Genomic DNA, 57,671 nt, shown 5'->3' on the forward strand with positions numbered 1-57,671 from the left:
CGCCGGACTGGCACATGGCGAACGGCCGGGACAGATGTTCACGGCCGCCGTCGCCCTGGCCGTGGGGGCCATCCCCGAGGGACTTCCCGCCGCAGTGACGGTCACGCTTGCCATCGGCGTGCGGCGCCTGGCCCGGCGCCGTGCCGGGGGGCGCCGGCCGCCCGCCCCGCCGCCTCGCTTTTCCGTCACCTGGGGCGCCGGGCCGGCCTCGCTGGAACGGACGACGACGGCGGCGGGCGCGTGCCGCCGTCGTACGTTCTGCGGGGGCTGGCTTCCTAGGGGGAAGCGCCCGTCCGGACGCACAGCTACGGCACAGCAGCAACCGGCCCAGGGCATAGCCCCGTGAGGTTTCCTTGCATCATGACCACTTCACGCACACCCCGCCAGCCCGACCTTGACCAGCCGCACCCCGACCACGACCGGGGGCTGGAGTTCGACCTGAACACCCTGGTGAGCCGCAGGTCCCTGGGACTGTTCCTCGGCGCGGGCGGTGCGGTGGCCGCGCTCGCCGCCTGCACGCCCGCCGGAACCACGGGCTCCACCGCGACGGCAACAACCACGGCGACGGCCGCCACGTCCTCAGCGTCTGCCACGGACGCCGCCACCGCCACCCCGACCCTGACCAGGGCCATCGCCGAGTGCGGCGTGGAAACGCCGCAGGAAACCGCCGGCCCCTATCCGGGTGACGGCTCCAACGGGCCGAACGTCCTGGAAGCCTCCGGGGTGGTGCGGAAGGACATCACGTCGAGCTTCGGGACTGCCTCCGGGAAAGCCGAGGGCGTACCGCTGACCTTCACCCTGACCCTCCTGGACAACGCCAACGGCTGCACCCCGATGGCCGGCGCCGCGGTGTACGCCTGGCACTGCGACCGGGACGGAAAGTACTCGATGTACGACTCGAGCCTGAAGAACGAGAACTACCTGCGCGGCGTTCAGGAAGCCGACGCCAACGGGCAGGTCACGTTCACGTCGATCTTCCCGGCCGCCTACTCCGGGCGCTGGCCGCACATCCACTTCGAGGTGTTCGAGTCCATGAACAATGCAACCGCCGCAGGGCAAGTATTGGCCGTCTCCCAGATCGCGCTGCCGCAGGCGGCCTGCGACGACGTGTACGCCACCCCCGGGTACGAGCGCAGCGTCACGAACATGACCCGGACAACGCTCAAGTCGGACAACGTGTTCGGGAACGATGGCGGCATCTACCAGCTGGCAACGATGACCGGGTCCGCCGCTGCCGGCTACACGGCGGGACTCAACGTGACCATCTAGGACGAAATGATCAACACCCTCCCGGCTCTGGCGGTGCATAGCCGGGCGAACTATGCTCTCACGCATCACCCCCCGCACGTTGTGAAGGGAACAATGATGAAACTGAGCCACATTCCCCTCCGCCTGGCCACCGGAGCCTTCATATTGAACGCCGGCTACAGCAAGCGGAACCTGGACAAGGACAGCGCAGCCCGTATGCAGGGCATGGGAGCCAAGGTGTACCCGCAGGTGGCCCGGATGGAGCCGGAAACGTTTGGAAAGCTGCTCAGCTACGCCGAGATGACCTTGGGCGCGGCGCTCCTGGCACCGTTCGTGCCGAGCCGGCTGGCGGGGCTGGGCCTTGGCCTCTTCTCCGGATCGCTTCTGACCATGTACCGAAGAATTCCGGAGATGACCCTGGAGGACGGGATCCGGCCCAGCCAGCAAGGCACAGTATTGGCCAAGGACGTCTGGATGTTCGGGATCGCCCTCGCGCTGATCCTGGACCGGAACCGTACTAAGGGCTCCTCCGTGAGTCGGGCGGCCTGATTCATTGTGCAGATGACGGGGCGGGGAGCTCCTGCCGCTGGGTGACGCGCTGGATGAACTCGACCGTCTCGCGTTCGGTTTCGGCGCGGGTGGTGGGTTCGTTGTGGACCTCGTGCCGGACGCCGGGGAAGACGCGGGTGCGGACGTCCGCGTGGCCCGAATCCGCCAGGCGGTTGGCCACGTGGTAGGCGCCTTCGCCGTAGTTGGTCACCGGATCCTGGTCGCCGGCGAGGATGAGGACAGGAAGTTCGGCGGGGAGCTGTTTGTACCAGTCGTCATTGGTGACCTGGTCGTAGAGGTCCACGAAGCCCTGCAGGAAGCGGGCGCTGAGCGGTGCGCCGAAGTTGTTGAAGGGGTCCCGGCCGTGATCGGCCACCACGTCCGCATCCAGCGCCACCCAGGCCGTGGGGCCTGCGCCTTCGCCGAAGCGGCCCAGGAAGCCGTCGAACAGCTGGGCCACCAGTTCCTGGGGAGCGGGCTCGGCACCGCGCTCGCCGGAAGCAAGCCTCTCCAGTTCGGGCCGGTCGATCATTTTCTCGATGCCGCGCATCTGGGCGGCGATGCCACAGAGAATCAGGCCGGACAGCTGGGTGCGCGGGTCCACGGCCATGCCGCGGGCGATCATGGAGCCCCAGCTGTGGCCGAACACCACGTAGGGAAGCGGGGGGAGAACCTCTTTGGCCTTGGCCTGGAGGGTGACCTCGTCCGCCACCACCACGCTGGCGGCGTCCTCGCCCGCGTCGCCCCAGGTGCCCTGCTGCATCGCGGTGCGCCCGTGGCCGGAGTGGTCGCCCGCCACCACGATGAAGCCCGCGTCCACCAGGGTGGAGATGAGGTGGAGGTAGCGGCGGGAGTGCTCGCCGAGCCCGTGGATCAGCTGCACGATCGCCTTGGGCTGCCCGATGGGTTCGTAGACCCAGGCCTGGATGGTGTCGCGGCCGTTGGCGGATGTGAACTCGATTTCCTGCAGTGACATGTGATCCTCCTGTGCCTGCGCCGTCGCTGGCTCGTGGTGAGCCTAACGCTTTGGTGGACGGCGCCGTCAAGGTTTTGCCACGGGTTGGGACCGGCGGGACATGTTGGTTCATGCTCTGTGTGAGCGCCTAGTCTGAACACCAGCCACGTCCCCGGATCCTGGAGAAAGCCATGCCGCTGCCCGACCGTCCCTTGCGCAAGCTTGGCTTCCTCACCATTGGCCTGTTTGATCCTCTAGATCCAGCCGCCGGGCACGAGTCCACGCTGCAGATCATTGAACTGGGCGAGCGGCTGGGGTTCGACAGTGCCTGGCTGCGCCACCGGCACCTGCAGTTCGGCATCTCTTCCCCTGTGGCGGTGATGGCGGCGGCGAGCCAGCGGACCTCCCGGATCGAGCTGGGAACTGCCGTGACGCCGCTGGGCTGGGAGAACCCGCTTCGCCTGGCTGAGGACCTGGCCACCGTTGATCTGCTCGCTGGCGGCCGCATCAATCCCGGCGTGAGTGTGGGGGAGCCGATGCAGTACGACACAGTGAGGCACGAGCTCTACCCCGATACGGCGGACATGGAGGACTTCAGCTACGCCCGGGTGGAGCGGTTTGCGCGGCTGGTGGCGGGGGAGCCGGTGCGGGAGTTCTCGGGCAAACAGGGGGTGGTGGAGGAGTTCTCCAACCGCGTAGAGCCGCACTCGCCCGGGCTGCGGGAGCGGCTTTGGTACGGGGCCGGCAGTACGAAGTCAGCGGTGTGGGCCGGTTCTAACGGCTTCAACCTGCTTTCCAGCAGCGTGATCTTCCCGGATAAGGACCAGGAACCGGACTTTGCCTTGGTCCAGCAGTCGCAGATCTGGGCGTTCCGCGAAGCGGCTGCGGCCGCGGGGCATGCCGGGGCGCGGGTGTCGCAGGGGCTGGTGGTGATCCCGACTGATTCAGCGTCGGCGGCCCAGCGGGAGAAGTACCAGCGGTATGTGGACGAGCGCACACCGCGTACTGCTGCTCCGCAGGGGCCGCGGGGCATGATGTTCGCTCAAGACCTGATTGGCACCAGCGAGGAGATAGCCGAGCTTTTGTACGCGCACGCCGGCTTCCAGGAAGTCGACGAGGTGGCATTCGCCCTGCCCTTCAGCTTCGACTACGAGGACTACGTGCAGATCCTGACGGATATTGCTGGAAAGGTGGGCCCGGTCTTGGGGTGGGCGCCTGGGGAAATTGAGCAGCCGACGCCGTAGAACCCTCACGAAACGTACCTGCAGGAACGGGGGGGAGCTGAAAGGGTAGATCGAGAAGACCTACAGCGGGCACGCACTGGTGAAGGTGCTCGCATTGGCAACGGGACGGGGGAACGGTTTCAGAAGCGGATTGTGCGACTGTGGGCCGCCACGGTTGGGGCATATATGTGGGCTGATGATGCCGGCGAAGTCGTTTACAGGCACCCAGAGTACATGGGAGTCTCAGCGAGGCGTGGCCATCAGGTGGCACCAGGCCGATGCACAGGCCTTCATGCATTTCTCGTGCCAATGCGCTCAGCGCCCTGGGTGCATACTGTGAGTGCTACAAGATAGGATCACCCCCACGGATCTAATTTCCTATTGGGGGCATCGATGCAGAAACCACTTAGTCGTACCGATCTCGCGAGTAAGTACCAGGACCCTTCATGGCTCGAACGACTAGTTCGCCTGTTTGAGATTGTGGCGTTGTTGAGAAACTGCATCATCGAAAAGAACTATAAAATATCGGATGATCTCAACGCTGCCGTGATACTAAGTGATGCGGGAAAAAAGGTCCGCGACCAGATGGTGACAAAAGAGAGCGTTCCTGCGAAGGAAGCAAATCTCTTAACGCTGCTCGCAACGGTCCACATCGAACCGTTAGTTGACGTCGACCGCATAGACCTCGAAAAGCTTACTGAAGCCATCTCCAAGGAAGTGGCCAGTGGCGCCCTCAAGTTTCCGTTAATTTTTGGCCGCCGCTTATACGATAAAGCCGCTGAGATGTTTGCAGAAGAACGCAGGTATCTCAGGCATGAAGACACGATTAAACTGTTGCGCGATGAACCGCAGGGCGTTTTTCAATCAGGCCACTATATAGTGGGTCCTTACGGTTTGATTAACTCACCTCACGAACGCCCGCTAACGCCAACCACGCTGATTCCATTACAGCATTGTTCAGATCACTCTTGTCGCGCCCTTCATAGCGTTCAACTCACTACAAGCATTGATGCTCCAATCAACCGGCACCGCCCGGCGCTCAATAAGGTACTCGACGAAATATCTGAGGATGCATCTGAATGGAGTGGGTTTCTATCCGATGTCCACGAACAGACAGGCACGTATTTTGACGAAGGGGCGATGCCGCCAGTAATACATGTACTCGGGGACTGTTTGGATGACGACGAGCTCAGGAAGCTTTTTGCAGCGGCGCTCGATGCAACCGGCGGAAGGCTCCGTAAACAATCAGGCGTCTATGGGCTCCGTGGACATGCTGACAGTATCGCTTCTTCCTTGAACAGGGCTCAGATGCTACAGCTCCTTCTTACGGAGGAAGATACATGTGTTGTTGACCTGCTCGATGCGAGCATCCGGGAGGAAGTCATTAAGATTCCCCAGGGCGAGGTTCGACGTCCTCGCGTTTCTGGTCGCGTTTCGTTCGGCATGTGGGGTTATTCAGGCCAGGTGGGACCAAACGGGTTTAGAGCAGTCGGAGACGTTCCTGGGCTGCCTCTTCTCCGTTTGGCGCAGCTATGCCGTCAATTGTTCGATACTCAACGTGCGGAGGAAATGGACGCCTTGGCTTGGGCCTTGAGGAGCGTTGAGGGTGCTACGCCAACTGATCGGCTCGAAGAATTTTTGCGAACCGAGCCGCCGCGTGAGATTATCCGTACCTTGGTTCTAACTCGCCGCGAAAATGTAGAATCTTTTTGCTCCGAGCTCCGTATTCCACGCAATTTGCCTGATGAGCAGATGGTGGACACGATAATGTGGAAGCTGGGTTTTAATCCGCCGGTCGTTCCTGACAAGCGAGATGATTACTGGGCCGAGCATGCCGCCCTCGAGCGTGTTTCGACCACTGCGGCTGTAAACCTGAGCCTAAATCCAAGTGTCATACGATCTACCGCCGCAAACTATTTTGTTGAGCTGGAGCACTATCTCAGCGATTCCCTTATGTTTACGACTTGGGGGCTACTCAATGATCATTATTCGGATAAGCAACAATTTGTGTTCAGGGAAAGTGTTATAACAGATTTTGCCCGCCGCATACTCGCTGATGCTGCTAAGAATCGTGACCCGGAAGTCCAGGCCTTTACCGAAAAGCCCACTCTCTCCGATCTAGTTCAGGGTTTTGCTGATCTCGCTATATACCTTGAGGATGTCAGAAAGGTCGAGCGTCAGTACATGAGGGATGCGAGCAGCTACCCAAAGTTTTGGCAGCACACTAGCCTTCAAGGGTTCCCATTTGTTCATATTTATCCCTATCTCGATCTAACTCCGGAGTCACAGGTCAAAATCGCGGAGACATTGGGAGACGTTTCGGCGACCCTCAGCGGATCCGGAATCATGGCCGTCCGCAACATGCTCATGCATGCAAATCGGGAGCAGCCTAAGCCCCAGCAACTCATCAGTTCACTTGAGACTGCAAGGCAAGCTTTGGAGAAATTGGAGGGCATCGGATGTGTGAGGAGCACTTACTCTGTGTCCAGCTATGAAAAGGATTCTTGGAGCCGCGGGACCATCAGTCTCCGATCCTCTAGCGGTCGCGAAATCGCCTTCACATCTCCCTCGTTCTATCAATGGGTCGGTCTGCCGGGGCTGCTCCAGGACCAGTATTTGGTGCATGGAGCCGTCTTCGCTGCCCCGAACGCCATGCTTCGTTTCAGGCGAGGGTTCGATTCACGTTACGAAGATTACTGGTTGAACTACCCCAAGAGACGCGAGCGCGGCAACAGTGCCCTTTCCGGCTCGGCCGAAGGTCTCTCTACACCCATACAGACAGGGTCTTTTGTTGGGTCAAGAGCTGACTAGCTTCTTTACTGCCTCTTCCCACAGATGCAGCCAGACCATTCACCTCGCTGCTGGTTGAAGGGCGCGATTGCTGATCAAGGAACTCGTGCAACCCAGCAGAACTTAGTTCCGGTCTGTGACGGTGTCACCCAGGAGCCCTGAATTCCACCTGTCCTGGGTCTGACTTTCTTGGAATCTTTCCGAACCATGGGTACGACGACATGGATATCAATCCGCTAGCGAAAGGAATAACCTCCAGCGACTCCAATCCCCCGCCGTAGCATCCGGACACACAGCGCAACGCAGGCGCCCCCGCCCGTAACCTGTTTAAATGCCTCGTTTCGCATTGGACATCGAGTCCGTCCCCCGCCCCGCCCGTTCGCAGGAACTCCTGGACGCCGTGAACCACCGGGTGGTCATCGCTGACGGCGCCATGGGCACCATGCTGCAGGGCCGGGACCTCCAGCTGGACACGGACTTCCAGAACCTTGAGGGCTGCAACGAGATCCTCAACGACACCCGGCCGGACGTCATCGCGGACATCCACGACGCCTACTTCGCCACCGGCATCGACGCCGTGGAGACCAACACGTTCGGCGCCAACTGGTCCAACCTCTCCGACTACGGGATCGATGACCGGATCGAAGAACTCGCCCTCAAAGGCGCGAGGATTGCCCGCGAACGCGCCGAAGCTGCTGAAGAAACAGACGGCCGCATGCGCTGGGTCCTCGGCTCCATGGGCCCCGGCACCAAGCTCCCCAGTCTGGGCCACACCAGCTACGACTGGCTCAAGCAGACCTTTGCCCTGCAGGCCGAGGGCCTCATCGACGGCGGCGCGGACGCGTTCCTCATCGAAACCAGCCAAGACCTCCTGCAAACCAAGGCCGCGGTCAACGGCTGCAAGCAGGCCATCGTCTCCAAAGGCATCCGGCTCCCCATCTTCGTGGAGGTGACGGTCGAGACCACCGGCACCATGCTCATGGGCTCCGAAATCGGCGCCGCGCTCACCGCCCTGGAACCGCTCGGCGTCGACGCCATCGGCCTGAATTGCGCCACCGGCCCGGACGAGATGAGCGAACACCTCCGCCACCTCTCCAAGCAGTCCTCCGTCGCCATCGCCTGCATGCCCAACGCCGGCCTGCCCGTCCTCGGCGCCAACGGCGCGCACTACCCGCTCTCACCCGCCGAACTCGCCACCGCGCACGAACAATTCGTGCGCGAATTCGGCCTGGGCCTGGTGGGCGGCTGCTGCGGTACGACGCCGGAACACATGGCCGCCGTCGTCGAACGTCTTGCCCCCTTCCGCGCCAAAGCCGTGGCCACCGAGGATAAAACAGCGCCGGCACGCATCCCCGAAGAGCGCGAGGCCGGCGTCGCCTCCCTCTACCAGCACGTGAACTTCGACCAGGAGTCCGCCTACCTGGCCATCGGTGAGCGCACCAACGCCAACGGCTCCAAGGCCTTCCGCCAGGCCATGCTCGAAGAACGCTGGGACGACTGCGTGGACATCGCCCGCGAACAGATCCGCGTCGGCGCCCACCTGCTGGACGTCTGCGTGGACTACGTGGGCCGCGACGGCGTCGCGGACGTCAAGGAAATCGTCTCCCGCTTCGCCTCCGCCTCCACCCTCCCGCTGGTCATCGACTCCACCGAATCGCCCGTGCTGCGCGCCGGCCTGGAACTCATCGGCGGCCGCCCCGTGGTCAACTCGGTCAACTACGAGGACGGCGACGGCCCCAACAGCCGCTTCGCCCGCATCATGCCGCTGGTCAAGGAACACGGCACCGCCGTCATCGCCCTGACCATCAACGAAGAAGGCCAGGCCCGCACCACCGAGGGCAAGGTGGCCATCGCCTCCCGCCTCGTCGACTCCCTGGTGGGCGAATGGGGCATGCGCGTCGAGGACATCATCGTCGACTGCCTCACCTTCCCCGTCGCCACCGGCCAGGAGGAAACCCGCCGCGACGGCATCGAAACCATCGAAGCCATCCGCCAGATCACCGCCAAGTACCCGGGCATCAACACCACCCTGGGCGTCTCCAACGTCTCCTTCGGCCTCAACCCGGCCGCGCGCATCGTCCTGAACTCCGTCTTCCTGCACGAAGCCGTCCAAGCCGGCCTGACCAGCGGCATCATCGACGCCGCCAAGATCGTTCCGCTCGCCTCCCTCCCGGAGGAACAGCGCAAGGTGGCCCTGGACCTGGTCTGGGACCGCCGCGAATACGACGCCGACGGCAACACCACCTACGACCCCCTGGCCCGCATGCTCGACATGTTCGCCGGCGTCGACACCGCAGCACTCAAGGACCAGCGCGCCGCCGAACTCGCCGCGCTGCCCACCGGCGCCCGCCTGGAACGGCGCATCATCGACGGCGAAGGCAAGGGCCTCGAAGCGGACCTGGACCTGGCCCGCAGCGAAGGCATGACCCCGCTCGGCATCATCAACGACCACCTGCTCGAAGGCATGAAGGTGGTGGGCGAACGCTTCGGCGCCGGCGAAATGCAGCTGCCGTTCGTGCTCCAGTCCGCCGAGGTCATGAAGAACGCCGTGGCCCTGCTGGAACCGCACATGGAAAAGTCGGACTCCTCCGGCAAGGGCACCATGGTCATCGCCACCGTCCGCGGCGACGTGCACGACATCGGCAAGAACCTGGTGGACATCATCCTCACCAACAACGGCTACAAGGTCATCAACATCGGCATCAAGCAGGGCATCGCCGAGATCATCGCCGCAGCGGAGGAACACAACGCCGACGTGATCGGCATGTCCGGGCTCCTGGTGAAGTCCACCGTGGTGATGAAGGAAAACCTCGCCGAGCTGCAGTCCCGCGGCCTGGCCAAGAAGTGGCCGGTCATCCTGGGCGGCGCCGCCCTTACCCGCGCCTACGTGGAGCAGGATCTGGCCGAGCAGTTCGACGGCGTGGTCCGCTACGCCAAGGACGCCTTCGAGGGACTCTCCCTCATGGAACCGCTGGTGCGCGTTGCCCGCGGCGAATCACCGGACGACGTCGGCCTGCCGCCGTTGAAGAAGCGCATCCACAAGGGCGGGGCGAAGTTCACCATCACCGAGCCCGAAGCCATGCCCGGCCGGTCCGACGTCGCCACCGACAACCCCGTGCCCGTGCCGCCGTTCTGGGGCACCCGCATCGTGCGCGGCGTCTCCCTGCACGACTACTCCGCGTTCCTCGATGAGCGCGCCACCTTCATGGGCCAGTGGGGCCTCAAGCCCGGCCGCGGCGAGGACGGCGCCTCCTACGAGGAACTCGTGGAACGCGAAGGCCGCCCGCGCCTGCGCTACTGGCTGGACCGCATCCTCGGCGAAGGCATGCTGGACGCTTCTGTCGCCTACGGCTACTTCCCCGTGGTCTCCGAGGGCGAACAGGTAGTGGTCCTCCACCACGGCGAAGATCACGACGGCGTCCTGGGCCAAGCGGGTCTGCTCGCCCCCGACGGTGGTTCAGGCGGCCCGATCGGCACCGACCGCCTGCGCTTCGATTTCCCGCGCCAGCGCCGTGACCGGCACCTGTGCCTGGCCGACTTCGTGAAGTCCCGGGAGTCCGGCCAGATCGACGTGCTGCCCGTGCAGTTGGTCACCGCCGGCTCCAGGATCGAAGAGTTCACTTCCAAGATGTTCGCGGCCAACCAGTACCGCGACTACTACGAGCTCAACGGCCTGGTCATGCAGCTCACCGAGGCCCTCGCCGAGTTCTGGCACGCCCGCATCCGCAAGGAGCTCGGCTTCGCCGCCGAGGAGCCCAAGGACACGGCGGGGTACTTCAAGCTGGACTACCGCGGCGCCCGCTTCTCGCTGGGCTACCCCGCCTGCCCGGACATGGAGGACCGCCGCAAGGTCACCGAGCTGCTGAAGCCCGAGCGCATGGGCGTCGTCCTGAGCGACGAGCTGATGCTGCACCCCGAGCAGTCCACCGACGCGTTCGTGTTCCACCACCCGGAGGCGAAGTACTTCAAGGTGTGAGCTAGCGCCGCTTGAGCGTGGAACGGCTAGGCTCTCATGAGGGGAATCGTCACTAGGGTTTGCCCGGTATCGGGCGCATTTCCTCTGTCGTAGGCTTGAGCCTGAAGGGACTGCTTTTGTCGCATTTACTGGGCCAAGCCTCGTTTAGGTCTCGCCCGCGCGACGCTGGCTGCCCCTCCAAGCTCATGGCTGACACAAAGAGAAATGAAGCGGAGGACGGCGGGAAATTTCCGCCGTCCTCCGATTCTAGGTATGCCACGGCCTCTGCATGCATCGTGGAAACAAACGGTCCTGACGGGCCGTTGGTTGGTTCTATCAAGTGGGTGTCCGCGAACTGGAGTAGTTGAATCGAAGCGCCGGTCGGATGCCGACTGTACCGGAACAACTACCGTCTGACCGCCTGGTTGGTGATCGGAAAATCTATTGGAGAGTCCATCCGGCTCCCAAGCCCTTGTAATAGGCAGATATCACTGCTACGAGAATAGACGTCATCGCGGCGAAGACAATCAGTGGGCCAGGAACCTTGGGATATTTCGCAAGACTTTTGGGAAGAGCCAAAGCGGTTACACCGATAAGGCTCACGAGGATTATCGAGACTGTGTTGAGCCATTCAGTCCAAGCGAGAGATCTCAATGCGTATGCGAGCAGAAGGGCGGAGGGAAGGATCAATCCTATGAGTCCTGCGCCTATAAAATGCCCGTCGTCGCCGTTGGCCTTGGTATTCAAATAGCGCCAAAGCTGCCGCCAATACCCATGTTCTGAACTTTGAGGGTCTCCTGCTGATGAATTCGCGTTCGTTTCTAATGCCAAAGTTCCCCCAAGAATTTTGATCGACCACGGTAGTCGACTCTAGGCCAATTCTAGTCACGTGTTCAGCGTTTGCTGTCAAGGCGATAGCTACGCATCCAGCTAAGCTTTTCATCCCATGATCTCAGGCGCATGATTAGGTCCATGCTGACGCATTTCTGTCAATCAAAGGGACGCTACTTGCACTGTGTTGTGAGGTAAACAAAGAACCTATTTTGCGGCCGCCCGAGCGAAGCCTGCAGATGTACAGGGATCATCGTTATTTCTACGCGGGTAAGCGGGCCCGCCGGAACATGGTCCGCGATAGGAAGTCGATGTTCAGCCTAGCCACCAAGCGAGGAGCATACAGCGAGCGCTCCTCGAACCGTACCCAGGTCGAGGAGCGCTCGACACTCGACGAGCAGTTGCGTGGATAGGCTGCTGTCCGCGAACTGCTGGTTGCCTAATATTTGCTATTAGCCACAGCCCTTGCCACGAGTTGGTGCTAGGTCGGCTGCTTCCGAGGACCAGTGCTGAAAAACGGCAGCGGATTAGGCACCCAAGAGTTTGCCAATGAACTGAGTCGTGGAACCGGAGTTGCCAATAGCAGCCCGGCAGAAAGGGAAACCTAACTGGTCCGGGCCGATGGTGTATTGAGCCAACCTGTTCTTGGCAGAGACCTCAACGGCTGTGCTGGAGCCACTCCGGAGTGCGCGTGAATTCAGTGCGGGCGGCGTGGGCTGGCGAGGCCTTCCCGCTCTTACCCGACACGGGCTTTACCCGCCGCAGCGAAACAAGGACCGCCCGGCCCACCACGGCGATGCCGATCACCGTGGTGACGGCACGCAGGGTGTCCCAGCCCGCCGTCGACGTCAACAGCGAATACAGCAGGAAGCTGCTGAGGTTGGTGCCCAGCGGCGCGCCCGGAACGTACGAAATCCCAGTGCCGCCGCCCACCGCGAAGGGCCAGAACCACAGGTTCAGCAGCAGCCCGAACACGTACGACGACACCACGCCGTAAGCCGCCAGCATCCACAGCTCGGCCCTTCCCCGCACCCGGCGGGGAAGCAGCCCAGCCCCGGCGCCCACCCACGCGCAGGCGAAGACCTGGAACGGCGTCCACGGCCCGATGCCGCCCCACAAGGCACTGGACACGGCAATCGTCGCCGCACCGAGCAGGAGCCCGAACCGGGCACCGAACGCGCGGCCCGCAAGGATCAGCAGGATAAACACCGCCTCCACGCCCCCGACGCCGGTGCTCGCCACCCGCACGGCGGAACCGACGGCAGCCAGCACTCCCAGCAGCGCCACCGTGTGTGCCGAGCGGACGGAACCGTCCAGGGAAAGCACGACGGCGACCGCTGCCACGGGTGCGATGGCCAAGGCAATGTAGGGGGTTGCCGCCGCAGCATCCTGCGGGAGGGCCGCGGCAAGCAGGGGCCAGCAGAACGCCGCCAGGGCAGCCAGGTTGGCGAGAGCCAGGACAGCAAGCTCGGCGCCCCGCGGCATCCGGACCCGGTGGGGCTTCCTGGCATCCGGTACGTCTGCGGGTTCAGCGGTGGACGCCCCCGGCTGCGCGCCGGCAAGAGCGGGCACGGATGTTTGGACGCGGGGTGCGGGGACGTACGGTTCCGGGGCAGGGACAGCTTCCAAGGATGGTGCCACGCCGTTCCGCATTGGTAGGATCCGGGCGCCCAGGCCGTGGCCGAAGTCGAGGTCGTGCGTGGCGATCAGGACCGCGGCCCCATCCTCTGCCGCGGTACGCAGGGCCGCCGTCACTGCAGTTCGGGCGGCGGGATCGAGTCCGCGCGTGGGTTCGTCGATGAGCAGTACATCCGGGTCATCCATGGTCTGCAGGGCGATGGCCAGGATCCTGCGCTCGCCGGCGGAGAGGTCCCGCGGATGCCCGTTCCCGATGGGAATATGGACGCCTCCCCGCAGCCGGGCAAGGCGGGCCGCCGCGGTCCCGGCAGCAACCGCCGTGCCGTTCTTCAGGCGTGCCAACCGCCGCCCCGCCGACCGCAGTTCGCCCGCGACCGTATCCCTGGTGAACAGGTCGTCCGATGCGTCCGGCACCAGGGCGACCCTGCCGCCGTCGGACGTTGTCCCCGTACCCTCACCCAGGGCCAGCGCCACCAGCAGGGACGACTTCCCGGCCCCGTTCGGCCCCACCAGCGCCACGATCTCGCCGCGGTGCAGGGCCAGGGAGGCGTCCCGGACCAGCGGCGTGCCCTTCCGGTTCACCTCGAGGTGGGCAGCCGTCAGCACGGGGTCGCGGCCGTGATCCGGACCGGCCGCCGGCAAGACATCGGCGGGAATGGAGGGGGAGGGAGCGGTGCCCGGCACCAGCGCACCGCCCTCGATGGTCCACCAAGAGTCAGCCGCCGGCACCAGGGCCGCGGCCCGGTGCTCGGCAACGATGACGCACACGCCTTCGCGGGCCAGGGCGTCGAGGACGGCGATGACGCGGCTGCGTGCCGTGGCGTCGAGGTCGGCCAGGGGCTCGTCCACCAGCAGCAGCCGGGGCTGGTCCACGACGGCCGCGGCGATGGCCACGAGCGTTGCCTCGCCTGCCGAGAGGGTGCTGATGTCCCGGTCCAGCAGCGCGGAGACTCCAATCCGGTCCGCCACCTCCAGCACCCGGGCCTTCGCGGCGGCGGAGGGCATACCGCGGAGTTCGAGGGCCAGGGCAATGTCGTCCCGGACGCGGGTGGTGGCGAAGGCGGCGCGCGGATTCTGCAGGACGACGCCCACCAACCCCGCGGTATCACGCGGGGGAGTGCTGGCACGGTCCGTCCCGGCTATCTGCACCGTGCCGGACAGCGCGCCACCGTCCACGTGCGAAAGGAGGCCCGCGAGGCCCCGCAGGATGGTGGACTTGCCGGAGCCCGTGGGTCCGGTGATCACCGCGACGGACCCGGCCGGCGGTGCAAACGAATCAACCTTGATGCGCGTGTCAGCGATGCGGAACTGTGCGTCGCGCACCAGAAGCGGGCCGCCGTCGTCGTGATGTTCTTGGCGGGATGCCCGGCTGCCGAAGCCGCGCAGCTCCAGGGCCGCGGCAATGCGGCCGGCATGCTCCAGGGTGCGTTCGAGGACGGGCACCAGGGCGCGGGGGCCGAAGCGTTCGCCGCGGAGCCGGAAGGTGAGGCGCACCGAGGCCACGGCGTCGGCCAGCGCCGGGAGGGCCGCCCAAGCCACCACCAGCATGCGGGCCACGCCCTGCAGGGGGCCGCCGCGGGCCAGGCGGACGAAGCCACGGGACACATCCACCCAGGCGTTGAGCAGGCCGAAGCCGAGGATCGTTGCGGCGATGGGCAGCGCTGACAGCACCGCCGTCCAGAGCCCCGGGGACGTGATCGGGCCCAGGAACACCACGTGGGCGTACGGGGCGGGGAGCCTCAGCGGCGGAAGGTCCAGCAGGACCGGAGTACCGGTGGCCGCCCCGTTGAAAAGGACCCGATAGACGACCCGCGCCGCGATGAACACAGCAGCGAGAACCGCCGCTGCGCGCAACGGCGCGGGCCGGAAGGTCATGACGCGGGGGCTGCCGGTTCGTTGTCCACCGTGTAGAGCAGTTCAAGGCTCTCGCCGGGGTTGAGCTTCAGGCTGTCCAGGCCTTCCTGCGCGTAAGCCCACGCGCCGGCGGCGGGCTTCACCCAGAGCGCCCAATACGAGACAGTGTTTTTGTCATCGCACGCTTCACGGGTGGTGCCACCCTTGTGCTTGATGTCGAAGTCCGCGGCGGGCACTCCGTTGACGCGGCACGCGAAGCTCGTGGGGTACTTGGCGGTGCCCTCGGTCTTGATCTTGGCCTGTTCGAGGACCTTGGCGGCCACGGTGGGGCCATCCACGGACACGCAGGCGGAGGTGTCGGCGGCGGACTGCTTCAGGGCGCCCGAATCGACGATGACCTTCACGCCGGCGCAGGGGCCGGCGGAGGTTGAAGCGGCGCTGGCGCTCGACGAAGCCGCTGCAGATGAGGCGGGGGCCGAGGAGCTTGGCTGGGTGGAGGCCGGCGTGGAACAGGCGGCGAGGGTAAGCAGGAGGCCTGCGGCGGCGAGGGAGCCCGCGGACGCGATGCGGAGTTTAGTCAATGTCACCTGTCAAGGGTAGGGCGTTGGCGCTCCGGAGCGGATGGCCGTTCCGTTGTGTGACGCGGGCCCTCGCAAACCGCTGGCCCGACCAACGCAAAAGGGCCGACGGCGGCACTCACGTGAGTGCCGCCGTCGGCCCCTTCTGCTGTGGTGTTGCTAGCCCTCGGTTGCCATCGCCGCGTTGGCCGGCACCGCGTCCTCCGCGGGATCGAACCTGGGGTCGTTGGACGACGGGTGGGCGGCGACTGCCGCGGCGTGTTCGGCCAGCACCCCGGTCTGATGGCGGATCTTCAGGCGGTAGAGCATGGCCCCGCCAATCACCACGGCGGCCACGAAGAAGACGCCGCCCCACTGCAGGTACCACTCGAACGGCGGCACCGAGTTGTAGATTTCCGGGCGGGGCCAGACCAGGTTCACCGTCATCGCGGCGCCCCACAGGACGGCGAGGATGTTCACGGGGAGCCCCCACTTGCCCATGGTGAACCCGGGCTCGGATCCGTCTGCGATGAGCGGCCACTTCTTCTGAAACCGCTTGCGGAGCAGGGGGACCGTGACCAGGAGGTAGGACAGGTAGATCAGCACGATGCTGATGCTGGACAGGATGGTGAAGATGGCCGGCTGCATCACGTTGACCAGCAGCGGGATGACGGCGATGACGCCGATGACGATGGCCGCCACCGTCGGGGTCCGGCGGACCGGATCCACTTTGCTGAGCTGCCGGCTGAAGGGCAGGTTGTTGTCGCGGGCCATGGCGAACATCATGCGGATGGCGGCGGCGTGGACGGCCAGGGTGCAGACCACCACAGCCACCACGATGCAGGCCAGGAAGGCCTTGCCGAACGGGCCGCCCAGGACGGAGAGGACGATGTGCTGCAGGCCGCCGTCGGGGGAGCCGATCTGCGGGTCACTGAGGTCCGGTGCGGCCAGGATGCCGAACAGCAGGATTCCCCCGCCCAGCAGGAAGGACGCTGTGACGGCGCGCAGGATGGCCTTGGGAGCGGTCTTCTTGGGGTCTTTGGTTTCCTCACCCAGCGAGCTGGCGGTGTCGAAGCCGTACATGACGTACCCGGAGGCCATGGCACCGATCAGGAAGACGCCGAAGAAGCCCAGGTCCTTGCCTTCCCCGAAACCGGCCGTATCAAAGAAGACCTCCGGGCCGCGGACCACATGCCAGGCCAGTGCCAGGATCAGCAGGACGGCGGCGATGAGCTCCACGAAGACGCCGACGCTGTTGATCCGGGTCATCAGCTTCACGCCGAACGCGTTGATGAGCGTGGAGATGGTGATCATGATGGTGGCCAGCACCACGCCGTTCATGGCGAAGTCATAGGGGCCTGTGCCGTCACCGACGAACTGGAAGCCGGACCACAGCTGGGGGAGGGTGATCTGCAGGGCCAGTGCCACCGAGCCCAGCGCCATGATGGATGACAGCAGCAGCAGCCAGCCGGCCAGCCAGGACGAGGTCCCGGAGGACAGCCGCTTGGCCCAGTTGTAGACCGAGCCCGCAACGGGGTAGCGGCCGGCCAGCTCGGCGAAACAGAGGGCCACCATCAGCTGGCCAACGAACACGATGGGCCAGGACCAGGCGTACGCCGGGCCGGCCATGGAAAAGCCGAAGTAGAACAGTTGGAAGACACCGGTGAGGATGGAGATATAGCTGACACCGGCGGCGAAGCTCGCGAACTTGCCGATGCTCCGGTCGAGGGTCTGGGTGTAGCCAAATTCATCCATGCCACTTGAATCAATACTCTTGCTGGGTTCCAATATGGACTCCTAGATCAGAAAAGCACGATGGGACCGGCCGCCCTGGGGTGCGGCGAGATAACGTTCTGCGGGGGCCGCCATTGTTGGGGAATACGGCCCCCTTGATGACCCGCCGCTCAGGCGAGGGACGTAGTGAGCTCCTTCTCTTCCAGGGCGTCGGCGCCGGCATAGTCCGCCTTGATGAGATCGGCACAGCGCTCGCCGATCATCATGACGGTGATGTTGGGGTTGACGGTGACGTGTTCGGGCATGACGGACGCATCGGCCACGCGGAGGCCGGTGACGCCCTTGACCCGCAGCTGGGGATCGAGCGGCGACATCTCGTCGTCGGCCGGGCCCAGGCGGACGGTGCCCACGGGGTGGTAGACGGTGTTGTGGGTCTTGCGGATGTAGTCCTGCAGTTCCTCGTCCGTCTGCGCCCCGATGCCGGGCGAGAGCTCCCGGCCGGTCCATTCCGCCATTGCGGGCTGGGCGGCGATTTCGCGGGCCTTGCGGATGCCGGCCACCATGACGCTCATGTCGTGGCCGTCCGGGTCCGTGAAGTAGCGGGGGTCCACCATCGGCTTGTCGCGGAAGTCGCGGCTGCGCAGCTTCACCGTGCCGCGGGAACGGGCGTGGGTGACGTTCGGGGTGAGGCTGAAGCCGTTCTCCGTGGTGGGGTAGCCGTGGCGGAGGGTGTTCATGTCGAACGGCACGGAGCCGTAGTGCATCATCAGGTCGGGGCGGTCCAGGCCGTCCTCGGTGGGGGTGAAAATGCCGATTTCCCACCACTGGGTGGAGGTCTGCACCATGGGCTGCTTGGCCTCGAACTGCACCACGCCTTCCGGGTGGTCCTGCAGGTTCTCACCGACGCCGGGGGAGTCCACCAGCACCTCGATGCCGTGCTGGGCCAGGTGTTCCGCCGGCCCGATGCCGGAGAGCATGAGCAGCTTGGGGGTGTCGATGGCGCCGGTAGACACGATGACTTCCCGGTGGGCCGTGAGCCGGTGGGTGCGGCCGAAGGCCCCGTCCACCACGTCCACGCCGGTGCAGCGCTTGTCCGCGTCGATCACCAGCTGGCGGGCGCGCAGGCCGGTCAGCAGGGTGAAGTTGGGGCGGTCCACGATGGGGTGGATATAGGACACGGAGCTGGAGGAACGGGTGCCGTCCGCGCGGCGGTTGATCTGGAAGAAGTTGGCGCCGTTGACCACGGTGGTGCCGCTGTTGAACTTGGCCCGCGGGATGCCGGCCTGTTCGCAGGCGTCCAGAAGCGCGACGCCGGCAGGATCCGCCGGGGGCACGTTCATCAGGTGCACGGGGCCGGAGTCGCCGTGGTGCGGTGCGTCCGGCCCGGCGTCCTGGTTGGTTTCCAGCCGCTTGTACAGCGGCCAGGCCGCATCGGCGTTCCAGCCGGCGGCGCCGTACTTGGACTCCCATTCGTCCAGGTCCTCGCGGGGCGCCCAGAAGGCGATGCAGGAGTTGTGGCTGGAGCAGCCGCCCATGACTTTGGCACGGGCGTGGCGCATGAAGGAGTTGCCGTTTTCCTGCGGCTCGATGGGGTAGTCCCAGTCGTAGCCGGATTCCAGCAGTTCCATCCAGCGGTCCAGCTGCAGGATCTCCGGGATATTGCGGTCGTCCGGGCCCGCCTCGACGAGGGCCACGGTGACGTCCGGGTCCTCGCTCAGCCGTGCGGCCACCGCCGCCCCCGCGGACCCGCCGCCGATGACGACGTAGTCGAACCCGCGTTCGGTCACGTCCTCGATGTTGTCGTAGTGCATCTAGTTCTCCTTGCCGTGGTCAGCAAACCAGCCGGTGACCTGGGGGCTGGTGTTCTGGTAGATGTGCTTGGCTTCCTGGTACTCGGCCAGGCCGGTGGGGCCCAGCTCGCGGCCGACGCCGGACTGGCCGAAGCCGCCCCACTCGGCCTGGGGGAGGTAAGGGTGGTAGTCGTTGATCCAGATGGTGCCGTGCCGCAGCCGGGATGCCACGCGCTGCGCCTTGCCGGCGTCCTGCGTCCAGACGGCGCCGGCCAGGCCGTAGATGGTGTCGTTCGCGGTGGCCACGGCCTCGTCCTCGGTGCGGAAGGTTTCCACCGTGACCACCGGGCCGAACGCCTCGTCGGTGACCACGGACATGCCGCGGGAGACGCGGTCCAGGACGGTGGGCTGGTAGTAGAAGCCGGCGTCGTACTTCTCCCCGGACGGTGCCGAGCCACCGGTCCGCAGCCGTGCGCCCTCCGCGATCCCGCGCTGGACGTAGGCGTCCACCTTGTCCCGGTGGGCGGCGGAGATCAGCGGGCCGGTCTCGGCGTCCTCGTCGAAGGGGCCGCCGATCCGGATGTCCTTCGCGCGGCGGACCAGTTCATCCACGAAGCGTTCGGCGATGGATTCCTCCACCACCAGCCGGGCGCCGGCGGAGCAGACCTGGCCGGAGTGGACGAACGCGCCGTTGAGGGCGTTGTCGACGGCGGCGTCGAAGTCCGCGTCGGCGAACACCACGTTGGGGTTCTTCCCGCCGAGTTCCAAGGCCACCTTTTTGACGGTGGCGGCAGCGGAAGCGGCGATGCGCTTGCCGGTTTCCAGGCCGCCGGTGAAGGAGACAAGGTCGACGTCGGGGTGTTCCGAGAGCGGGGCGCCCGCCTGGGCGCCGGCACCGGTGACGAGGTTGGCGACGCCGTCCGGAAGGCCGAGGTCCTGCAGCAGCTGCATGGCCAGGATGCTGGTGGACGGGGTCAGCTCGGAGGGCTTGAGGACGAAGGCGCAGCCGGCGGCCAGCGCGGGGGCGATCTTCCACGCCGCCTGGAGCAGGGGATAGTTCCACGGCGTAATGAGCCCGCAGACGCCCACGGGTTCGTAGACGATCCTGCTGACCACGTCGGCGTCCCCGGCGTCCACCACCCGGCCCGCCTGCTGCCCGGCGAGCCTGCCAAAGTACTCGAAGCAGGCGGCGATGTCGTCCATGTCGATGCGGCTTTCCACCATCCGCTTGCCGGTGTCCAGCGATTCCGCGCGGGCAAACTTTTCCCGGCGTTCCCGCAGTCCGGCGGCGACCTTCAGGAGGAAGGCGCCACGCTCCGGTGCCGGGACGCTGGACCAGGCGCCGGAGTCGAAGGCGGCGCGGGCCGCCGCGATGGCACGTTCGGCATCTTCCCGGCCTGCCTCGGACACGGTGGCCACCAGCTCCCCGTCTGCGGGGTTGCGGATTTCACGCACCGCGCCGGACGCCGCCGGCTCCCACCTGCCGTTGATGAACAGGGAGGAGGCGGGCTTGGTTTCAGTGCTGGGGGCGGCTTCCTGGGCCGGTGTGGCGTAAGTCATAGGAAGGACAGTAATGCACGTTGAACAAGTGTTCAATACTTTTCTTGAACACTTGTTCAATGCTCACCGCCCGGCTACTGTTGCCCCTGGAGCGGGTGTTTCAGGGCTGTGAGGGGACCTGGCCGTCGCCGTTTTCGTCCGGGACCGGGGCGAACGCGATCTGCTCCGTGCGCGCAATGCTCCGCTGGATGGAGGCCTTGTCCACCCCGAGCAGCGCCGTCAGCCACACGCCGTTCTGGATGACCACGATGTCCGACGCCCGCTCCCTGCACGCCTCCCAGGACAGTCCGGGCCTGGCGCTGGACACCAGCGCCGCGAGCCCGTCGATGTACCGGTCGAAGGCGGCGGCGTTGATCTGTGCGTAGTCCTCGTCCGCCTGGGCCAGGGCCCACAGGTGCAGGCGCAGCGACAGGTAGCGCGTGGTCAGCAGGTCGGCGCCGGCAACGCGCCGGAGCGCGCGGCGCAGCTGTTCATCGGGTGCCACCGACGGGTCCGGGGCGACGAGTAAAAGGTCATGCTCATCGACGCGGCGCAGGGCAGCGCGGATCAGGGTGGTCTTGTCGTCGTAGTAGTAGTTGACCAGGCCCAGCGCCACCCCGGCCTCCCGCGCCACGGCGCGCATGCTCACGCCCGAAATCCCGTGGCGGGACAGCAGGTCCATGGCCGCTTCGAGGATGCGGGTCTGCCTGTCCACTTGTTCGCCGGAAGTCACGGCACTGGTCCCCATCTGGCCAGACTATTGCCTAACACTGCACGTGCATAACGCGGTACCGCCACGCCCTCCCCGCAAGCCGATGGGGGCGCTGATGATGTTTGAAGCCTTCTTCCGCAGGGCACGGTGGTTGTACACCGGGATTGACCTGTACAGCTTGGAGAACGATGGAAAGCGCAAGCCTCATTGCCCTCTTATTTGCCGGCGCCGTCCGCGCGGGCGAAAGCGCGCAGCCCCACGCGCCGCAACTCAGCGCCACGCCCGGGTGGAAGCGGGCCGCGTGGCTGGCGTTCCGGAGCAGGACCGCGACTTTCCTGCACCGGCTCGCCTGGGCGCTGGAACCGGACCCGCGCTGACGCAGAAGAAGCCCTGCCGGGAGCCGACGTACCCGGTCCGGCTCACGGCTGGGCGTGGTCCGCGCGCTCCAGCAGGCGGGACACCCCGTAGCCAATCACCAGGCCCCAGAATGCTGCGTGGATGTTGAAGAGGTTCATGCCGGAAATGGTCACCACGAACGTCACCAGCGAACCCAGGGTGAAGCTGGTGGCAAAGGCCGTGACGAAGGCCTGCTGAAGGGCCCGCAGCATCGCGATGCCGCCCAGTGCCAGGACGAACTCCTTGGGGGCGGCCAGCATCAGCCGGGTCAGGGTGGGGGCAAACGCTGCGAACACCAGGGCCAGCAGGCCGTACGCCACGGCAGCCGTGTACTGGCGCTCCCTCTTCCCGGACGAGGTCAGCAGGGCGTTGGTGGGGCCTGTGACGCAGGCCGAAACGGCGCCAAAGCCGGCATTCAGCACTGAAAAGGCGCCGGAGGCAATGGCGAAGGCGTTCACGGGCGGACGGTGCCCGGCGGCGCGGAGGACGGCGATGCCCTGGCCGTTTTGGACAAACAGCACGGTGAGGGCCAGGGGAACCACCAGTTCCAGCTGGGCAGCCCACGTGAATTCAGGGGCGGTGAACACCGGGGTGGCCAGGAGCTGCCCGCCGGGGGACAGCCTGAACTGCCCGCTGGCCGCCACAGCGATGCAGCCTGCCACCAGGGTGCCCAGGACCGGCGGCAGGAACCTGCCAAGCCTGGGAACCGCGGTGAGGACCAGGAACGCGGCCACCATCGGAGCAGCCACGGCCGGGTTGTCCTGGGTGGAGGCAACGATGTCTGTGCCGAACTTCAGGAACACCGCGGCCACCATGGCCATCACCAGCGGCATCGGCACCAGTGCCATGGCTTTACGCACCACCCCGGTGGCGCCCAGCGCGAGGATCAGCACGCCCGAGGTGAAGAAGGCCCCGACGACTTCAGGGAAGGCCAGGTGCTGAAGGGACGGTCCCAGGAGCACCGTGCCGGGGATGGACCAGGCGAAGCCCAGGGGCTGCCGATAAATGAGCGACATCAGCAGCGTGGCCGCCCCGCCGGAAAAGAGAATGCCAAAAACCCAGGACGACAGCTGGCCCTGGGTCAGGCCGCCGGCCGTCCCCACGGCCAGGGTGACGGCGATGGGTCCGGACGCCGCGAAGATGAGCCCGATGGCCCCGTTGGAGACATAGGACAGTCCCAGGTCGCGAAGAATCCGCCGGGGGCCCGCGGGCCGGATTCCCGGGCGTTCCAGCAGGGGTTCCGGCGCCGGCGCCGGCGGGGCTGACCCGACGGATGTGGCGGCCGGGTCGGGGCGGGGATGGCTCATCGGAACTCCTGGCTGGCGCGAAAAACCGGAAGCGCTCCGAAGCATCAGCTCCGGAGCGCCTCCGTGCGGGGGTGTCTCCCAGTTTGCGTGCTACTTCTTCTGGCCCTGCTTTGCCAGGACGTAGTCATAAACTACTTCCTCGCCCTTGCCGTCGGTACGGGGGCGGGGGTCCAGCATCAGTTCAGGCTTCACCGCCGAGGCGATGTCGTCCGCGTTGTGGGGGTCGCCGGGGAAGTACAGCTGCTGCGTGACCGGCTCGTAGCCCGGCGCGGACACCTTGATGTGGATGTGCGCGGGACGCCAGGCGTGCCAGCCCGCGGCGTTGATCAGCTGTCCGCAGGCGCCGTCCGTAGGGATCTGGTACGGCGCCGGACGCATGGTGTTGATCTCGAACCGGCCGTCGTCGGAGGCCTTGACGGTGGCCCGGAAGAGCCACTCGGGCATGCCCGGGGTGTACTGGGAGTAGAAGCCGGCGGCGTCCGCGTGCCAGATCTCCACCTGCGCACCCTGGATGGGGTTGCCGTCGGTGTCGGTGAACTGGCCGGTGAACCGCAGCGGGGTGCCCTCTTCGTCGTCGCGCATTTCCACGGTGGCGGGCGTCTGGAGTTCCGGGGAGCCGGGAACGTAGTAGGGACCCTCGATGGTGCCGACGGTGCCGGGACGGTCCTGGGAGTTCACGTCCTCAACGGTGTGTTCCAGCCAGACGTCGAGGAACAGCGGCCATTCACCGTCCGTGCCCACCTTGATCAGCCAGGCTTTGAGGGCGTTGTATTCCTCGTAGGTGACCTGGTGCTCGACGACGATGTCGTTGGCGGCCTTGATCAGTGCGCCGGCCAGCAGGCTCACCCGTTCCTTGGATACATCCACCCGGGAGAGCTTGCCTGACGCGGCGAACCGTTCGGTTGCCTTGGAGCCTGCTTCGACGGCGGTGCCTTCGTTTTCCGTGCGGCTGTCCGTTGGGGTTTGGGTCATGACGATGTCCACCTTCTTCATTGAATGGGACAGGAAGGGCTCCTGCTCCCCACGCGGCCTGCGGGGCGGGCAGTTCCACCTGCCCTGCTCGGCACCGCGTGATCTTGGTCTCAAGCGTAGGCCCGGAGATAAGGACGCTACAAATATCAACTAGGCGTCTTTTGAGTCATTATCGGTACATAAAGACACCCTTGGTGGAACCTAGGTATTTGCCTGATGTGAGGCCAATCACGAGCGGCAAGAATTGCTGGACAACGTCCGCCGCCGAAGCCTCTTCCCGAGTGGACCTCCGCCCATCCGTCCAGCAATCTCCAATGAAGGAGCACGCCATGACCGAGAACCTGATCCATGCCCGCGAGGTCCTTGCCGACGCCGTGATCGACGACCGAGAGAACGGCGTCATCCGGGCCAAGCGCGAGATCTTCACCGACCAGGAGATCTTCGAACTCGAGATGAAGCACATCTTCGAAGGCAACTGGGTCTACCTCGCCCACGAGTCGCAGATCACCAACGTGGGCGACTACTTCACCACCTACATCGGCCGCACCCCCGTGATGATCACCCGGGACAAGGACGGGCAGCTGAACTGCCTGGTCAACGCCTGTTCGCACCGCGGCGCCATGCTGTGCCGCCGCAAGACGGACAACCGCACCACCTTCACCTGCCCGTTCCACGGCTGGACCTTCAAAAACTCCGGCGAGCTGCTGAAGGTCAAGGACTCCCGGAACGCCGGCTACCCCGAGACCTTCAACAAGGAAGGCTCGCACGACCTCACCAAGGTGGCCCGCTTCGAGTCCTACCGCGGCTTCCTGTTCGGCTCGCTGAAGGCCGACGTGCTCCCGCTCGAGGAACACCTCGGGGACGCCACCAAGGTCATCGACTCCATCGTTGACCAGTCACCCGAAGGCCTGGAAGTGCTGCGCGGCTCCTCCACCTACACCTATGACGGCAACTGGAAGGTCCAGGCCGAGAACGGCGCCGACGGCTACCACGTCACGGCCGTGCACTGGAACTACGCGGCCACCACCGCCCGCCGCAGCGCCGGAGACTCCGCCAACAAGACCAAGGCCATGGACGCCGGCAAGTGGGGCAAGGTCAAGGGCGGCTTCTACTCCTACGACCACGGCCACCTGCTGCTGTGGCAGGAATGGACCAACCCGCAGGACCGTCCGCTCTGGGACCGCCGCGACGAGCTCGTGGCCAAGTACGGCGAGGAGATGGCCAACTTCATGATCAACATCTCCCGCAACCTCTGCCTGTACCCGAACGTCTACATCATGGACCAGTTCTCCTCGCAGATCCGCCACTTCCGGCCGATCTCCGCGGACCAGACCGAGGTGACCATCTACTGCATCGCCCCCAAGGGCGAGTCCCAGGAGAACCGTTCAAAGCGCATCCGCCAGTACGAGGACTTCTTCAACGCCACGGGCATGGCCACCCCGGACGACCTGGAGGAATTCCGCTCCTGCAACAAGACCTACTGGGCCACCAGCGCACCGTGGAACGACATGACCCGCGGCTCCACCCACGAGATCGCCGGACCGGATGAGCAGGCGCAGGCCCTGGGCATGAACCGGGTGATCGCCTCCGGCGTGCGCACCGAAGATGAGGGGCTCTACCCCATCCAGCACGGGTACTGGAAGGAAGTCATGGACCGGGCGCTGGCGGAGGAAGAGGAGCGTTCCGCCCTGGAATCCGTTCCCGTCACCGCCTGAGAGAGCCCGCCGGAACCACAGAGAGCGCTGAACCCATGACCAACCTGACCCACACCGCCCCGGTCCTGAAGACCGCGGAGGAAATCGCAACCCTCGAAACCGTCCGGGCGTTCCTCTACCGGGAAGCCCGCCTGCTGGATGACCGCCAGTTCGACGAATGGCTGGAGTGCTACCACCCGGACTCCGAATTCTGGATGCCGGCCTGGGACGTGGACGACCAGCTGACGCAGGACCCCCAGAACGAGATCTCCCTGATCTACTACGACAACCGCGGCGGCATCGAGGACCGGGTATTCCGGATCAAGACCGACAGGTCATCGGCCACCTCCCTCCCGGAGCCGCGCACCGGCCACAACATCACGGACGTGGAGGTTTTGGCGAACGACGGCGGCAAGGTGGAGGTGCGCTTCAACTGGTTCACCCTGTACTTCCGCTACAACACGACGGACACGTACTTCGGCACCAGCTACTACACGGTGGACCTTTCCGGCCCGCAGCCGGTGATCCTGAAGAAGAAAGTGGTCCTGAAGAACGACTACATCCACCACGTGGTGGACGTCTACATGATCTGACCTGCCCCAAGCCGGCGCCCGGTACATCCGGGCGCCGCACGGGAGGTCCCATTCCGTGCCCGCCGGGCACGCCCCAACTTTTCCCCGGACGCGACGACGCGCCCGCCCAGTCAGGAGGACCCCATGGGCCACAAAGTAGCCCTCAGCTTCGAAGACGGCGTCACCAAAGTCATCAAGGTCGGCGACTATGAGACCGTCATGGACGCGGCCTACAAGGCGCGGATCAACATTCCGTCGGACTGCCGCGACGGCGCGTGCGGCACCTGCAAGGCGTTCTGCGATTCCGGCTCCTTCGACCCGGGCGACTTCATCGACGACGCCATGACCGAAGAGGAGCTCGAAAAGGGCTACCTGCTGACGTGCCAGGCCGTCCCGGAGTCCGACTTGGCCATCCAGATCCCGGCCACGTCCGAGTCGGCCAAGACGGCGGCCGCCACCTTCAGCTCCACCATCAAGGAGCTCAACCGGCACACGGACACCACGGTCTCCTTCACCCTTGAGGTGGACAACCGCGACGCGCTCGCCTTCCTCCCCGGGCAGTACGTCAACCTCAAGGTTCCCGGCACCGATGCCGAGCGCTCCTACTCCTTCAGCAGCGGCCCCGAGGTCCAGGACGCGTCCTTCATGGTCCGCGTGACCCCGCAGGGCGCCATGTCCGAGTACCTGCGCGACCGCGCCGCGGTAGGCGACGCCATCGAATTCACCGGCCCCTACGGATCCTTCTTCCTGCGCGAACCGAAGCGGCCCCTGCTGCTCCTGGCCGGCGGCACCGGCCTGGCCCCGCTGCTGTCCATCCTGGAAAAGCTCGCCGAGAACCCGCCGTCCACCCCGGTCCACCTCATCTACGGGCTCACCCGCGAGGCGGACATCGTGGGCCTGGACTGGCTCCGCGCCTACGAGGCGAAACTGCCCGGCTTCACCTGGGACTACATCGCCTCCGAGCCCGGCACCTCCGCCCCGCACACCGGCTACGTCACCCAGATCATCGAACCGAAGCACCTCAACGACGGCGACGTGGACATCTACCTCTGCGGCCCGCCGCCTATGGTCAACGCCGTCTCCAAGTGGCTGGACACCGAAGGCATCAAGCCCGCCAACTTCTACTTCGAACGTTTCGCACCGAAGGAGACCACCGGGGGCGACGCCGAAACCGGCGCCCCGGCACCGGCCGGGAAGATCCAGGCCGAAGGCGACACCATGAGCCGCGGCGAGGCCGTCTCCTCGCTGGAGACCGGCCGGCTGGATTTCCGCAAGGAGGACAGCTTCGCCCAGCTGGACGCCCGCATGGGCCTGGAGCTTGCGGTCAGCGAACTGCTGCTGGGAAGGCTCAGCGAGCAGCAGCTGCGCCAGTTCCGCCGGCTCGCGGAAGCCACCACCGGCTCGGTGCAGGGCGGGAACATCACCGACCCCGAGGAGTTCGCGCGCACCAACGAGGAATTCCACGAGTACCTCTTCATGGTCTGCGACAACCCGATGCTCCTGGAGTCCTACCGGCGCCTGGACGTCCACGCCCAGATGGCCGCGGCCTTCGAGGCCGGCACGCCGATCTTCGAACGCGTCACCCAGGACCACCTTGAGATCGTGAATGCCTTCGAACGCGGCGACAAGGACCACCTGCGCGCCGTCATCACCGCCCATGCCCAGGACGCGAAGGACACCATGGCCGGGGCCATCGACGCCAAGGCCGCCCGGTGATGGCTGCGCCGTACGCCGGGCAATACGTGACCCCTGGCCGGTTCGGCGGCAAGGTCGCCGTCGTCACCGGTGCAGCCCAGGGGATCGGCCAGAAGGTGGCCGAACGCATCGGCGCCGAAGGCGGCGCCGTGGTCCTGGTGGACCGCGCGGACCTGGTCCACGACGTTGCCCGCGGCATCGGCGAGGCCGCCAGGGCTTCGGGTTCGGGGGGCTCGGCCACGGCCGTCACCGCAGACCTGGAGACCTTCGCCGGCGCCACCCAGGCCATCAAGGCCGCGCTCGCGGCCCACGGGCGGCTGGACGTCCTGGTCAACAACGTGGGCGGGACCATCTGGGCCCGCCCCTACGAGGAGTACGACGAGGACAAGATCGAGAAGGAAATCCGCCGCTCGCTCTTTCCCACGCTCTGGACCTGCCGGGCAGTCCTGCCCGCCATGATCGAGCAGGGCTCCGGCACGATCGTGAACGTCTCCTCGGTAGCCACCCGCGGAATGCACCGGGTGCCCTATGCCGCGGCGAAAGGTGGCGTGAACGCCCTGACCCAGTCGCTGGCCATGGAGGTGGCCGGGCACGGCATCCGGGTGGTGGCCACCGCCCCGGGCGGCACGGAAGCCCCGCCGCGGAAGGTCAAGCGCGGGCCGGACGCCGAATCCGCCACCGAGAAGGACTGGTACCAGACCATTGTTGACCAGACGGTGGAGTCCTCGTTCATGAAGCGCTACGGCACCCTGGACGAGCAGACGGCGCCCATCGTGTTCCTTGCCTCGGACGAGGCGTCCTACCTGACCGGCAGCATCCTCCCGGTGGCCGGCGGCGACCTGGGGTAGGGGCCGGTGCTGGACGCGCGGCACCAGGGGCGCCCGGGCCGCTCCGGTAGGATTGCGGCCATGACAGCGGGCTCCACCCAGGGCGAGATGGCGGAGGACTTCCCGCTGGCGGGCCGGGACGCGGCGTTCGAGCAGCTGCTGGAAATCCTCCGCACCGTCCGCAAGGGCAAGGTGGGCACCGTGGTCCTCTCCGGACCGTCCGGGTCCGGCAAAACCGCGCTCCTGGAACTCTTCCTTGACCGCTGCCGGACGGCCGCCCGCGGCGTCCGCGTCCTGTCCGCCATGGGGGACGACTGGGAGGCGCAGTTCGCCCTGGCCGGCTACTCCCAGCTGATGCGGACCCTGCCGCTCCGGACGGCAAAGGATTACGACGGCGGCCCGGCCCTGGCGCCGGGGCCGGTCGCTTCCCTGACCCCCGACCAGGTGGTCAACTACGCCTCCACCCTCAGCACCCATCTCGAAGGCCTGCAGACGCACGGCAGCGTGGTGGTCGCCGTCGACGACGTCCACAAGCTCGACGAGGAGAGCCTGCGCATCCTCACCTTCGTCATGCGCAGGCTGCACGACAAGCGGGTCCTGTTCCTGCTGACCCTCAATCCTGTAGACGCGCCCCGCGTCCCCGCCGGCGTGCTCGACTTCCTCACCGGCCACCAGGTGGTCCGCATTCCGCTGGAGCCCCTCTCGCCGCAGCAGGTCCAGGACGTGGCCCGGAGCCTGTTCGGCCTGGACCTCAGTGCGACGGCGGCCCACGGCCTGGTGACGCACACCGGCGGGATAGCCCAGTCCATCGTGGAGCTGCTCCGTGAACTGCCCCCGGAGACCTGGCAGTCGTGGTTCCCGTCCCTGCCGCCCACCTCCTGGGTGCGTGCCAGGGTCCGCAGTGTCCTGGCCGCCGCGTCCCCCGCCCTGGTGGCCGCTGCGGAAGCCGCCGCGGTGCTCGGCCCCGGCGCGGGACTGGCTGAGGTGGCCAGGGTGGGCGGCCTGGAATCCGTCATGCCCGCCCTCGATGAGGGGCACCGCGCGGGGCTGCTGGGCCTGTCCGTGGACCAGTCCCGCTCCGCCGTCGCCTTCCTCGAACCCGGCACAGGGGAAGCGGTCTACGAACAGATCGTCCCGAGCCGGCGCATTGCCCTGCATTGGAAGGCCGCGGAGGTTGTCCAGTCCGAGGGCGAACAGTTGGGCCACCGCGTTGCGGCCACCCCGGCAGCCGACGAAACCCTGGCCGCCGAACTGGAAGAGTTCGCGCGGCGGCAGGCCACGGTCGGGGCGTGGCAGGATGCCTCCACTGCGCTGTTCTCCGCCTCGCGGCTGTCCCCCGATATCCGCGCCCGGAACCTCCGGCTCCTGAAAGCCGTCGACGCCCTGGTGGGCTCCGGCAACGTGGCCCAGGCGCAGGCCTGGGCCGGGGCAGTGGATGCCCTGCCGCCGTCGCCCCTGCGCTCCTCGGTTCTGGGGTACCTGTCCACGGTGTCCGGCCAGAATGACAGCGCCCAAAGCCAACTGGAGATGGCCTGGCGCACCAGCAATCCTCAGCATGAACCCGCTGCAGCCGCGCAGGTGGCCCAGCGGTTCGTCCTCCACGGGGTGGCCTCCTGGGACGGGCCGATGATCACCGGCTGGGCCGAACGCGCCATGGCTCTGACCGAACCCGGAACTCCGGCGCACATCGAGTCGGAGGCCATCTATGGCCTGGGCCTGTATGCCCAGGGCCGGATAGCGGACGCCGAGGCCTCCTACCAGCGGGCTTCGGCCCAGGCGGCCGAGAATGCCCAGAAGCAGCGGGTGCAGATGGGCGCCGGCTGGCTGGCCCTGCGCCTGGACAACGCCGAATCCGCGCTGGTGAATTTTGAGTCGGCCGCCCCCACCGAGTACCGCGGGGGATCGCTGCGGATCTCCTTGTGGGCCGAGGCCTGGCTGGCCCGCACCCACCTTGTGCTGGGCAACTGGGACGCGGCCGCCGCCACCATCTCCCGGGCAAGCGTCCGGCTGGAGACTTCGCGGATGCCGCTGATCCGGCCGCTGCTGTACTGGACGGCGGCCGAGCTGTGGTCCATGCGGGGCGACTGGGACCGGGCACGCTACTACGTTTCACAGGCCGCGGTGCAGCCGGGAACCTACCGGGCCATGCAGGTCCCGGCCAGCCTGGCGCGCGCCCGCTTCCACGAGGCGCGGGCCGACTACGAAAGTGCCCTGGCCGCCCTGCAGCCGCTGGCCGAACTGGACCCCTGGACCGATCAGCGGGTGTCCTTCTGGCCGTGGCAGGACACCTACGTCAATGCGCTGGTTATGACCGACAAGCTCGACGCCGCAGAGACGTTCCTCACCGCGTTCGAAGGAGTGCACCGCGAGCGGGAAGTCCCCTCCGACCTGGCCCGCGTGGCGTGGGCCAGGGGCCGGCTGCTGGCCGCGCAGGGGGACCCGGACACGGCGAGGGAGTACTTCGAGGCGGCGCTGGGACACCTCCGCGGGCTCAACCGCCCCTACCTGCGGGCACGGATCAGTTTCGCGTTCGGGCAAAGCATGCGCCGGGCCGGAAAGCGCCGCCTGGCCTCATCGGTGCTGCGGGCGGCCCGGGACCTGTATGACACCCTCGGCGCGGCAACGTACGTGGAACGGTGCGACCGCGAGCTGAAGGCCACCGGCCTGGACGTGGGGAACCTGCCGGACCCGGCGGACCCGGTGCTTTCTTCGGTGGGCGGCCACCATCAACAGCTCACGGCCCAGGAACAGGCCGTGGCCGAGCTGGTGGCTGCGGGGGCAACCAACAAGGAGGCGGCCCGGGCCCTGTTCCTGGCTGAAAAGACGGTGCAGTACCACCTCACGCGGCTGTACCGGAAGATGGGAATCCGGTCACGCAGCGAACTCGCGGCCGCGTTCCGGGCCAGGGACTGACCCGGAACGCCCCGGTGCTAACCCGTGGTTACTTGACGTCCGACGGGTGCTTGGCCAGCGGAACCACCGTGATGTCCATGTACGGGAACAGGGGAAGGCCCTGCAGGATGCCGTGCAGTTCGTCGTTGGATTCGACGTCGAAGATGGAGTAGTTGGCGTATTCGCCCACCACACGCCAGATCTCGGGCCATTTGCCGGAGCGCTGCAGTTCCTGGGAGTAGGCCTTCTCCGTGGCCTTGATTGCGGCGGCTTCTTCGGCGGGCATGCCGGCGGGCAGGTTGACGTCCATATGGACGAGGTACTTCATGGTGACCTTTCGGTGGAAGGGGTGGGTGTCAGTCGGTGCGGTAGTGGGCGAGCTTGTCGTCATCCACGTCAGTGCCCGCGCCGGCACCTTCAGGAACGCGGATCCGGCCGCCGGTGATCGCCAGCGGCCGGGCCAGCAGGTCATCGGTCATGTCGAGGTAGTTGGACAGCTCCGCCGCGCGCTTGGCCGTGTGGGCGAAGGCTGCGCCGAACACCACCGAGGCAACCGTGCCCACCTGGGTGTCGATCTGGTTGCCGATGTAGACGTCGATGCCCATGCCCTCGGCCATGCCAACGATCTTGGCGGCTTCGGTGAAGCCGGACCGGGCGGTCTTGACGGACAGGAGGTTGGCCCCGCCGGTGAGGATTTCGCGGGCAGCCTCGCCGAGGTTGGCGGCGGATTCGTCGGCGGCAATGGGGATGGGTGAGTTGGTGACCAGGCGGCGGCGGCCCAGGACTTCGCGGGCGTCGTCCGGCTCCTCCAGGAACTGCAGGCCGAGGTCGGCGGTGCGGCGCAGCACCTCGGCGGCCTCGTTGGCTGTCCAGCCGCGGTTGGCGTCCATGTACAGCTCGGCGTCCTCGCCCAGGCCCTCCCGCAGCACCCTGGCGGCCTCGATGTCCAGGTTCAGCGGACGGCGGCCGGTCTTCAGCTTGAAGGTGGTGATGCCGTAGGTTTCCCGGAACTCCAGTGCCAAGGCCAGGAGCTCCTGGGCGGGCTTGAAGCCGAGCATATGGGAGACGCGGAGCGAATCGGTGTAGCCGCCCAGCAGTTTGGTGACAGGCTGCCCCAGGGTCTTGCCGATGACGTCCCACACGGCAATGTCCACCGCGCCCTTGGCGGTCTGGTTGTGGACTGTGCGGGCCAGGACGGCCTGGATCTTTTCCCGGTCAAAGACGTCGATGGCCACCAGTTGCGGGGCGAAGACATCCTGCACCACCGCGACGATGGACTTCTGCGTCTCACCGTAGGTGTACGGGCGGGGCGGGGTGTCCGCGGTCCCCACCACGCCGTCGTCGGTGCGGACCCTGACCAGGACGTGGTCGGCCTCGTGCACGGAGCCGGAGGCGAAGTGGAGCGGGTGGCGGTACGGGATCGAGTAGGGGATCGCCTCGATGGCTGCGATCTTCATGATGGGAGGTGCCTTTCATCAGCGGGAGCGGGGGTGGCGGCGTCAGCGGTTGCCGTGGCCACGACGTCCAGGAAGTTTTGCAGCAGCGCGGAGCGGTGGCCGCGCAGCCAGGCGACGGCGAGTTCCACCGGGGGAGCATTGTCGATTTCCCTGTACGCGACGCCTTCAAGCTGGAAAGCACGCACGCTGGACGGCATGACGGCGATGCCGCCGCCAGCGGCCACGAACGCCAGCATTGTGGAGGTCTCACCCACCACTTGCGTGATCCGCGGCTGGAAGCCTGCCTGGCGGCAGAGGTCCGAGGTGATGCGGTTCAGCACGGACTCCGGTGCGTAGGCAATGAAGTCCTGGTCCTGCAGTTCGTGCATGGCCACGGGACGGTCCACCGCCAGGGCGCTGAAGGAGGGAAGCGCGACGACGAGTGGCTCCTGGGTGACCACGCGGTAGTCGACCTCCTCGGAGGCGACGGGGGGCCGCAGCAGTGCCGCGTCCAGGGTCCCGTTCCGCAGCCCCGCCTCCATGGACGGCGTCAGCATCTCCCCGTTCAGCGCCAGCGACAGGCCGGGAAGGACCTGTTTGGTGAGCCGCGCGATCCGCGGCATGACGCCGTAGGTTGCCGAGCCGGAGAACCCCACCCGGAGGACGCCCGTGGCGCCCTTGCCCACCTGGTAGACATCCGCGCGGAGCGTTTCGACGTCGTTGACGATCTGGCGGCCGCGGTCCAGCAGGAGCTGGCCCGCCGCCGTCAGGTCCACCCGGCGGGTGGTGCGGTTGAGGAGCTGGACGCCCAGCTGGTCTTCCAGCTGGCGGATCTGCTGGGACAGCGGCGGCTGCGCCATGTGCAGGCGCTTGGCCGCCCTGCCGAAGTGCCGCTCCTCCGCGACCGCGATGAAGTAGTTCAGCTGGCGGATTTCCATCCGGTGCCACCTTTCCAACGGGCCGGGGGAGGCGCGGCGCAGCCTCATTGATTCATAGAATAACCATAAAAAGCCTTACTTAGATACTTTTTCGACGTAATCTTGCGGCTCTTCAACCGTGGGCAGTGCTTCCTCGAGCCGGTGCTGGCGCGGCACCAGGATGGTGACGGCGCCGCCGAGCAGGGCCACCGCGCCGTAGATGTAGAAGGCTGTTGCCCCGCCGATGCCCGCCGCTGCCAGCCAGCCGCCGATGATCGGCCCCAGGACCCCGCCCAGCCGGCCCACGCTGGCGCACCAGGCGACGCCGGCGGCCCGGGCGTTGGTGGTGAAGTAGTTGGACTGGAAACCGTAGACCAGCACCTGGGTGCCCAGGGTTCCCACCCCCGCGGTGGCGATGAAGGTGAAGAGCAGCGGCAGCGGGAAGCTGAACGTCATCAATCCCAGGGAAATGGTGGCGAGGGCAAACGTGGCAGCGATGACCCGCTTCGGTCCCTTCCGGTCGGCCATCCGGGAGGCAACCAGGCCGCCCACCACGGCGCCGAGGTTCAGGGCCAGCGGGAAGAACAGGGCGTAGGTGCGGCCGTAGCCGTAGCCCTCCATGATCTTGGGCAGCCAGGTGTTGAGCCCGTAGGTCAGGAGGAGGCCGCAGAAGGACATCAGGCCCAGCAGGATGGATGCCGCGGCAAACTGGCGGGAGAAGACGGCGGCAAACCCGGACTTGCGTGGGGCGGCGCCGGCCTCCCGGATCACCTGCTCTTCGGCGAGCGGCACCCCGGTGCGCCAGGCAGCGGCCAGGGCTTCCTCTTCCCGGCCCCGGGCCAGCAGCCACCGCGGGGATTCCGGAAGCTTCCGCCAGGCAATGGGCAGGATGACCAGGAGGGGCAGGGATCCAATGATGAAGAGGCCGCGCCAGCCAATGCTGTCCAGGAAGGCGATGCCAAGGATGGATGCCAGCACGCCGCCCGCGGGGACCCCGGAGTAGACGATCGCGTTGTAGAACTGCCGCCGTCCCGCGGGTGCGAACTCGGCCATCGTGGCGCCGGCGCTGGCGATAACGACGCCCAGGCCCAGCCCGGTGGCAAACCGGAGGGCGCCGAAGGCGGTGACGTCCGTGGCCAAGGCGGTGGCGAACATGCCCAGGGAGAACCAGGCGATGCCCGCGAGCATCAACCGGCGGCGGCCGAAGAAGTCACCGATCGCCCCGCATGCCAGCGACCCCACCAGCACGCCGATCAGGGCCCAGGATCCCAGGAGCCCGGCGGTGGCCGCATCGAAATGCCCGATTTGGCCCGCGTCTGCGAGCAGTCCCGGAAGGACGGTGCCGTAGACCACCAGGTCGTAGCCATCAAAGAGGAGGGCGGCGCAGATGACGAAAGCCACCCAGTTGGCTGTCCGGGTCTCCTTTCCCGGGTTTCCGGAGATCGTGGATTGGGGGTGCGGCAGCGTCATGGCGCATGTCCTTTCAGGGGGCGGGTGGGGAGGCGTTGCGGCATTCAGATGAATCCGCGCCGGGGCCTTGGCAACCCAGCCTGACAGGCAATGTGACGCACGGCATATGGGGGGAATACCCGGTTTCCCGCCGGGGGTGCATTGTGCCGTTTCCGCATATCAAAGAGGCGGCTTTTGCGATGGATCCGGCAGGAACAGGCCAAACGCGCGCGGCAGCACGGGCATCACGGCGCCGATGGGATGGACAGGTCTTAGTCCATACGCGGCCGGTATGAACCAGGCGGCCCGTAACCATGGCCGGGGTCATGGCGCCGCGGTTAGGCTGGCGGAATGATCAATCCAGCACGGCTGCACTCAGACCTGTCCCGCCTGGGCCGGGAGACGGACATGTTCCTTGCCACGGTCTCCTCCTTGTCCGATGAAGAGCTGGCCGCTCCTTCGCTGTGCGAAGGGTGGACCCGCGCCCACGTCATCGCGCACGTCGCATCCAGCGGGCGCGCACTGGTTGGGCTGATCGACTGGGCGACGTCCGGGGAGGAACGCCAGCTGTACGCGTCCCCTGAAGCGCGCTCGCAGGCCATTGCCGCCCTTGCGGCCCTGCCGCGGGAGGAACTCCTGGCTGAAGTGCGGGACTCGGCCGCCGCTTTCGCCGATGAAGCCCAGCGGTTGACCGGGGAGCTTGTGGCGCCGGAAGTAAAGGTGGGTGGCCGGGAGCTGCCGGCAACCTCCATTGTGGCGCTGCGGATTGCCGAGGTGGTGGTGCATCACCATGACCTGGACACCGCCTGGACCATCGAGGAGGCCGACCCCGATTCGCTGCTGAACGCCATCGAGGCCGTGGTACGTGCCATGCGTGCCAAGGGTGCGCCCGGGCTGACGCTGGTTACCGAAGAACGCGACGAATGGGTCATTGGTGACGGCGGCCTGCGCGTCGAGTCGGACCGGGAGGGCCTCCTGAAATGGCTGGCACGCGGCGACGCCGAAGATGTTGAGGCGGCAGGCCCGGTCCCCGTGCTGCCGGCCTGGTAAAGCCAAAGAAGAATCCCCGCCGGGCACCAGCGAATCGCTGGCGTGCCCGGCGGGGATTCCTTCGTCGGCGGGACGCCTACTTCTTCGGCAGGCCCGCCGGGTTCAGTTCGGACTTCTGGATGGCCTCGGAGGAGAGGCCCCAGCGGTCCAGGATCCTGGCGTAGGTGCCGTCGTCAATCAGGTGGTTCAGCGCAGCCTGCGCGGCCACCGCCAGCCCGTTACCCTTCTTGGTGGTAAACGCGATCTCAGCCTTCAGCGGCCAGCCGCCCTCCAGCGTGCCCACCTGCTTCGTCTTTCCGTCCTGCGCCGCCTTGTACGCGGCGGCCGCGTTGGGCCCGAACGTCAGGTCCGCACGGCCTGACTGAAGGGCCAGGCTCGAGGCCGAGTCGTCGTCGTAATACTGGAACTGGACCGGCGCCAGGCCGCTCTTCCGGTTCTCCTCGTCCCACCGCACCAGGATGGCTTCCTGGTTGGTGCCGGAGCCCACGATGATCCTCTTGCCGGCCACGTCCTTGGCTTCCTTGATCTCCCCGATGCCCGAATCACTCTTTGCGTAGAAGCCCAGGAGGTCGTTGCGGTAGGTGGCGAAGTCGAACTTTTCCTTGCGCGCCTCGGTGACGGTGACGTTCGAGAGCACGGCCTCGTACCTGGACGATTCGATGCCCAGCGGCCAGTCAGCCCACGCCACGGGCAGGACCTCCACCTGCAGGCCGAGCGACTCGCCCACGGCGTACGCGATGTCCACTTCGCTGCCGATCAGGGTCTTGTTGTCCGTGGCGAACATGCTGAGCGGTGCCGCCCCGCCCGTGGTCACCACGGTGAGCTTGCCGTCGGCCTTGATGGCCTCCGGCACCAGTGCAGCCGCGGCGGGGTCGGCCGCGACGTTGAAGCGGTCCTGTTCCGGGGACAGGTTGAAGGTCTTGCCGGCGGAGTTGGTGGCGGACGACGACGGTGCTGTCGCCGCCGAGGCGCCGGGATCGGAGCAGGCAGCCAGTCCCAGCAGCGCTGAGACGGTAAGGGCCACGACGGCGGCCGGCTTGGTGGTGATGGCCATGGTTCCTCCTTGGAACGGGGTGGAAGATGCAACGGTGTGAGCGCGTTGCAGCCACTATCCGGCAGCTCCGGAGGCGGAATCAAAGGACATGAAACCCGGGGATACAAGGAGTAACGGCAGTTCACCGGAGGACCGCGGCGGTCATATTCCCCGGCCACAACTCCGCCGGCCACGTACCTGTCACGCATCCAGCAGAAAGCGAGTACTCGGGCAAGAAAGACAAGTGGTGATTACGCGTGCTCTCCAGCCACGCCGGAACCTACCGTTGGCTCTGAGGCGGCCAACGTGGGCCGCCTGAATGGTCTTATCAGGAGCTCGCATGCGCACTTCCCCATCCAAATCCCCTCTTTCGCGCCGCCTTGCGGCGGCAGTTGTCCTTCCCGGGCTGCTCACTACCAGCATGGTGCTGGTCCAGCCTGCCGTTGCCGCTACAACCTCCACCACCGGCATGTGCAACGGCGTAGTCAATCAGCTGGCGCACCGCGGTGCCGTCCAGGAGAACCTCCTGAAGGCCGCGGCCAAGAAGAACGCTGACGCCATTGCTGCCCTGCAGGCCGACAAGGCAAAGCTCCAGGCCCAGGCGGATGCGTTGGCCGCGCAAAAGGCCGAGGCTGATAAGGCGCTGGCAGACCTCGTTGCGCAGGAGACGCAGCTGAACACCGAGGAAGAATCAGCACAGGCATCGCTCGACAAGCTGACCGCCGAGCAGACGAGCCTGGCATCCCAGGTGGCGGAAGCGGAAGCCGCCCTCACTGATCTTCAGGGCCAGCAGGCAGGCGTGGAGGCCCGGCTGGCGCCGCTACAGGAGGAACTGGCAACTGCAAAGGCCGCCTCCGCGGACCTCCAGGCACAGGCCGACCAGCTGGCAGCAGATCTTGTAGCCAACAGTGCAGCGATTGCGGCCGCCCAGACACAGCTTTCGGCGCTGCAAGGGGCTGCCGAACAGGCGGCGTCCGAGCTTACTGCCAAGGAAGGCGAGATCCTGCAGGCCCAGGACCAGCTCACAGCTCTGACCGCCCAGGCACAGCAGGCAGCTGACGCCGTCAATGCTGCTCAGCAGGAGGTTACGGATGCCGAGGCCCAGCTGAAGGTGCTTGAGGCGGCAGGTGCCACCGCGACTTCAGAGCTTCAGGCCCAGCAGGCCAAGGTGGACGCGGCCAAAGCGACCTTGGCCGGGCTTCAGGAAACCGCTGCAGCCGCGGACGCTGCTGTCAGCACCAAGAAGGCCCAGATCGCCACTGCACAGGCTGAGCTCGGCACCCTGCAGTCCTTGGCCGCAGCTGCCAAGGCGGCGCTGGACGCCAAAAACGCCGAGATCGCCACAGCCCAAGCGGACCTAAGGACGCTCCAGACCAACGCGGCGGCCGCAGCAAATGCTGTCAGCGACAACAACGCCAAGATTGCAGCCGTGAACGCCGACATCACCAGTCTGCAGACCCAGATCACCACGGTGAACAGCCAGATTGCCTCGAAGCAGGCCGCGCTGACCCAGGCCCAGAACGACCTTGCAGCACTGAACGCCCAGAAGGACGCGTTGACTGCGCAGATCGCCGACCTGACCAAACAAATCGATGCAATCAACGGCAACTCGAAAGCGAAGCGCGACCTGATCGCCCAGCGCGACGGCCTCCAAACCCAGTTGAATGGCGTGAACAGCCAGATCGCCGATAAGAGCGCCACCATCTCCGGTCTTCAGGGCGATCTGGCTACCCTCCAGAAGCAGGTGGACGGCCTGAACTCCCAACTGCTGGCCAAGCAGCAGGAAAGCAGCACCCTGCAGCAGAACGCTGCACCCCTGCAGGCAGCCTTGGACGCCGCCAATGCTGCGGTGACCGCAAAACAGAACGACATTGCCACACTCAAGGCGCAGGTGCCTACACTCCAGGATGCTCTGAACCAGGCCAATGCAGCGGTCACCACTAAACAGGGGGAGCTCACCACCCTGCAGGGGCAACTCCCGGGGTTGGAGCAGGCATCAAAGGACGCCGCCAGCGCAGTGATGGCCCAGCAGCAGGTGGTTGCGGATCTCGAAGGTGCCTTGCCGACCTTGACCGATAACGTCGCGCAGGCAGAGCAGGCCATCACAGACCAGAGGGCAATCCTCGACGCTTTGAATGGCACCCTGGCCCAAGCAAAGGATGCGCTGGCGGCGGCCAACAGCGCGGTGGACGGCAAGAACGCCGAGATTTCAGCGCTGCAGGCCCAGCTTCCGGCTCTGCAGGCCACCCTGGATGCGGCCAACACTGCCGTCATATCGAAGACGGCGGAGATCGATTCGCTCAACAAGCTGGGCGACGACCTCGTCGCCCGGATTTCGTTGCTCAATGCCCGGATCGCCATCGCCGAAGCCAACGTCCTTGACCTGCAGGGACGGGTAACGCCGCTGCTGGCTCAGCTCAACCAACTCACCGACGACATCAGCGCCACGGAAGCAAAATTGGCGGATCTGCAGTTGCAGCTGAACGCTGTCGACTCGCAGGTGACGGCTGCGCAGCAGAAGCTGGCAGGGCTTCAGGCGCAAAAGAAGCCCAACACCGACGCAATCAAGACGCAGAAGCTGCTGCTGGCCAGCCTGCAAACCCAGCTGGCGGACATCCAGAAGCAGATCGCGGCAATCGATCCCAGCATCGCGAATGGAGGCTGCGCCGCCTGATGCACGGGGAATGAAGGCCGGCGCCCAGCGACGTGCGCCGCAAAGAGGGGACCAGTTCAGTGCGAACTGGTCCCCTCCTCTGATTCGAAGCGGTCAGTGCCGGCTGATTACGACAGTGCCGCGAGGACTTCCTTGGCCACGTCCTCGCTGGACTGTGGGTTCTGTCCGGTGATGAGGTTGCCGTCGCGCACCACGTTGGAGGACCAGGCCGCACCGTTTTCGACGACGGCACCCTTCTCCTTGAGCGCGTCCTCCACCAGCCAGGGGGTGTTCTCCCCGGTTCCGCCGCCGAGTTCTTCCTCGTTGGTGAAGACCGTCAGGCGGCGGCCCTTGAAAGTGAACCCGCCGTCGTCGTCCGTTGCGCTCAGCAGCCCCGCGGGACCGTGGCAGAACGGTGCAATGATCTTGCCGTCCTTGTTCGCTGCGACCAGCAGCCGGCCCAGGTCGGCGTCCTTGTACAGGTCCGCCATGGGGCCGTGGCCGCCGGGCATCACCACGGCGTCGTACCCGGCAATGTCGACGTCGGCGAGGACCAGCGGGTGCGCCAGCTCGCCGTCGATCTTCGCGATGTAGTCGCGGAAGCCCTGGGCGCGTTCCTCGCCGCCGGCCGAATCGGGAGCCAGGCTTACCTGGTCCACGGTGGGCTTCCTGCCGCCGGGGGTGGCGATGTGGACCGTGTTGCCGGCGTCGGTCAGGGTCTGGTGTGACACCACCAGTTCCTCTGCCCAGTAGCCGGTGGGGTGTTCGCTGCCGTCCTTCATGGTGAGGGAATCTGCGGCCGATACGACCATCAAAATGTTTGCCATGGTGTTTCTCCTGTCTTAGCTGACGTGAGTGGCTGGAAGCCGCTTGCTACTTGCCTGCTGCTTCCAGCTCAGCGTACGTGGCGTCGTCGAGCGTGATGCCCGCGGCGGCCAGGTTCTCTTCGAGGTGCGGCACCGAGCCCGTGCCGGGGATCGGCATTATCACGGGGGAGCGGCGCAGCAGCCAGGCCAGGGCCACCTGGGAAGTCGTGGCGCCCAGGCGCTTGGCCGCCTCATCCAGCGGGCCGCCCGGCTGGGCGAGTTCGCCGGCGGAAATCGGAGCCCAGGGGATGAAGCCGATGCCGTTCTCCTCGGAGTAGCGGAGCACGTCCTCGGAGCTGCGGTCGGTCAGGTTGTAGCGGTTCTGGACCGTGGACACCGTGAAGTGCTTCCCGGCCGCCTCCAGCTCCTCGACGCTGACCTGGGACAGGCCCAGGGCGCGGACCTTTCCTTCGTCCTGGAGCTCGCGCAGCACGCCGAACTGCTCCTCGGCGTCCACCTTGGGATCGATCCGGTGCAGCTGCAGCAGGTCCAGGGTGTCCACCTTCAGCTTGCGCAGGCTCAGCTCGGTCTGCTGGCGCAGATATTCGGGACGCCCAACGGGAATCCACTTATTGGGCCCCGTCCGGGTGAAGCCCACCTTGGTGGCGATCTTCAGCCCCTCCTTGTACGGATGCAGGGCCTCGGCGATGATTTCTTCGCTGATGTTGGGTCCGTAGGAATCGGCGGTATCGATGAAGTCGACGCCGAGTTCGACGGCGCGGCGCACCACGGCCACGGCCGCCTGGCGGTCTGCGGGCTCGCCCCAGACACCGTCGCCAACGATGCGCATGGCACCGAAACCGAGGCGGTGCACGGTTCCCAGGTCCTTGAGGTCGATCATTTCGGACAGTTCAAGCTGGTTCGTTGAATCATGGCTCATAGGGGCGGCAACATCATCAGTGTGCTGAGTATTCCGGGAAAGACGAAATAACCCGGGCCCCGCCGTGGTTATGAATCAAGTGCCCGCCGCGATCCGGCCGGCGACTCTTACGAAACGTTCCTGAAAGGCCGCACCTGACGTGACTCTTCCCCTCTCCATCCTTGACCTGGCAACCATCGGCAAAGGCCAGACGGCGGCGGAGAGCCTGGCGGGCAGCGTGGCCATGGCCCAAAGCGCCGAGAAGCTGGGCTACCGGCGCGTCTGGTACGCCGAGCACCACAACATGTCCTCCATTGCCTCCTCCGCCACCAGCGTGCTGATCGCCCATGTGGCCGCGCACACCGAAAGCATCCGGCTGGGCGCCGGCGGCATCATGCTGCCCAACCACTCACCGCTGACCATCGCCGAACAGTTCGGCACCCTGGAAACCCTCCACCCGGGCCGGATCGACCTGGGCCTGGGCCGTGCCCCGGGCAGCGACCAGAACACCATGCGCGCCCTGCGCCGCGACCCCATGTCCGCGGACAGCTTCCCGCAGGACGTCCTGGAACTGCAGGGCTACCTCACCGGACCGACCCGCATCCAGGGCGTGGAGGCCACCCCCGGCAAGGGCACCAACGTTCCGCTGTACATCCTGGGCTCGTCCCTGTTCGGCGCGCGCCTGGCCGCCCAGCTTGGCCTGCCGTATGCCTTCGCCTCGCACTTCGCCCCGGCTGCCCTGCAGGAGGCGGTGGCCATCTACCGGAGTGAGTTCAAGCCGTCCGCCCAGCTGAATGCGCCGCACGTGATTGCCGGCGTCAACGTGATCGCCGCTGACTCCGCGTCCGAAGCGCAGGCCATGTTCCAGGCCACCAAGCGGGCGCGCGTCTCCCTGTTCTTCGGCGGCGGCACCCGCGAATTCACCGACGACGAGGCGGACATGATCCTGGACTCGCCGCAGGGACGGCACATGGCACAGATGATGACGTACTCCGCGGTGGGGACACCCGACGTCGTCATCGACTACCTGGACAGCTTCGGCAAGCACGCCGATGCCGACGAACTCATCGCGGCCCACCAAAGCCCCGGCACCCGGGACCGGCTGCGGTCCATCGAACTGCTGGCGGAGGCCGCCGGGCTGGTGCGGGTCTAGCCTTCGGAAAGCCCGGACCGCGTCCCCGGCAGCGGACTTTTACACATACGCAATGCAGGGGACTTTCGCGGGAAACCGGTGAGGCTGAACATGGGAACTGCCCCCTCGGGAAACGCTGGGATTCACGAGCGGGGCACCAACCGGTAGCCCGCAGGCAATCCAGCGGCTGCAGTCCCGGACTGGTCCAGCCTCAAAGGGGTTATCTGGATGCCGACGCCGTTGAACCAAAGCGTGGCGGATTCCGCTCTGCTCACCCGGTCCCTTCCGCTGGACATGCTGCGCGCCTTCATCCAGTCGGACGCCGCGGACAGCGGGCTGACCCCAGCGCTGCTGGCCGAGCTCAAAGTGTTGGCGCGTGTCCCGGGGTTGCTGGTTGCCTGCAACTACGGGGGTACGCTGTGCGACGCCGAGGGCATCTCCACCGAGACTCTCCCGCTGGGCAATGCAGCCATAGCCCTACGTGCTTTGGCGGCCCTGCCCAATACGCACGCCGCCATCATTTCGGGACGCTCGCTCCGTGACCTGGCGGCGGTTTCGCGGCTGCCGGCCGAGGTGCACCTGATCGGGTCCCACGGGGCCGAAGCGGACATGGGCTTTGCCCACGGCCAGACCCTGGCCACCGAATCGGTCCTGCAAAAGGTGAACGCCGAGCTCAACGAGTCCGTGGGCTTCCAGGAAGGCATCTGGATCGAACGCAAACCAGTCGCCGTTTCCGTGCATACCCGGCACGCGCCGGCGCACGTCGTGGATGCGGTGACCGAAACTGCGCGGGAGATCGCAAGGATCCACGGGCTGTTCTTCATCGTGGACGGTTCCGTGCTTGACCTGTCCGTCCTGGAGCCGGCCAAAGCCGAGGCGCTGGAAATCCTCCGGTCCCGGCTCGGCGCCAGCGCAGCCCTGTTCGCAGGGGACGCTTACAGCGACGAACTGGCCATCGCCACCCTGCGCGGACCTGACCTGGGGCTCCGGGTAGGGCCAGGGGAGACCTCGGCCGCGCATCGACTCCGCGACCCGGAAGCCTTCGCCAGGGTACTTGCCCTGCTCTTCGAACTTCGGCGGGCCTGGCTTTTCGGTGAGGACGCCGTGGGCCTCGAACGGCACACAATGATCGGCAACGGCTCGTCCACCGCCCTGCTGACCCCGGATGCGAAGATCTGCTGGATGAGCCACCCGCTCCCGGATTCCGGCTCACTGTTCGCACATATCCTGGGCGGGGACGCCGCCGGCCACTTCTCCGTGGAGCCGGTCAAGGCCTCCCAGGTGCTGGGCCAGCGGTACGTGGACAGCACCATGATTGTTGAAACCCGCTGGGCCGACGTCACGGTCACGGATTACCTGGAACCCGCGCCGGACGGAATCACCAGCCTGGTCCGGGTACTGACAGGCCACGGCGCCGCAAGGATCACCTTCGCTCCCCGGCCGGACTACGCCAATGCCCCGTTCAGCATGGAGGCCCGCGGCGGCGAACTGCATGTGGTGGGCACGTCCGAACCCATCATCCTGTTCGCGCCGGGCGTCGCGTTCAGCATCACGTCCGACGGACGCCACGCGACGGCCACGGCGTCGGTCAACCTGCAGGACGGCCCGGTGGTGCTCAACCTCCGCTGCGGCGACACGGAACCCCAGCCTGCGGATCCTGAAGGGGAGAGGGACCGGCGGGCCGAAGTGGCCCTGCACGCCCGCCAGTGGGTCCAGCAACTCGTCCTGCCCTCCGTGAAACCTTCCCTGGTGAGGCGCTCGGCCCTGGTGCTCCGCGCCCTCGTGCATGAACCAACCGGCGCCGTCCTCGCCGCCCCCACCACCTCCCTGCCCGAGGGAATCGGCGGCACCAGGAACTGGGACTACCGGTACTGCTGGCTTCGCGACGGCTCCATGACGGTCAGCGCACTGGTGGATCTTGGCTCCACCTCGGAGGCGGCTGGCTTCCTTGCCTGGTTGAGCCGGATCCTCGAACACGCTCCCGGTCCCGAATGGCTGCACCCCCTGTATTCGGTGACTGGCGCCCCGCTCTCTACGGAAGCCGTCGTCGACAGCCTTCCCGGATATGCGGGTTCCCGTCCCGTGAGGATCGGGAACGCAGCCGACCACCAGGTCCAGCTTGACGTTTTTGGGCCCGTTGCCGAACTGATCCATAACCTGAGCGAACGGGAAGGCGTACTCGCCGATGAAAGCTGGGAGTTGATGGTCCAGATGGCCTCCGCAGTCCTGGCCCGCTGGCACGAACCGGACCACGGCATTTGGGAGGCCCGGCGGGCGGCGCGCCATCACGTCTATTCGAAGGTGATGTGCTGGGTGACCCTTGACCGGGCACTGCGCACCGCGGCACGGCATGGCCGCGAACCTGATCCTTCCTGGGCGCCGACGGCGGAAACCATTCGGGAGGAGGTGCTGCGCGAGGGCTGGGACGACACCGCAAAGTCCTACACCGTGGCCTACGACAGCCCGGACCTGGATGCCGCCGTCCTGCACATCGGGCTCTCGGGCCTGCTGGATGTCTCGGACCGGCGCTTCCTGGACACCGTCACCGCCGTTGAACGCGAGCTGCGGGTAGGTCCCACCGTCTTCCGGTACCGGTACGACGACGGCCTGCCGGGCCTGGAGGGCGGGTTCCATATCTGCACCACGTGGCTGATCGAGGCCTACGTGGCCGTGGGCCGCATTGATGAAGCCTGGGACCTGTTCGACCAGCTGGTGAACCTTTTCGGCCCCACGGGGCTGCTCCCGGAGGAATACGACCCCGGCACGGAGACCCATTTGGGAAACCACCCGCAGGCCTACTCACACTTGGGATTCATCCGCTGCGCGCGGCTCCTGGACCGGCACCAGGACAGGCGGTAGGCGGTGTCCGTCGTGGGTACCTAGAGTGGAGGTAACAGGGACCCGAAAAAGACTGAAACGAGACTGATGATGACCGCGCGCGCCCAGGGAGTGGGATTCCGTTCCGAGCGGGGCCCAATTCTCATCGCTTTAATGCTTTCCACTGGACTTGTGGCCATCGATTCCACCATCGTGGCCACCGCGGTTCCGTCGATCGTCCGCGACGTGGGCGGCTTCGCTTCCTTCCCCTGGCTCTTCTCCGCGTACCTGCTGGCGCAGGCGGTGTCTGTTCCCATCTACGGCAAGCTCTCCGACATGGCAGGGCGCAAGCCGATCATCCTCACCGGCATCGGCCTGTTCCTGCTGGGCTCGGTCCTCTGCGGGGTGGCATGGAGCATGCCCTCGCTGATCGCGTTCCGGGCCCTGCAGGGACTCGGCGCCGGCGCGGTGCTGCCGGTGTCCGTCACCATTGCCGGGGACATCTATACCCTGCAGGAGCGCGCCAAGGTCCAGGGCTACCTGGCCAGCGTCTGGGCCGTCTCCTCCGTGGTGGGTCCCAGCTTGGGCGGGATCTTCTCCGCCCTGGGCATCTGGCGCGGCATCTTCCTTGTCAACGTGCCGCTCTGCCTGCTGGCCGGCTGGATGCTGATCCGCACTCTTCACGAAAACGTGGAACGGGCCACCCACAAGGTGGACTACGCCGGCGCCGTCCTCCTGGCCGGATCCCTGGGCCTGCTCATCCTCGGAGCCCTGCAGGGCGGCCAGGCATGGGCATGGAACTCCTCCATCAGCATTGGCGTCTTTGTTGTCGGAGCAGTGCTGCTGGTTGCGTTCCTCCTGGTGGAGCGGCGGGCAGCGGAGCCCATCCTTCCGGCCTGGGTGGTGTCGCGCCGCCTGCTGGCCACCACCGCGCTGGTGTCCTTCGGCGTTGGCGCGATGATGATCGGACTGACCTCCTACGTTCCCACCTTCCTGGAAGGCGCGTTGTCCTCCTCGCCGCTGGTCGCCGGCCTGGCGCTGGCAGCACTCACCCTCGGCTGGCCGCTCAGCGCGTCACAGGCCGGGAAGTTCTACCTGCGGATCGGATTCAAGTCCACCGCCCTGATCGGCATTGCCATCGCCGTGATGGGGCTACTGATTCTGTCGCTGACGGCCTCCACGCCCAACGTGGCGCTGATCGCGGTCAGCTGCTTCGTCGTCGGGCTTGGCCTGGGCCTGCTGGCCACCCCCACCCTGATTTCCGCCCAGTCCAGCGTTCCCTGGCACGAGCGCGGCGTGGTGACCAGCACCAACATGTTCGCCCGGTCCATCGGCAGTGCCCTGGGCGTGGCCGTGTTCGGTGCCGTTGCCAACTCCATTTACGGCGGCAGCAGCGGCGGCGACTCCGATCAGGCCACAGTAATCAGCGCTTCGGGGGCCGTGTTCCTGGCTGCGCTCGTGGCTGGCCTGCTCACGGTGGCAGCGGTGCTGGCCATGCCTGCGGTCAAGGCCGAAGACAGCGGCAACTCCGATGCGGAGCCCGTGCCCACCCAGGCGGAAGGCAGCTCCAGCCAGGCTGCCGCCGGCGGAGATGTTCCTACAGGCAAGTCCTGAGGGCGAATGTGTTTTCTTCCTTAGTGCTATTTGTTTTTTCCGCGTGCGGCTACGCGCCAGTGGTCCACGATTTTGCCGCCGCTGACGACAGCGATGTCGTCAACGAGATTCACCGCCACGCATACGTGGTTCGGTATTACCCGTAACCGCTCTCCGAGAGGCGGGAGCCCTGCATCTGCTGGCCAGACCACGGTCGCGTGATGTTCCGAGAGCGCGGTGATGCGTGCTTCGGGATAGTCGAGCAGCCGTCCAAAGCCGGTGGCCCACGCAGGCCGGTCGCCGCCCAGGATTTTGCTGCCGGAGTCCAGGACGGTCCTTCGCGGTATGACGTCGTCGCCCTCATGCCGGCTTACCACTGTTGCGGCGACGGTCAGCGCGATGTCTTCAGGGGCGCATCGTTCCAGTTCCAGTTGCTGGGCGTCATTGAAGACATAAACTCCAGGCCGGACCTCGGTGGCTGCGGAATCACCGGTGAGAGTGGCGGTGGGAGTTGAACCGCCGCTGCGATGCAGGATTTCAAATCCTGCCTGTGTGAGCAGGTCCGAGGCCTGCCTGAGGGCCAACTGTTCTTCTTCGGCTGCTTTCAGGGGCATCCCGGGGGCGTAGCTGTGGCCCGGGAAGGTGAAGACGCCGCTGACCCTCAGACCGGCGCGTGCCGCGGCGTGTGCCACGTCAACGACCGCACCCGGGGCGATTCCGCTGCGGTGATGGCCGCTGTCGATTTCCAGCAGCACGTCAAAGTCGCCGGCTGCGTCACCCAAGGACGCTCCCATGACTTGGGCTGCCTCCCGTGAATCCAGTCCTACTGAGATCTTTGTGGTGGCAGCAAGCCGGCGCAGGCGTTCGGCTTGACGAGGACCGACCCAGATGGGGTAAGCGATGAAGATGTCGGTCGCTCCGTGTCCTGCAAAGACTTCAGCCTCCCCGAGGGTCGCGACAGTGATGCCGACTGCACCGGCCGCCAGCTGCAGTTGCGCGATTTCGGGCACCTTGTGGGTTTTCACGTGGGGTCGGAGGCTCAAGCCTTTCGCATGGACGGCAGCGGCCATGCGGTCGATGTTCCGCTGGAGCACATCCCGGTCGACCAGGATCTCTGGAGTGTCGACTTCTTCTGGGATTGTCATCACTGGTTCTCTTTCTCTAGGTCAGGTAGCTAGCGGGACGCCCGGAAGATCGACGGCGCGGGCCGGTTTCCGGTGGCAAGGTCGGCAAGGATGCGCCCGATCACCGGCGTGAACTTGAAGCCGTGGCCGGAGAAGCCCGCGCCGATCACCACCGGTCCTATCCGGTCCAGGACGAAGTCCTCGTCCGGGGTGGTGGTGTACGTGCAGCTGATGGCCTCGAACGAATCCGGGTCCACGCCGGGCAGCCACTGCCGTGCGTAGTCCTGCAGGGCGGCGAGCTGTTTCGGCTCCGGCAGGAAATCCCGCTGGTCCGGGTCCACCACTTGGCCCACCCCGTGCCAGCCGGCCTTGATGCCTTCGCCGGGGGTCTGCATCCCGTACACGGGGGAGTACCAGCCCTGGTAATCCGGGCCGGGATAGTGGTTGAAGCCGGGCCACACCGCGCCGGGGTCCGCCACGCGGAAATGCGCCGGCTGCTCCTGGGTCACCCTGAGCTTCGGGATCCGCAACGCTGCGCCAGCCGTGCCCGCCACCTTGGCCAGCAGCTTCTCCGTCCAGCCGCCCGCCGTCACCACGGCCTGGGCTGCGGTGACCACCTCCGTGCCCGCAGCCGATTCCAGCACCAGCCGCACGCCGTCGTCGAACACCTCGAAGTCCACCACCTTGGTGTGGTGCCTGATCTCGGCGCCGCGGGCGGAGGCCAGCCGCTGGAAGGCGGGCAGCGCCGCCTCCGGGTTGAGCTGGCCGCCGTCGGGCATGTGCAGGACCTGCTGGTCGAACCGGATGCCGCGCCAGCGTTCGCCGGCCACGCCGGGGGACAGGAATTCGGCGCTGATGCCGGCCTCGGTGAGGGCTGCGGCAACTTTCGGGAGGTCGCCGCCAGGACCGTGGGTTACGACGCCGGTGCGCGCCAGCAGCTGCACGCCGCTGTCCTGCTCCAGCTCGTCCCACAGGGCCAGCCCCTCTGCCAGCATGGCCACGTAGTCGGGCTGGTGGTAGCCCGGGTTGAGGTTCCGGGTGGCGCCGTGGGACGCGCCGATCCTGTGCCCGGGGCCGAACTGCTCCACCAGCGTCACCTGCCGGCCGCGGCGGGACAGTGCCCACGCGGCGGCCGAGCCCATGGCGCCACCGCCGATCACGACGGTATCCAGCACAGTATTCATCAGCCCTCCAAGCTGCAGTTACGACTCGTGGCCAGTGCTCACGCCAGGAGCAGTGCCACACCGATCATGGCGGGCACTGCCACCACGGTGGTGATCAGCACGGTGTCCTTGGCGACGGTCAGCCCCGTCTGGTAGCGGCTGGCAGCCACAAACACATTCTGCGCGGTGGGCAGGGAGGACGTCACCACCACGGCAAACAGCGCATGGCCGTCCATACCAAGCACGAAGCGGGCAAAAACATAAGCCAGGGCCGGCTGGACAATGAGCTTGAAGCCACTTGCCAACAGGGTGTCCACCCGGCGGCCGGCAGAGGCCTGCAGCGGGCGGGTGCCGTTCAGGCTCATCCCGAACGCCATCAGCATGGCCGGAATAGCGGCTCCGCCGATCAGGTGGATCGGCTCCATGACCAGCGCCGGTACCTGGAACCCGGTGCCTGCCACCAGCAGCCCCAGTCCGGAGCCCACGATCATGGGGTTGCGCAGGATCATCAGGAAGAAGCCGAGGACGGTGGTCCGGTGCGTGCTGGTGCTCGAGTCCAAAATCATCAGGAACGTAGGGGTGAAGAAGGCAAGCTGGAAAATCAGCAGCGGCGCCACATAGCTGGCATCACCCAAGACATATACCGCGATGGGAATACCCAGGTTCGCCGAGTTCGCAAGGGAAGCGGACATCGCGGACATCAGCGATTCCGGGAGCGCCCGCTTGAGCCAGAACCTGGCCAGGGCGAAGAAGATGGCGGCGGTGGTGATCGCCGCCACCGCCGTGACCAGCAGCGGCTCGGCGAAGACTTCCTGCAGACGGGCCTTGCTGAGGGTTTCAAAGAGGAGTGCCGGGCTGGCGACGAAGAACGTCAGGCCGCTCAGGACGGGGCGGGCGTTATCGCCGAGGATCCGCTGCCGGCCCACGAACCATCCCACCAGGATGATGCACCAGACCACGAAGAACCCTGCCAGCACCCCTAGCAAGGATCAGCCGTTCGGGCACGGCGGAGGCAGGGACCGGGACGCACGCTCCGGTTACAGGGTGGCGTTGTTAAGCGCGAAAGGGGGGCGCATCATGCCGGGGGTGAGGCCCTCGGCGGGGTCGTTGCCCAGCTGGATGATCCGGTTGTCCCGGTCCACGTGGACCACCTTGGGCTCGTAGGCCCTGGCCTCTTCCGTGGTCATTTCCGCGTAGGTAATGAGGATGACGATATCGTTCTCGTGCATCAGGTGCGCCGCTGCACCGTTGATGCCGATAACGCCGGAACCGCGCTCGCCGGCGATCGTATAGGTTTCAAGCCGCGCGCCGTTGGTGACGTCCACGATGGACACCAGCTCGCCCGGCAGGATGTCGGCGGCCTCGAGCAGGTCGAGGTCAACGGTGACGGAGCCGACGTAGTGCAGGTCGGCGTGCGTGACGGTGGCCCGGTGGATTTTGGACTTGAACATTGTTCGATTCATAACGGCTCCAGTCTAGACCTGCGGCCCTTTACCCGCAGTGACGCACGAAACATACGGACCTGCACGGACCTGCGCGGTGACGCGGGTGCTCACTGCGCAGGGGACGCACCTGCGCAGCGACGGACGGCCTGGCTGCGCACGTAAGGACACGGACGACGGCGGCCGGTCACCCGGCGTCGTCCGTTGCCACCGCCGCGGCAGCCGCAGCCAGGGTCTCCCTCGCTGCCAGGATGGCCGGGCGCTGCGTGCTGGAGCGGCGCACCGAGGTGAAGATGGTGCGGTGGGGCTTGCCCGGCAGCTCCAGCAGCTGGGCGGTGGTGCCGCGGCCGGTCCACACCAGGTCCGGCATCAGGGCCACGGCATTTCCGGACTCGATCAGGCGGGCCTGCGCCTGCAGGTCGGCGGTTTCAAACCGGACGTCGGGCTCGAAGCCCGCGCTGCGGCACGCCTGTTCTGCCCAGTGCCGCGAGGCGGCCCCGCGCGGTTCCATGACCCAAGCCAGGTCTGCCGTGTCCTCCAGGGTACGGATCGCGGGTCCGCCGCCGGATGCCGGGGGAACGGCCAGCCGGATGGCGTCGGTGGTCAGCTTCACCTTGTCCAGTTCGGGGTAGCGCGGGGCCGCATGTCCCGGATACTGCTCGGCGATCACCAGGTCGAAGTCCCGGGCCCAGGTTTCGTGCAGTGCCGTCTCCGGCTCCCGCTGGATCATCTCGATCCGGACCTCGGGGTACTTTGCGGCCATGCGCGTCAGGGTGTCCGGCATCAGGGCGAGCGCCGCGGACTGGAACACCGCGATCCTTACGGTGCCGGTCACGGTAGTCAGGGATGCGGCCAGGTCCGCCTCAGCCTGCTCCATGGTTTCCAGCAGCTGCGCGGTGTGCGCCACCAGCACTTCCGCCTGGGGCGTCAGCTGTACGCGCCGGCCCGTTTTCCGGAGCAGCTCGACGCCCACTTCCTTCTCCAGGAGGGCCAGCTGCTGCGATACCGACGACGGGCTGTACTGAAGCGCCTCGGCCACCTCCGCCAGCGTCCCACGGATGCTTAATTCGCGGAGCAGCCGCAGCCTGCGCACGTCAAGCATGATGGATTCCTAACTGAAACTAACGAATATAGGTTAGAAGTAGCCACTTTATCTAACGCAATTGCGCACGCATACTGTTGAAACCGAGTTACCCCCGTCACAGCCAGGTTTCTTGGCGTGCCGCGGCGGGGTCGCACCCCAACCAGGAGTTCCTGATGAGCAGCAAAGATTTGAGCCAATCGATCATGCGGCGAAAGCCCATCGATGACATCGAAGAAGAGAGCAAGCACAGCGGACTGTTCAAGTCCCTCGGGCTGTGGCAGCTCACCGCCATTGGCGTAGGCGGAATTATCGGCGTCGGCATCTTCTCCCTCGCGGGACTGGTAGCCGCCGGCAGTGAAGGCAACCCGGGAGTGGGGCCCGCGGTGCTGATCTCCTTCCTGATTGCAGGCCTCGCCTCCGCGGCCGCCGCCCTCTCCTACGCGGAGTTCGCCGGCATGATCCCGCGGGCAGGCTCCGCCTACACCTACGGCTACGTGGCCCTTGGCGAGGTGATCGGCTGGTTCATCGGCTGGGACCTGCTGCTGGAATACATCGCCATCGTGGCAGTGGTGGCCATCGGCATCTCCGGCTACCTGGACGCCTTCCTGGCCGGCATCGGCATCCATCTGCCGGCCTGGATGACCTCCACCTTTGACGAAGGCAAGGGTGGCATCATCAATGTCCCCGCCATCCTGGTCTGCCTCCTGGTGACCTGGATCCTGTCCCGCGGCACCAAGGCCTTCGGCAGGTTCGAACTCGTCGCTGTGGCCATCAAGGTGGTCCTGATCCTGTTCATCATCGGGCTGGGCGTCTTCTACATCGACACCAACAACTACAACCCGTTCATGCCCAGCGGCTTCGGACCCGTTGTGGCCGGCTCCGCCACCGTGTTCTTCGCAGTGTTCGGCTACGACGCCATGAGTACCGCGGCCGAGGAAGCCAAGGACGGCAAGAAGCACATGCCCAAGGCCATCGTCCTCTCGCTCATCATCGCCATGCTCCTCTATGTTGCCGCCACCCTGGTCCTCACCGGCATGCAGAACTACAAGGACATCGACCCCAAGGCCGGGTTCGCCTCCGCCTTCACTTCGGTGGGCCTGCCCGTCATCGCCACCATCATTTCGGTGTTCGCGGTCCTCTCCATCCTTACCGTGATGCTCACCTTCCTGCTCGGCGTCACCCGCGTCTGGTTCTCCATGAGCCGTGACGGCCTGCTCCCGGGCTGGTTCGCCAAGACCGACCGGCACGGCACCCCGCAGCGCGTCACCTGGATCGGCGGCATCGCCTCCGCCTTCCTGGCCGGCGTCTTCCCCATCAAGGCAGTCGCGGACCTCACCAACATCGGCATCCTGGCCGCGTTCGTCGTCGTGTGCCTGTCCGTGATCATCTTCCGTTACAAGCGCCCTGATGCTCCCCGTACGTTCCGCCTGCCCCTGATGCCCGTGATCCCGGCCTTCGGTGTCCTGGCCTCCGCCTTCCTGATGCTGCAGCTGCACTGGGAAACCTGGCTGCGGTTCGTGGTGTGGCTGATCATCGGTCTGGTCATCTACTTCGGCTACGGCCGCAAGCACTCGCTGATGAACCCCAACAGCCCACGCCACGAGGAACTCGCAGAGCTGCACCGCCCGCTCACCTGACCTCTCCCCGGACGCGCCATCACCTTCTGACCGCTTTCCCCCAGCGCCCCATCAGAGAATGCGGCGTCCAGCCGAACCCTCCCCCACATTCCGTGGGGGAGGGTTCGTTGCTTTCGACGGGAGGTGATGGGGCGTTGGCGGTTTGGGGGCGGGAGGTGATGGGGCGTTGGCGGTTTGGGGGCGGAAGGTGATGGGGCGTTGGCGGTTTTGGGGCGGGAGGTGATGGGGCGTTGGCGGTTTTGGGGCGGAAGGTGATGGGGCGTTGGCGGTGGGCAAAACATTGGTTTTCCTAACCTGTAATGGTTGGAAAAGATCGCTTTATCTTATGTGAGTTGAAGCTCATACTGGTGGAAAGACCTCCCAGAACACCAGAAAGATCGGGAAAACAATGACCCACGTTGCAATGGAACCGGCAGTCGCCAAGGCGGCCACCCCGCAGACCGTCGACGTCGACGTCCCCCAGGCCAAGGCCCTCGCCGATGAAGCGGTCGCCCTGGTCCGGCGCTGGCTCACCGAGGCCGCCAAGGTTCCGGTGGACGCCTCCGCCGAGCAGTTGGCCGGCGTCCTCAAGGACCCCAACGGCCTGGACTTCACGGTGGGCTTCGTGGACGGCGTGGTCCGTCCCGAGGACCTCAACGTCGCCGCCCGCAACCTCGCGAAACTGGCCCCCAAGGTTCCTGCCTTCCTGCCCTGGTACATGCGCAGTGCCGTGGCACTGGGCGGCACCGTGGCCCCCGTCCTGCCGCAGGTGGTCATCCCCGTGGCCCGCAAGGTCCTGCGCGAAATGGTGGGCCACCTGATCGTTGATGCCACCGACGCCAAGCTGGGCCCGGCCATCGCCAAGATCAAGAAGGACGGCATCAAGCTCAACGTCAACCTCCTGGGCGAGGCAGTCCTCGGCGAGCACGAAGCCTCCCGCCGCCTCGAAGGCACGCATACGCTGCTGGCCCGCCCCGACGTCGACTACGTCTCCATCAAGGTCTCCTCCACCGTGGCCCCGCACTCCGCCTGGGCCTTCGATGAAGCCGTGGAACACGTCGTCGAAAAGCTCACGCCGCTCTTCCAGCGTGCCGCTTCCTATTCCGCCAGCGGGCAGAAGAACAAGTTCATCAACCTGGACATGGAGGAATACAAGGACCTGGACATGACCATCGCGGTCTTCACCCGGATCCTGGACAAGCCTGAGTTCCAGGACCTCGAGGCCGGCATCGTGCTCCAGGCCTACCTTCCGGATGCGCTGTCTGCCATGATCCGGCTGCAGGACTGGGCCGCAGAGCGCCGCGCCAACGGCGGCGCCGGCATCAAGGTCCGCGTGGTCAAGGGCGCTAACCTGCCCATGGAGCAGGTGGAAGCCTCGCTGCACGACTGGCCGCTGGCCACGTGGGGTTCCAAGCAGGATTCCGACACCAGCTACAAGAGCGTCATCAACTACGCGCTGCACCCCGAGCGGATCAAGAACATCCGCATCGGCGTGGCCGGCCACAACCTGTTCGACATTGCTTTCGCCTGGCTCCTGGCCAAGCAGCGCGGTGTGGAGTCCGGCATCGAATTCGAGATGCTGCTGGGCATGGCGCAGGGCCAGGCCGAGGCCGTCAAGAAGGACGTCGGCTCCCTGCTGCTCTACACGCCGGTGGTGCACCCGTCCGAGTTCGACGTCGCCATCGCCTACCTGATCCGCCGCCTGGAAGAGGGCGCCAGCCAGGAAAACTTCATGTCGGCGGTCTTCGAGCTCAGTGAAAACGAAGGACTGTTCGAGCGCGAGAAGCAGCGTTTCCTCTCCTCGCTGGAGGCACTGGACAACACCGTTCCCCTGCCCAACCGGCGGCAGGACCGGAACCTTCCCCCGGAGGCCATGCCGCACACCGGGTTCCGGAACACCCCGGACACCGATCCCGCACTGCCGGCCAACCGCACCTGGGGCCGGGCCATCCTTGAACGCGTCCCGTCCTCCACGCTGGGCGACGCATCGGTGAAGGCTGCCTTCATCAATGACGAGGACACCCTCAACTCGGCCATTGCCAACGCCGTGGAGAAGGGCAAGGCCTGGGGCGAACTTTCCGGCAACGAGCGTGCGGAGATCCTGCACCGCGCCGGTGAGATCCTGGAAGCCCGCCGCGCCGACCTCCTCGAGGTCATGGCCAGCGAGACCGGCAAGACCATCGACCAGGGCGACCCCGAGGTCAGCGAGGCCGTGGACTTCGCCCACTACTACGCCGAATCCGCGCGCAAGCTGGACACGGTCGACGGCGCCACATTCGTCCCAGCCAAGCTCACCGTCGTCACGCCGCCCTGGAACTTCCCGGTCGCCATCCCGGCAGGGTCCACCCTTGCGGCACTCGCCGCCGGCTCCGCCGTCGTCATCAAGCCCGCCAAGCAGGCCGCCCGCAGCGGCGCCGTCATGGTCGAGGCGCTGTGGGAGGCCGGCGTGCCCAAGGGTGTCCTGACCATGGTCCAGCTGGGGGAGCGGGAACTCGGCACCCAGCTCATCAGCCACCCAGCCGTGGACCGCGTCATCCTCACCGGCGGTTACGAAACCGCCGAGCTGTTCCGGTCGTTCCGCAAGGACCTGCCGCTGCTGGCCGAAACCAGCGGCAAGAACGCCATCATCGTCACCCCCAGTGCCGACTTGGACCTTGCTGCCAAGGACGTGGCCTACTCCGCGTTCGGCCACGCCGGCCAGAAGTGCTCCGCTGCCTCGCTGGTGATCCTGGTGGGCTCCGTGGCAAAGTCCAAGCGGTTCCACAACCAGCTGATCGACGCCGTCACCTCCCTGAAGGTGGGCTACCCGCAGGATCCCACCAGCCAGATGGGTCCCATCATCGAACCCGCCAACGGCAAGCTCCTCAACGCCCTCACCACTCTGGGCGAGGGCGAGAGCTGGGCCGTCGAGCCCGCGAAGCTGGACGAGACCGGCCGGCTGTGGAGCCCCGGCGTGCGCTACGGCGTCAAGCGCGGCTCCTACTTCCACCTGACCGAGTTCTTCGGCCCGGTCCTGGGCGTGATGACCGCCGACACCCTGGAAGAGGCCATCGCCATCCAGAACCAGATCGAATACGGCCTCACGGCAGGCCTGCACTCCCTCAACTCCGAGGAACTGGGCATCTGGCTGGACACCATCCAGGCCGGTAACCTCTACATCAACCGCGGCATCACCGGCGCCATCGTCCAGCGCCAGCCGTTCGGCGGCTGGAAGAAGTCGGCCGTCGGCGCCGGCACCAAGGCCGGCGGCCCCAACTACCTGGCCGGCCTGGGCGACTGGCTCCCCACGGAGGCATCCGCCAAGGCGCCCGTAGCCAACGCGGCCGTCCGCCGCATCCTCAACGCCGCAGGTCCCGCCCTTGCACCGGCGGAACTTGAGTCCGTCCAGCGGGCCCTGGCATCCGATGCCGAAGCCTGGGCTGACGAGTTCGGCACTGCCAAGGACGTCTCCGGGCTGGGCGCGGAGCGGAACATCTTCCGCTACCGCAGCCTGCCGGTCACCATCCGCCTCTCCGAAGGTGCGCCGCTGGCGCACCTGGTCCGGACTGTGGCGGCCGGTGTGCTGGCGGGTTCGGCCGTCACGGTGTCCACCGCCGTCGAACTTCCCGCCCAGTTGCGCTCCGTGCTCACCGCACAGGACATCGACGTGTCGGTGGAGTCCGACGCCGGCTGGCTGGCTTCCGCCGGACACCTCGCCGCCGCGGGCA

Annotated in this window: 40 protein-coding genes (1 of these 40 running past the window's edge); 19 read left to right on the forward strand and 21 right to left on the reverse strand. The window is 66.3% G+C overall.

Features of this window, described 5'->3' with window-relative positions:
* The 3 genes from PUN51_RS08590 to PUN51_RS08600 all read left to right on the forward strand — a co-directional run.
* On the forward strand, window positions 1–346 hold a 346-nt coding region (locus PUN51_RS08590; RefSeq protein WP_374114923.1), incomplete at its 5' end, for a P-type ATPase.
* Window positions 347–360: 14 nt separating this feature from the next.
* Window positions 361–1,269 carry an intradiol ring-cleavage dioxygenase gene (locus PUN51_RS08595; protein ID WP_275180522.1) on the forward strand — a complete coding sequence of 303 codons (909 nt, stop codon included), beginning with the start codon at window positions 361–363 and terminating at the stop codon, window positions 1,267–1,269.
* A 93-nt stretch (window positions 1,270–1,362) separates the two neighbouring features.
* Window positions 1,363–1,797: a hypothetical protein gene (locus PUN51_RS08600; protein ID WP_308209020.1), complete on the forward strand. Its 435-nt coding sequence runs from the start codon at window positions 1,363–1,365 to the stop codon at window positions 1,795–1,797.
* A 1-nt stretch (window position 1,798) separates the two neighbouring features.
* Here PUN51_RS08600 and PUN51_RS08605 read toward each other — a convergent pair whose 3' ends face one another.
* A complete protein-coding gene (locus PUN51_RS08605) occupies window positions 1,799–2,773 on the reverse strand; it encodes an alpha/beta fold hydrolase (RefSeq protein ID WP_275180524.1) in 975 nt (324 codons plus the stop codon).
* A 170-nt stretch (window positions 2,774–2,943) separates the two neighbouring features.
* Here PUN51_RS08605 and PUN51_RS08610 point away from each other — a divergent pair, with 170 nt between their 5' ends.
* From PUN51_RS08610 to metH, 3 genes are all read left to right on the forward strand, one after another.
* Entirely contained in the window at window positions 2,944–3,996 is a 1,053-nt protein-coding gene (locus PUN51_RS08610) for an LLM class flavin-dependent oxidoreductase (protein WP_275180526.1), read from the forward strand.
* 372 nt (window positions 3,997–4,368) lie between these two features.
* Complete coding sequence (locus tag PUN51_RS08615; RefSeq protein ID WP_275180527.1) at window positions 4,369–6,786, forward strand: hypothetical protein; 2,418 nt, start codon at window positions 4,369–4,371, stop codon at window positions 6,784–6,786.
* A gap of 310 nt (window positions 6,787–7,096) precedes the next feature.
* Entirely contained in the window at window positions 7,097–10,741 is a 3,645-nt protein-coding gene (gene metH, locus PUN51_RS08620; protein WP_275180529.1) for a methionine synthase, read from the forward strand.
* Window positions 10,742–12,208: 1,467 nt separating this feature from the next.
* On the opposite strand, the gene PUN51_RS08625 is transcribed toward metH, so the two are convergent.
* The 6 genes from PUN51_RS08625 to PUN51_RS08650 form a co-directional block, all read right to left on the reverse strand.
* Window positions 12,209–15,064, reverse strand: a complete 2,856-nt coding sequence (locus PUN51_RS08625; RefSeq protein WP_275180530.1) for an ATP-binding cassette domain-containing protein — start codon at window positions 15,062–15,064, stop codon at window positions 12,209–12,211.
* Window positions 15,061–15,630, reverse strand: a complete 570-nt coding sequence (locus tag PUN51_RS08630) for a hypothetical protein (protein ID WP_275180531.1) — start codon at window positions 15,628–15,630, stop codon at window positions 15,061–15,063. The genes PUN51_RS08625 and PUN51_RS08630 overlap by 4 nt, the downstream gene beginning before the upstream one ends.
* A gap of 150 nt (window positions 15,631–15,780) precedes the next feature.
* The gene (locus PUN51_RS08635) at window positions 15,781–17,355 is read right to left on the reverse strand and encodes an APC family permease (RefSeq protein ID WP_275180532.1); all 1,575 of its coding nucleotides are present in this window, start codon (window positions 17,353–17,355) and stop codon (window positions 15,781–15,783) included.
* Window positions 17,356–17,504: 149 nt separating this feature from the next.
* The gene (locus PUN51_RS08640; protein ID WP_275180533.1) at window positions 17,505–19,145 is read right to left on the reverse strand and encodes a GMC family oxidoreductase; all 1,641 of its coding nucleotides are present in this window, start codon (window positions 19,143–19,145) and stop codon (window positions 17,505–17,507) included.
* Entirely contained in the window at window positions 19,146–20,684 is a 1,539-nt protein-coding gene (locus tag PUN51_RS08645; RefSeq protein WP_275180535.1) for an aldehyde dehydrogenase family protein, read from the reverse strand.
* 100 nt (window positions 20,685–20,784) lie between these two features.
* On the reverse strand, window positions 20,785–21,411 hold the full coding sequence (locus PUN51_RS08650; protein ID WP_275180537.1) for a TetR/AcrR family transcriptional regulator: 627 nt from the start codon (window positions 21,409–21,411) through the stop codon (window positions 20,785–20,787).
* Window positions 21,412–21,563: 152 nt separating this feature from the next.
* On the opposite strand from PUN51_RS08650, the gene PUN51_RS08655 reads away from it, so the two are divergent.
* On the forward strand, window positions 21,564–21,752 hold the full coding sequence (locus PUN51_RS08655; RefSeq protein WP_275180539.1) for a hypothetical protein: 189 nt from the start codon (window positions 21,564–21,566) through the stop codon (window positions 21,750–21,752).
* Window positions 21,753–21,794: 42 nt separating this feature from the next.
* Here PUN51_RS08655 and PUN51_RS08660 read toward each other — a convergent pair whose 3' ends face one another.
* Complete coding sequence (locus PUN51_RS08660) at window positions 21,795–23,078, reverse strand: benzoate/H(+) symporter BenE family transporter (RefSeq protein ID WP_275180542.1); 1,284 nt, start codon at window positions 23,076–23,078, stop codon at window positions 21,795–21,797.
* Between the two features lie 90 nt (window positions 23,079–23,168).
* The gene (catA, locus tag PUN51_RS08665; RefSeq protein ID WP_275180544.1) at window positions 23,169–24,050 is read right to left on the reverse strand and encodes a catechol 1,2-dioxygenase; all 882 of its coding nucleotides are present in this window, start codon (window positions 24,048–24,050) and stop codon (window positions 23,169–23,171) included.
* Window positions 24,051–24,379: 329 nt separating this feature from the next.
* On the opposite strand from catA, the gene benA reads away from it, so the two are divergent.
* The 5 genes from benA (at window position 24,380) to PUN51_RS08690 (ending at window position 31,751) form a co-directional block, all read left to right on the forward strand.
* Window positions 24,380–25,765 (forward strand): benzoate 1,2-dioxygenase large subunit, encoded by a 1,386-nt coding sequence (gene benA, locus PUN51_RS08670; protein WP_224023544.1) that lies wholly within the window; start codon window positions 24,380–24,382, stop codon window positions 25,763–25,765.
* Between the two features lie 35 nt (window positions 25,766–25,800).
* Window positions 25,801–26,337, forward strand: coding sequence for a benzoate 1,2-dioxygenase small subunit (benB, locus tag PUN51_RS08675; protein WP_159630093.1), 537 nt, complete (start codon window positions 25,801–25,803; stop codon window positions 26,335–26,337).
* A 123-nt stretch (window positions 26,338–26,460) separates the two neighbouring features.
* On the forward strand, window positions 26,461–28,032 hold the full coding sequence (gene benC / locus PUN51_RS08680) for a benzoate 1,2-dioxygenase electron transfer component BenC (protein ID WP_275180550.1): 1,572 nt from the start codon (window positions 26,461–26,463) through the stop codon (window positions 28,030–28,032).
* On the forward strand, window positions 28,032–28,859 hold the full coding sequence (locus PUN51_RS08685; RefSeq protein WP_275180552.1) for a 1,6-dihydroxycyclohexa-2,4-diene-1-carboxylate dehydrogenase: 828 nt from the start codon (window positions 28,032–28,034) through the stop codon (window positions 28,857–28,859). Before benC ends, PUN51_RS08685 begins: the two co-directional genes overlap by 1 nt.
* Before the next feature lie 60 nt (window positions 28,860–28,919).
* Window positions 28,920–31,751, forward strand: a complete 2,832-nt coding sequence (locus PUN51_RS08690) for an AAA family ATPase (RefSeq protein ID WP_275180554.1) — start codon at window positions 28,920–28,922, stop codon at window positions 31,749–31,751.
* Window positions 31,752–31,779: 28 nt separating this feature from the next.
* Here PUN51_RS08690 and catC read toward each other — a convergent pair whose 3' ends face one another.
* The 4 genes from catC to PUN51_RS08710 all read right to left on the reverse strand — a co-directional run bounded on the left by catC (window position 31,780) and on the right by PUN51_RS08710 (window position 35,553).
* Window positions 31,780–32,058 (reverse strand): muconolactone Delta-isomerase, encoded by a 279-nt coding sequence (catC, locus tag PUN51_RS08695; RefSeq protein ID WP_275180556.1) that lies wholly within the window; start codon window positions 32,056–32,058, stop codon window positions 31,780–31,782.
* Window positions 32,059–32,086: 28 nt separating this feature from the next.
* Window positions 32,087–33,187, reverse strand: a complete 1,101-nt coding sequence (locus PUN51_RS08700) for a mandelate racemase/muconate lactonizing enzyme family protein (protein ID WP_275180558.1) — start codon at window positions 33,185–33,187, stop codon at window positions 32,087–32,089.
* Complete coding sequence (locus PUN51_RS08705; protein WP_275180560.1) at window positions 33,184–34,104, reverse strand: LysR substrate-binding domain-containing protein; 921 nt, start codon at window positions 34,102–34,104, stop codon at window positions 33,184–33,186. Before PUN51_RS08705 ends, PUN51_RS08700 begins: the two co-directional genes overlap by 4 nt.
* Window positions 34,105–34,179: 75 nt before the next feature.
* A complete protein-coding gene (locus PUN51_RS08710; RefSeq protein ID WP_275180562.1) occupies window positions 34,180–35,553 on the reverse strand; it encodes an MFS transporter in 1,374 nt (457 codons plus the stop codon).
* 330 nt (window positions 35,554–35,883) lie between these two features.
* On the opposite strand from PUN51_RS08710, the gene PUN51_RS08715 reads away from it, so the two are divergent.
* Window positions 35,884–36,582 carry a maleylpyruvate isomerase family mycothiol-dependent enzyme gene (locus PUN51_RS08715; protein ID WP_275180563.1) on the forward strand — a complete coding sequence of 233 codons (699 nt, stop codon included), beginning with the start codon at window positions 35,884–35,886 and terminating at the stop codon, window positions 36,580–36,582.
* Window positions 36,583–36,658: 76 nt separating this feature from the next.
* On the opposite strand, the gene PUN51_RS08720 is transcribed toward PUN51_RS08715, so the two are convergent.
* Window positions 36,659–37,636, reverse strand: a complete 978-nt coding sequence (locus tag PUN51_RS08720; protein WP_275180566.1) for an ABC transporter substrate-binding protein — start codon at window positions 37,634–37,636, stop codon at window positions 36,659–36,661.
* Between the two features lie 319 nt (window positions 37,637–37,955).
* Between PUN51_RS08720 and PUN51_RS08725 the strand changes: the two genes are divergently transcribed.
* Entirely contained in the window at window positions 37,956–40,289 is a 2,334-nt protein-coding gene (locus PUN51_RS08725; RefSeq protein ID WP_275180568.1) for a chromosome segregation ATPase, read from the forward strand.
* Between the two features lie 107 nt (window positions 40,290–40,396).
* Here the strand turns inward: PUN51_RS08725 and PUN51_RS08730 are convergent, their stop codons facing one another.
* Together PUN51_RS08730 and PUN51_RS08735 are read right to left on the reverse strand one after the other, a co-directional pair.
* Window positions 40,397–41,095, reverse strand: a complete 699-nt coding sequence (locus tag PUN51_RS08730) for a type 1 glutamine amidotransferase domain-containing protein (RefSeq protein WP_275180570.1) — start codon at window positions 41,093–41,095, stop codon at window positions 40,397–40,399.
* Window positions 41,096–41,141: 46 nt separating this feature from the next.
* On the reverse strand, window positions 41,142–42,014 hold the full coding sequence (locus tag PUN51_RS08735) for an aldo/keto reductase (RefSeq protein WP_275180572.1): 873 nt from the start codon (window positions 42,012–42,014) through the stop codon (window positions 41,142–41,144).
* Between the two features lie 139 nt (window positions 42,015–42,153).
* Here PUN51_RS08735 and PUN51_RS08740 point away from each other — a divergent pair, with 139 nt between their 5' ends.
* From PUN51_RS08740 to PUN51_RS08750, 3 genes are all read left to right on the forward strand, one after another.
* The gene (locus PUN51_RS08740; RefSeq protein WP_275180574.1) at window positions 42,154–43,146 is read left to right on the forward strand and encodes an LLM class flavin-dependent oxidoreductase; all 993 of its coding nucleotides are present in this window, start codon (window positions 42,154–42,156) and stop codon (window positions 43,144–43,146) included.
* 207 nt (window positions 43,147–43,353) lie between these two features.
* Window positions 43,354–45,984, forward strand: a complete 2,631-nt coding sequence (locus tag PUN51_RS08745; protein WP_275180576.1) for a trehalase-like domain-containing protein — start codon at window positions 43,354–43,356, stop codon at window positions 45,982–45,984.
* A 66-nt stretch (window positions 45,985–46,050) separates the two neighbouring features.
* Entirely contained in the window at window positions 46,051–47,556 is a 1,506-nt protein-coding gene (locus PUN51_RS08750; protein WP_275180578.1) for an MFS transporter, read from the forward strand.
* A gap of 26 nt (window positions 47,557–47,582) precedes the next feature.
* On the opposite strand, the gene PUN51_RS08755 is transcribed toward PUN51_RS08750, so the two are convergent.
* The 5 genes from PUN51_RS08755 to PUN51_RS08775 form a co-directional block, all read right to left on the reverse strand.
* Window positions 47,583–48,683, reverse strand: coding sequence for a D-TA family PLP-dependent enzyme (locus tag PUN51_RS08755; RefSeq protein WP_275180580.1), 1,101 nt, complete (start codon window positions 48,681–48,683; stop codon window positions 47,583–47,585).
* A gap of 26 nt (window positions 48,684–48,709) precedes the next feature.
* Window positions 48,710–49,843: an FAD-dependent oxidoreductase gene (locus PUN51_RS08760; RefSeq protein ID WP_275180582.1), complete on the reverse strand. Its 1,134-nt coding sequence runs from the start codon at window positions 49,841–49,843 to the stop codon at window positions 48,710–48,712.
* Between the two features lie 38 nt (window positions 49,844–49,881).
* Window positions 49,882–50,808 carry an AEC family transporter gene (locus PUN51_RS08765; RefSeq protein WP_275180584.1) on the reverse strand — a complete coding sequence of 309 codons (927 nt, stop codon included), beginning with the start codon at window positions 50,806–50,808 and terminating at the stop codon, window positions 49,882–49,884.
* 51 nt (window positions 50,809–50,859) lie between these two features.
* Window positions 50,860–51,285, reverse strand: a complete 426-nt coding sequence (gene panD / locus PUN51_RS08770) for an aspartate 1-decarboxylase (RefSeq protein ID WP_201302375.1) — start codon at window positions 51,283–51,285, stop codon at window positions 50,860–50,862.
* A gap of 166 nt (window positions 51,286–51,451) precedes the next feature.
* The gene (locus tag PUN51_RS08775; RefSeq protein ID WP_159630129.1) at window positions 51,452–52,366 is read right to left on the reverse strand and encodes a LysR substrate-binding domain-containing protein; all 915 of its coding nucleotides are present in this window, start codon (window positions 52,364–52,366) and stop codon (window positions 51,452–51,454) included.
* A gap of 155 nt (window positions 52,367–52,521) precedes the next feature.
* Here PUN51_RS08775 and PUN51_RS08780 point away from each other — a divergent pair, with 155 nt between their 5' ends.
* Together PUN51_RS08780 and PUN51_RS08785 are read left to right on the forward strand one after the other, a co-directional pair.
* Entirely contained in the window at window positions 52,522–53,985 is a 1,464-nt protein-coding gene (locus PUN51_RS08780) for an amino acid permease (RefSeq protein WP_159630131.1), read from the forward strand.
* A gap of 388 nt (window positions 53,986–54,373) precedes the next feature.
* Window positions 54,374–57,671, forward strand: the 5' portion of a protein-coding gene (locus tag PUN51_RS08785; RefSeq protein ID WP_275180585.1) for a bifunctional proline dehydrogenase/L-glutamate gamma-semialdehyde dehydrogenase. The gene runs 209 nt beyond the window's last position; the window shows 3,298 of its 3,507 coding nt (coding positions 1–3,298); it begins with the start codon at window positions 54,374–54,376; its stop codon lies beyond the right edge, outside the window.

This window comes from Arthrobacter sp. NQ4, assembly GCF_029077345.1.
Lineage (GTDB): Bacteria > Actinomycetota > Actinomycetes > Actinomycetales > Micrococcaceae > Arthrobacter.

Bases quoted from the DNA above. Each gene is read 5' to 3' on its own strand.
- PUN51_RS08595 (WP_275180522.1), top strand. From the start codon at position 361: ATGACCACTTCACGCACACCCCGCCAGCCCGACCTTGACCAGCCGCAC.
- PUN51_RS08600 (WP_308209020.1), top strand. From the start codon at position 1,363: ATGATGAAACTGAGCCACATTCCCCTCCGCCTGGCCACCGGAGCCTTC.
- PUN51_RS08605 (WP_275180524.1), bottom strand. From the start codon at position 2,773: ATGTCACTGCAGGAAATCGAGTTCACATCCGCCAACGGCCGCGACACC.
- PUN51_RS08610 (WP_275180526.1), top strand. From the start codon at position 2,944: ATGCCGCTGCCCGACCGTCCCTTGCGCAAGCTTGGCTTCCTCACCATT.
- PUN51_RS08615 (WP_275180527.1), top strand. From the start codon at position 4,369: ATGCAGAAACCACTTAGTCGTACCGATCTCGCGAGTAAGTACCAGGAC.
- metH (WP_275180529.1), top strand. From the start codon at position 7,097: ATGCCTCGTTTCGCATTGGACATCGAGTCCGTCCCCCGCCCCGCCCGT.
- PUN51_RS08625 (WP_275180530.1), bottom strand. From the start codon at position 15,064: ATGACCTTCCGGCCCGCGCCGTTGCGCGCAGCGGCGGTTCTCGCTGCT.
- PUN51_RS08635 (WP_275180532.1), bottom strand. From the start codon at position 17,355: ATGGATGAATTTGGCTACACCCAGACCCTCGACCGGAGCATCGGCAAG.
- PUN51_RS08640 (WP_275180533.1), bottom strand. From the start codon at position 19,145: ATGCACTACGACAACATCGAGGACGTGACCGAACGCGGGTTCGACTAC.
- PUN51_RS08645 (WP_275180535.1), bottom strand. From the start codon at position 20,684: ATGACTTACGCCACACCGGCCCAGGAAGCCGCCCCCAGCACTGAAACC.
- PUN51_RS08650 (WP_275180537.1), bottom strand. From the start codon at position 21,411: ATGGGGACCAGTGCCGTGACTTCCGGCGAACAAGTGGACAGGCAGACC.
- PUN51_RS08655 (WP_275180539.1), top strand. From the start codon at position 21,564: ATGGAAAGCGCAAGCCTCATTGCCCTCTTATTTGCCGGCGCCGTCCGC.
- PUN51_RS08660 (WP_275180542.1), bottom strand. From the start codon at position 23,078: ATGAGCCATCCCCGCCCCGACCCGGCCGCCACATCCGTCGGGTCAGCC.
- catA (WP_275180544.1), bottom strand. From the start codon at position 24,050: ATGACCCAAACCCCAACGGACAGCCGCACGGAAAACGAAGGCACCGCC.
- benA (WP_224023544.1), top strand. From the start codon at position 24,380: ATGACCGAGAACCTGATCCATGCCCGCGAGGTCCTTGCCGACGCCGTG.
- benB (WP_159630093.1), top strand. From the start codon at position 25,801: ATGACCAACCTGACCCACACCGCCCCGGTCCTGAAGACCGCGGAGGAA.
- benC (WP_275180550.1), top strand. From the start codon at position 26,461: ATGGGCCACAAAGTAGCCCTCAGCTTCGAAGACGGCGTCACCAAAGTC.
- PUN51_RS08685 (WP_275180552.1), top strand. From the start codon at position 28,032: ATGGCTGCGCCGTACGCCGGGCAATACGTGACCCCTGGCCGGTTCGGC.
- PUN51_RS08690 (WP_275180554.1), top strand. From the start codon at position 28,920: ATGACAGCGGGCTCCACCCAGGGCGAGATGGCGGAGGACTTCCCGCTG.
- catC (WP_275180556.1), bottom strand. From the start codon at position 32,058: ATGAAGTACCTCGTCCATATGGACGTCAACCTGCCCGCCGGCATGCCC.
- PUN51_RS08700 (WP_275180558.1), bottom strand. From the start codon at position 33,187: ATGAAGATCGCAGCCATCGAGGCGATCCCCTACTCGATCCCGTACCGC.
- PUN51_RS08705 (WP_275180560.1), bottom strand. From the start codon at position 34,104: ATGGAAATCCGCCAGCTGAACTACTTCATCGCGGTCGCGGAGGAGCGG.
- PUN51_RS08710 (WP_275180562.1), bottom strand. From the start codon at position 35,553: ATGACGCTGCCGCACCCCCAATCCACGATCTCCGGAAACCCGGGAAAG.
- PUN51_RS08715 (WP_275180563.1), top strand. From the start codon at position 35,884: ATGATCAATCCAGCACGGCTGCACTCAGACCTGTCCCGCCTGGGCCGG.
- PUN51_RS08720 (WP_275180566.1), bottom strand. From the start codon at position 37,636: ATGGCCATCACCACCAAGCCGGCCGCCGTCGTGGCCCTTACCGTCTCA.
- PUN51_RS08725 (WP_275180568.1), top strand. From the start codon at position 37,956: ATGCGCACTTCCCCATCCAAATCCCCTCTTTCGCGCCGCCTTGCGGCG.
- PUN51_RS08730 (WP_275180570.1), bottom strand. From the start codon at position 41,095: ATGGCAAACATTTTGATGGTCGTATCGGCCGCAGATTCCCTCACCATG.
- PUN51_RS08735 (WP_275180572.1), bottom strand. From the start codon at position 42,014: ATGAGCCATGATTCAACGAACCAGCTTGAACTGTCCGAAATGATCGAC.
- PUN51_RS08745 (WP_275180576.1), top strand. From the start codon at position 43,354: ATGCCGACGCCGTTGAACCAAAGCGTGGCGGATTCCGCTCTGCTCACC.
- PUN51_RS08750 (WP_275180578.1), top strand. From the start codon at position 46,051: ATGATGACCGCGCGCGCCCAGGGAGTGGGATTCCGTTCCGAGCGGGGC.
- PUN51_RS08760 (WP_275180582.1), bottom strand. From the start codon at position 49,843: ATGAATACTGTGCTGGATACCGTCGTGATCGGCGGTGGCGCCATGGGC.
- panD (WP_201302375.1), bottom strand. From the start codon at position 51,285: ATGAATCGAACAATGTTCAAGTCCAAAATCCACCGGGCCACCGTCACG.
- PUN51_RS08775 (WP_159630129.1), bottom strand. From the start codon at position 52,366: ATGCTTGACGTGCGCAGGCTGCGGCTGCTCCGCGAATTAAGCATCCGT.
- PUN51_RS08780 (WP_159630131.1), top strand. From the start codon at position 52,522: ATGAGCAGCAAAGATTTGAGCCAATCGATCATGCGGCGAAAGCCCATC.